This is a genomic window from Streptomyces sp. NPDC060035, assembly GCF_042736635.1.
Lineage (GTDB): Bacteria > Actinomycetota > Actinomycetes > Streptomycetales > Streptomycetaceae > Streptomyces.
In genome coordinates this window covers 203,904-259,282 of record NZ_JBHWVO010000001.1, presented here as the reverse complement: position 1 = coordinate 259,282, position 55,379 = coordinate 203,904, and the positions used below count along the sequence as shown (strand labels likewise).

The 55,379-nt window shown below is 70.2% G+C and carries 55 protein-coding genes and 1 pseudogene (1 of these 56 only partly in view); 30 read left to right on the top strand and 26 right to left on the bottom strand.

All coding sequences use genetic code 11. The annotated features are described in order from the left end of the window. From ACFWBQ_RS01225 to ACFWBQ_RS01200, 6 genes are all read left to right on the top strand, one after another. Window positions 1-177 carry the 3' portion of a glycine betaine/L-proline ABC transporter ATP-binding protein gene (locus ACFWBQ_RS01225; protein WP_385482637.1) on the top strand. It extends 876 nt beyond the left edge of the window, so only the last 177 of its 1,053 coding nucleotides appear in the window; its start codon lies off the left edge, out of view; it ends in the stop codon at window positions 175-177. After that, complete coding sequence (locus ACFWBQ_RS01220; RefSeq protein WP_385482635.1) at window positions 177-2,159, top strand: ABC transporter permease; 1,983 nt, start codon at window positions 177-179, stop codon at window positions 2,157-2,159. Before ACFWBQ_RS01225 ends, ACFWBQ_RS01220 begins: the two co-directional genes overlap by 1 nt. A gap of 1 nt (window position 2,160) precedes the next feature. Then, window positions 2,161-3,144, top strand: coding sequence for an ABC transporter substrate-binding protein (locus ACFWBQ_RS01215; protein WP_385482633.1), 984 nt, complete (start codon window positions 2,161-2,163; stop codon window positions 3,142-3,144). Window positions 3,145-3,323: 179 nt separating this feature from the next. Beyond that, window positions 3,324-3,893 (top strand): PadR family transcriptional regulator, encoded by a 570-nt coding sequence (locus ACFWBQ_RS01210; RefSeq protein ID WP_385482631.1) that lies wholly within the window; start codon window positions 3,324-3,326, stop codon window positions 3,891-3,893. Continuing rightward, the gene (locus ACFWBQ_RS01205; RefSeq protein ID WP_385482629.1) at window positions 3,890-4,630 is read left to right on the top strand and encodes an ABC transporter ATP-binding protein; all 741 of its coding nucleotides are present in this window, start codon (window positions 3,890-3,892) and stop codon (window positions 4,628-4,630) included. Before ACFWBQ_RS01210 ends, ACFWBQ_RS01205 begins: the two co-directional genes overlap by 4 nt. Beyond that, on the top strand, window positions 4,620-5,954 hold the full coding sequence (locus ACFWBQ_RS01200; protein ID WP_385482627.1) for an FtsX-like permease family protein: 1,335 nt from the start codon (window positions 4,620-4,622) through the stop codon (window positions 5,952-5,954). Before ACFWBQ_RS01205 ends, ACFWBQ_RS01200 begins: the two co-directional genes overlap by 11 nt. An 86-nt stretch (window positions 5,955-6,040) precedes the next feature. Here ACFWBQ_RS01200 and ACFWBQ_RS01195 read toward each other — a convergent pair whose 3' ends face one another. The 3 genes from ACFWBQ_RS01195 to ACFWBQ_RS01185 form a co-directional block, all read right to left on the bottom strand. Then, on the bottom strand, window positions 6,041-7,933 hold the full coding sequence (locus ACFWBQ_RS01195) for an ABC transporter ATP-binding protein (RefSeq protein ID WP_385482625.1): 1,893 nt from the start codon (window positions 7,931-7,933) through the stop codon (window positions 6,041-6,043). Window positions 7,934-8,001: 68 nt separating this feature from the next. Further along, a complete protein-coding gene (locus ACFWBQ_RS01190; RefSeq protein ID WP_385482623.1) occupies window positions 8,002-9,378 on the bottom strand; it encodes a cytochrome P450 in 1,377 nt (458 codons plus the stop codon). Between the two features lie 83 nt (window positions 9,379-9,461). Further along, window positions 9,462-11,246 (bottom strand): ABC transporter ATP-binding protein, encoded by a 1,785-nt coding sequence (locus ACFWBQ_RS01185; RefSeq protein WP_385482621.1) that lies wholly within the window; start codon window positions 11,244-11,246, stop codon window positions 9,462-9,464. 108 nt (window positions 11,247-11,354) lie between these two features. Between ACFWBQ_RS01185 and ACFWBQ_RS01180 the strand changes: the two genes are divergently transcribed. Then, complete coding sequence (locus ACFWBQ_RS01180; protein WP_385482619.1) at window positions 11,355-11,771, top strand: hypothetical protein; 417 nt, start codon at window positions 11,355-11,357, stop codon at window positions 11,769-11,771. 162 nt (window positions 11,772-11,933) lie between these two features. Here ACFWBQ_RS01180 and ACFWBQ_RS01175 read toward each other — a convergent pair whose 3' ends face one another. Beyond that, a complete protein-coding gene (locus ACFWBQ_RS01175; RefSeq protein ID WP_385482617.1) occupies window positions 11,934-12,542 on the bottom strand; it encodes a TetR/AcrR family transcriptional regulator in 609 nt (202 codons plus the stop codon). Between the two features lie 94 nt (window positions 12,543-12,636). Between ACFWBQ_RS01175 and ACFWBQ_RS01170 the strand changes: the two genes are divergently transcribed. Then, window positions 12,637-13,386, top strand: coding sequence for an SDR family oxidoreductase (locus ACFWBQ_RS01170; RefSeq protein WP_385482615.1), 750 nt, complete (start codon window positions 12,637-12,639; stop codon window positions 13,384-13,386). Between the two features lie 346 nt (window positions 13,387-13,732). Continuing rightward, window positions 13,733-14,380 carry an NADPH-dependent F420 reductase gene (locus tag ACFWBQ_RS01165; protein ID WP_385482613.1) on the top strand — a complete coding sequence of 216 codons (648 nt, stop codon included), beginning with the start codon at window positions 13,733-13,735 and terminating at the stop codon, window positions 14,378-14,380. 305 nt (window positions 14,381-14,685) lie between these two features. Here ACFWBQ_RS01165 and ACFWBQ_RS01160 read toward each other — a convergent pair whose 3' ends face one another. Then, window positions 14,686-15,630, bottom strand: a complete 945-nt coding sequence (locus ACFWBQ_RS01160) for an alpha/beta fold hydrolase (RefSeq protein WP_385482611.1) — start codon at window positions 15,628-15,630, stop codon at window positions 14,686-14,688. A 101-nt stretch (window positions 15,631-15,731) separates the two neighbouring features. Between ACFWBQ_RS01160 and ACFWBQ_RS01155 the strand changes: the two genes are divergently transcribed. The 4 genes and pseudogenes from ACFWBQ_RS01155 to ACFWBQ_RS01140 form a co-directional block, all read left to right on the top strand. Continuing rightward, on the top strand, window positions 15,732-16,139 hold the full coding sequence (locus ACFWBQ_RS01155) for a winged helix-turn-helix transcriptional regulator (RefSeq protein WP_385482609.1): 408 nt from the start codon (window positions 15,732-15,734) through the stop codon (window positions 16,137-16,139). 150 nt (window positions 16,140-16,289) lie between these two features. After that, the gene (locus ACFWBQ_RS01150) at window positions 16,290-16,430 is read left to right on the top strand and encodes a hypothetical protein (protein WP_385482607.1); all 141 of its coding nucleotides are present in this window, start codon (window positions 16,290-16,292) and stop codon (window positions 16,428-16,430) included. A gap of 669 nt (window positions 16,431-17,099) precedes the next feature. Next, window positions 17,100-17,642: a CAP domain-containing protein gene (locus tag ACFWBQ_RS01145; protein WP_385482605.1), complete on the top strand. Its 543-nt coding sequence runs from the start codon at window positions 17,100-17,102 to the stop codon at window positions 17,640-17,642. A gap of 253 nt (window positions 17,643-17,895) precedes the next feature. Next, window positions 17,896-18,540 (top strand): annotated as a pseudogene (locus tag ACFWBQ_RS01140) (ThuA domain-containing protein); the annotation flags it as partial. A gap of 83 nt (window positions 18,541-18,623) precedes the next feature. On the opposite strand, the gene ACFWBQ_RS01135 reads toward ACFWBQ_RS01140, so the two are convergent. The 3 genes from ACFWBQ_RS01135 to xylB all read right to left on the bottom strand — a co-directional run bounded on the left by ACFWBQ_RS01135 (window position 18,624) and on the right by xylB (window position 22,305). Next, window positions 18,624-19,475, bottom strand: a complete 852-nt coding sequence (locus tag ACFWBQ_RS01135) for a hypothetical protein (RefSeq protein ID WP_385482603.1) — start codon at window positions 19,473-19,475, stop codon at window positions 18,624-18,626. Continuing rightward, entirely contained in the window at window positions 19,475-20,752 is a 1,278-nt protein-coding gene (locus tag ACFWBQ_RS01130) for a VWA domain-containing protein (protein ID WP_385482601.1), read from the bottom strand. The genes ACFWBQ_RS01135 and ACFWBQ_RS01130 overlap by 1 nt, the downstream gene beginning before the upstream one ends. A gap of 71 nt (window positions 20,753-20,823) precedes the next feature. Then, entirely contained in the window at window positions 20,824-22,305 is a 1,482-nt protein-coding gene (xylB, locus tag ACFWBQ_RS01125) for a xylulokinase (RefSeq protein WP_385482599.1), read from the bottom strand. 234 nt (window positions 22,306-22,539) lie between these two features. Here xylB and xylA point away from each other — a divergent pair, with 234 nt between their 5' ends. Beyond that, window positions 22,540-23,706: a xylose isomerase gene (gene xylA / locus ACFWBQ_RS01120; RefSeq protein WP_385482597.1), complete on the top strand. Its 1,167-nt coding sequence runs from the start codon at window positions 22,540-22,542 to the stop codon at window positions 23,704-23,706. 87 nt (window positions 23,707-23,793) lie between these two features. On the opposite strand, the gene ACFWBQ_RS01115 is transcribed toward xylA, so the two are convergent. Both ACFWBQ_RS01115 and ACFWBQ_RS01110 read right to left on the bottom strand, forming a co-directional pair. Then, window positions 23,794-25,050 (bottom strand): ROK family protein, encoded by a 1,257-nt coding sequence (locus tag ACFWBQ_RS01115; protein ID WP_385482595.1) that lies wholly within the window; start codon window positions 25,048-25,050, stop codon window positions 23,794-23,796. An 80-nt stretch (window positions 25,051-25,130) separates the two neighbouring features. After that, window positions 25,131-25,928: an IclR family transcriptional regulator C-terminal domain-containing protein gene (locus tag ACFWBQ_RS01110; protein WP_385482593.1), complete on the bottom strand. Its 798-nt coding sequence runs from the start codon at window positions 25,926-25,928 to the stop codon at window positions 25,131-25,133. Window positions 25,929-26,159: 231 nt separating this feature from the next. Here ACFWBQ_RS01110 and ACFWBQ_RS01105 point away from each other — a divergent pair, with 231 nt between their 5' ends. From ACFWBQ_RS01105 to ACFWBQ_RS01090, 4 genes are read left to right on the top strand one after another with little or no spacing between them, the layout of a single operon-like run. Next, window positions 26,160-27,116: an ABC transporter substrate-binding protein gene (locus ACFWBQ_RS01105; RefSeq protein ID WP_385482591.1), complete on the top strand. Its 957-nt coding sequence runs from the start codon at window positions 26,160-26,162 to the stop codon at window positions 27,114-27,116. After that, on the top strand, window positions 27,113-27,940 hold the full coding sequence (locus tag ACFWBQ_RS01100; protein WP_385482589.1) for an ABC transporter permease: 828 nt from the start codon (window positions 27,113-27,115) through the stop codon (window positions 27,938-27,940). Before ACFWBQ_RS01105 ends, ACFWBQ_RS01100 begins: the two co-directional genes overlap by 4 nt. After that, window positions 27,937-28,713, top strand: coding sequence for an ABC transporter permease (locus ACFWBQ_RS01095; protein ID WP_385482587.1), 777 nt, complete (start codon window positions 27,937-27,939; stop codon window positions 28,711-28,713). Before ACFWBQ_RS01100 ends, ACFWBQ_RS01095 begins: the two co-directional genes overlap by 4 nt. 41 nt (window positions 28,714-28,754) lie before the next feature. Continuing rightward, complete coding sequence (locus ACFWBQ_RS01090; RefSeq protein ID WP_385483135.1) at window positions 28,755-29,537, top strand: ABC transporter ATP-binding protein; 783 nt, start codon at window positions 28,755-28,757, stop codon at window positions 29,535-29,537. 83 nt (window positions 29,538-29,620) lie between these two features. Here the strand turns inward: ACFWBQ_RS01090 and ACFWBQ_RS01085 are convergent, their stop codons facing one another. The 4 genes from ACFWBQ_RS01085 to ACFWBQ_RS01070 form a co-directional block, all read right to left on the bottom strand. Further along, complete coding sequence (locus ACFWBQ_RS01085) at window positions 29,621-30,919, bottom strand: phytase (protein ID WP_385483133.1); 1,299 nt, start codon at window positions 30,917-30,919, stop codon at window positions 29,621-29,623. Between the two features lie 190 nt (window positions 30,920-31,109). Further along, entirely contained in the window at window positions 31,110-31,769 is a 660-nt protein-coding gene (locus ACFWBQ_RS01080; protein ID WP_385482585.1) for a DUF305 domain-containing protein, read from the bottom strand. After that, entirely contained in the window at window positions 31,766-32,416 is a 651-nt protein-coding gene (locus ACFWBQ_RS01075) for a DUF3105 domain-containing protein (RefSeq protein ID WP_385482583.1), read from the bottom strand. Before ACFWBQ_RS01075 ends, ACFWBQ_RS01080 begins: the two co-directional genes overlap by 4 nt. A 119-nt stretch (window positions 32,417-32,535) precedes the next feature. Further along, window positions 32,536-32,958 carry a hypothetical protein gene (locus ACFWBQ_RS01070; RefSeq protein ID WP_385482581.1) on the bottom strand — a complete coding sequence of 141 codons (423 nt, stop codon included), beginning with the start codon at window positions 32,956-32,958 and terminating at the stop codon, window positions 32,536-32,538. Window positions 32,959-33,027: 69 nt separating this feature from the next. On the opposite strand from ACFWBQ_RS01070, the gene ACFWBQ_RS01065 reads away from it, so the two are divergent. Beyond that, window positions 33,028-33,909 carry a phospholipid scramblase-related protein gene (locus ACFWBQ_RS01065; protein WP_385482579.1) on the top strand — a complete coding sequence of 294 codons (882 nt, stop codon included), beginning with the start codon at window positions 33,028-33,030 and terminating at the stop codon, window positions 33,907-33,909. Window positions 33,910-34,028: 119 nt separating this feature from the next. Here ACFWBQ_RS01065 and pcaD read toward each other — a convergent pair whose 3' ends face one another. Genes pcaD through pcaH form a run of 4 tightly spaced genes read right to left on the bottom strand, consistent with a single transcriptional unit; the run spans window position 34,029 to window position 37,865 of the window. Next, window positions 34,029-35,177, bottom strand: a complete 1,149-nt coding sequence (gene pcaD / locus ACFWBQ_RS01060) for a 3-oxoadipate enol-lactonase (RefSeq protein WP_385482577.1) — start codon at window positions 35,175-35,177, stop codon at window positions 34,029-34,031. After that, complete coding sequence (pcaB, locus tag ACFWBQ_RS01055) at window positions 35,174-36,511, bottom strand: 3-carboxy-cis,cis-muconate cycloisomerase (protein ID WP_385482575.1); 1,338 nt, start codon at window positions 36,509-36,511, stop codon at window positions 35,174-35,176. The genes pcaD and pcaB overlap by 4 nt, the downstream gene beginning before the upstream one ends. Continuing rightward, window positions 36,511-37,086: a protocatechuate 3,4-dioxygenase subunit alpha gene (gene pcaG, locus ACFWBQ_RS01050; RefSeq protein ID WP_385482573.1), complete on the bottom strand. Its 576-nt coding sequence runs from the start codon at window positions 37,084-37,086 to the stop codon at window positions 36,511-36,513. Before pcaG ends, pcaB begins: the two co-directional genes overlap by 1 nt. Further along, window positions 37,086-37,865: a protocatechuate 3,4-dioxygenase subunit beta gene (gene pcaH / locus ACFWBQ_RS01045; RefSeq protein WP_385482571.1), complete on the bottom strand. Its 780-nt coding sequence runs from the start codon at window positions 37,863-37,865 to the stop codon at window positions 37,086-37,088. Before pcaH ends, pcaG begins: the two co-directional genes overlap by 1 nt. Window positions 37,866-38,033: 168 nt before the next feature. On the opposite strand from pcaH, the gene ACFWBQ_RS01040 reads away from it, so the two are divergent. Then, a complete protein-coding gene (locus ACFWBQ_RS01040; RefSeq protein WP_385483131.1) occupies window positions 38,034-38,498 on the top strand; it encodes a MarR family winged helix-turn-helix transcriptional regulator in 465 nt (154 codons plus the stop codon). Between the two features lie 277 nt (window positions 38,499-38,775). On the opposite strand, the gene ACFWBQ_RS01035 is transcribed toward ACFWBQ_RS01040, so the two are convergent. From ACFWBQ_RS01035 to ACFWBQ_RS01025, 3 genes are all read right to left on the bottom strand, one after another. Next, window positions 38,776-39,807: a phosphotransferase gene (locus ACFWBQ_RS01035; RefSeq protein ID WP_385482569.1), complete on the bottom strand. Its 1,032-nt coding sequence runs from the start codon at window positions 39,805-39,807 to the stop codon at window positions 38,776-38,778. A 192-nt stretch (window positions 39,808-39,999) separates the two neighbouring features. Next, a complete protein-coding gene (locus tag ACFWBQ_RS01030; RefSeq protein WP_385482567.1) occupies window positions 40,000-41,280 on the bottom strand; it encodes an MFS transporter in 1,281 nt (426 codons plus the stop codon). A 228-nt stretch (window positions 41,281-41,508) separates the two neighbouring features. Continuing rightward, window positions 41,509-42,150, bottom strand: coding sequence for an ATP-binding protein (locus tag ACFWBQ_RS01025; RefSeq protein WP_385483130.1), 642 nt, complete (start codon window positions 42,148-42,150; stop codon window positions 41,509-41,511). A gap of 225 nt (window positions 42,151-42,375) precedes the next feature. Here ACFWBQ_RS01025 and ACFWBQ_RS01020 point away from each other — a divergent pair, with 225 nt between their 5' ends. Both ACFWBQ_RS01020 and ACFWBQ_RS01015 read left to right on the top strand, forming a co-directional pair. Next, complete coding sequence (locus tag ACFWBQ_RS01020; protein WP_385482565.1) at window positions 42,376-42,561, top strand: hypothetical protein; 186 nt, start codon at window positions 42,376-42,378, stop codon at window positions 42,559-42,561. 82 nt (window positions 42,562-42,643) lie between these two features. Further along, window positions 42,644-43,177: a hypothetical protein gene (locus tag ACFWBQ_RS01015; RefSeq protein WP_385482563.1), complete on the top strand. Its 534-nt coding sequence runs from the start codon at window positions 42,644-42,646 to the stop codon at window positions 43,175-43,177. A gap of 129 nt (window positions 43,178-43,306) precedes the next feature. Here the strand turns inward: ACFWBQ_RS01015 and ACFWBQ_RS01010 are convergent, their stop codons facing one another. Together ACFWBQ_RS01010 and ACFWBQ_RS01005 are read right to left on the bottom strand one after the other, a co-directional pair. Beyond that, window positions 43,307-43,510 (bottom strand): hypothetical protein, encoded by a 204-nt coding sequence (locus tag ACFWBQ_RS01010; protein ID WP_385482561.1) that lies wholly within the window; start codon window positions 43,508-43,510, stop codon window positions 43,307-43,309. A 271-nt stretch (window positions 43,511-43,781) separates the two neighbouring features. Continuing rightward, window positions 43,782-44,534, bottom strand: coding sequence for a VOC family protein (locus tag ACFWBQ_RS01005; RefSeq protein ID WP_385482559.1), 753 nt, complete (start codon window positions 44,532-44,534; stop codon window positions 43,782-43,784). Between the two features lie 125 nt (window positions 44,535-44,659). Between ACFWBQ_RS01005 and ACFWBQ_RS01000 the strand changes: the two genes are divergently transcribed. Beyond that, window positions 44,660-46,384, top strand: coding sequence for an FUSC family protein (locus tag ACFWBQ_RS01000; RefSeq protein ID WP_385482557.1), 1,725 nt, complete (start codon window positions 44,660-44,662; stop codon window positions 46,382-46,384). Next, window positions 46,381-46,887, top strand: coding sequence for a MarR family winged helix-turn-helix transcriptional regulator (locus ACFWBQ_RS00995; protein ID WP_385482555.1), 507 nt, complete (start codon window positions 46,381-46,383; stop codon window positions 46,885-46,887). The genes ACFWBQ_RS01000 and ACFWBQ_RS00995 overlap by 4 nt, the downstream gene beginning before the upstream one ends. A gap of 81 nt (window positions 46,888-46,968) precedes the next feature. Here the strand turns inward: ACFWBQ_RS00995 and ACFWBQ_RS00990 are convergent, their stop codons facing one another. After that, complete coding sequence (locus ACFWBQ_RS00990; protein ID WP_385482553.1) at window positions 46,969-47,766, bottom strand: IclR family transcriptional regulator; 798 nt, start codon at window positions 47,764-47,766, stop codon at window positions 46,969-46,971. Between the two features lie 431 nt (window positions 47,767-48,197). Here ACFWBQ_RS00990 and ACFWBQ_RS00985 point away from each other — a divergent pair, with 431 nt between their 5' ends. From ACFWBQ_RS00985 to ACFWBQ_RS00960, 6 genes are all read left to right on the top strand, one after another. Continuing rightward, window positions 48,198-49,871, top strand: coding sequence for a sensor histidine kinase (locus ACFWBQ_RS00985; protein ID WP_385482551.1), 1,674 nt, complete (start codon window positions 48,198-48,200; stop codon window positions 49,869-49,871). Then, entirely contained in the window at window positions 49,868-50,275 is a 408-nt protein-coding gene (locus ACFWBQ_RS00980) for a roadblock/LC7 domain-containing protein (RefSeq protein ID WP_329205480.1), read from the top strand. The genes ACFWBQ_RS00985 and ACFWBQ_RS00980 overlap by 4 nt, the downstream gene beginning before the upstream one ends. After that, entirely contained in the window at window positions 50,272-50,640 is a 369-nt protein-coding gene (locus tag ACFWBQ_RS00975) for a DUF742 domain-containing protein (RefSeq protein WP_385482548.1), read from the top strand. Before ACFWBQ_RS00980 ends, ACFWBQ_RS00975 begins: the two co-directional genes overlap by 4 nt. Further along, window positions 50,621-51,235 (top strand): ATP/GTP-binding protein, encoded by a 615-nt coding sequence (locus ACFWBQ_RS00970; protein ID WP_385482547.1) that lies wholly within the window; start codon window positions 50,621-50,623, stop codon window positions 51,233-51,235. Before ACFWBQ_RS00975 ends, ACFWBQ_RS00970 begins: the two co-directional genes overlap by 20 nt. Before the next feature lie 88 nt (window positions 51,236-51,323). After that, window positions 51,324-52,886 (top strand): cytochrome P450, encoded by a 1,563-nt coding sequence (locus ACFWBQ_RS00965; RefSeq protein ID WP_385482545.1) that lies wholly within the window; start codon window positions 51,324-51,326, stop codon window positions 52,884-52,886. 75 nt (window positions 52,887-52,961) lie between these two features. Further along, on the top strand, window positions 52,962-54,308 hold the full coding sequence (locus ACFWBQ_RS00960) for a 6-phospho-beta-glucosidase (RefSeq protein WP_385482544.1): 1,347 nt from the start codon (window positions 52,962-52,964) through the stop codon (window positions 54,306-54,308). A 23-nt stretch (window positions 54,309-54,331) separates the two neighbouring features. Here ACFWBQ_RS00960 and ACFWBQ_RS00955 read toward each other — a convergent pair whose 3' ends face one another. Next, window positions 54,332-54,766 (bottom strand): hypothetical protein, encoded by a 435-nt coding sequence (locus tag ACFWBQ_RS00955; RefSeq protein WP_385482542.1) that lies wholly within the window; start codon window positions 54,764-54,766, stop codon window positions 54,332-54,334. Beyond that, window positions 54,760-55,218, bottom strand: a complete 459-nt coding sequence (locus ACFWBQ_RS00950; RefSeq protein ID WP_385482541.1) for an ATP-binding protein — start codon at window positions 55,216-55,218, stop codon at window positions 54,760-54,762. Before ACFWBQ_RS00950 ends, ACFWBQ_RS00955 begins: the two co-directional genes overlap by 7 nt. Window positions 55,219-55,379 lie beyond the last annotated feature (161 nt).

Sequence of the window (55,379 nt, the reverse complement as noted above, 5' to 3'; positions counted from 1 at the left end):
GAACACGGTCCGGCGCTGCGCCCCGACGCCACCGTCTCCGAGGCCATCGAAGCGGTCGCCCGCTCCGGTGAGCCGACAGCACGGGTCATGGACGACGGCAGGCTGGTCGGCATCGTCGACCACGCGTGCCTGCTCGACGTGGTCGCGGGCACGGGGGCCCACGAGGTGAGCGTCTGATGGCAACCGCCCCAGCCACCACCGCAGCCGCCGCAGGACCCCCGGGCAGCGGACCCCTCGCCGCCCTGCGCGGCCGCCCCGCACTCGGCAAGCTCCTGATCCTGCTGGCGATCGCCGCAGTCGCCGTACCCCTGCTCCAGGCGCAGTGGGGCGGGGGAGTCTGGCCCACGGCCCTGACCGTCGACCTGACCGGACCACTCGGCGAGGTCAACGACTGGATCATCGCCAACCGCGACAGCCACCCGCTGTTCCTCTACTTCTTCGGCCACATCAGCAACGCCGTCGTCCTGTCCGTACGCGGCGTCTACCTGGTGCTGCTCGCGCTCGGCTGGGCCGGTGTCACCGCCCTCGCCGCGGTCGTCGCCTGGCGGGTGGCCGGGCTGCGGCTCGCCCTGACCGCCGCCGTCTGCTTCGGCGTCTGCGGCCTGCTGGGCATGTGGGTGCCGACCATGCAGACGCTCGCCCTCATGATCGTCGCAGTCCTCGCCTCCGTGGTGCTCGGCATGCTCCTCGGGCTCGCAGCCGGGCTTTCGGACCGTACCTTCCGGGTCCTGCGGCCCGTCCTGGACACCATGCAGGTGCTGCCGGCCTTCGCGTATCTGCTGCCCGTCGTGCTGGTCTTCGGCATCGGGGTGCCCGGCGCGGTCCTGGCGACCGTCGTCTACGCGGCTCCGCCGATGGCCCGGCTCACCGCACTCGGCCTGCGCGGCGCCGACGCCGGTGTCATGGAGGCCGTCGCCTCGCTCGGCGCCACCGGCAGGCAGCGCCTGCTGACGGCCCGGCTGCCGCTGGCCCGCAAGGAACTGCTCCTGGGGCTCAACCAGACCATCATGATGGCCCTGTCGATGGCCGTCATCGCCTCCATCATCGGAGCCGGTGGCCTGGGCGACCGCGTCTACCAGGCACTGTCCTCCGTCGACGTCGGTGCCGCGCTCGCCGCGGGCATCCCGATCGTGCTCCTCGCCGTCGTCCTGGACCGTACGACCGAGGCCGCAGGCAGGAAGATCGGCACGGAAGCGACCGGCCCGGCCGCCCTGCGGGGGCTGCCCGGCTGGGGCCTGGCCGCGCTGATCGTGGCGGCCGTCGCCGTCCTGGGACGGTTCACCGGCGGCCGGATCTGGCCCGAGGGCGCGATCGTCGCCATCGCGGGACCGGTCAACACCGCCAAGGACTGGATGGTCGACCACCTCTACACCGGCGTCCCCGTCGTCGGCGGAACCGCCGACTGGGCGGAGCACTTCACCAGCGGAATCCTCAACCCGCTGCGCAGCGGACTGCAGGGCCTGCCCTGGTGGTCGGTCCTGCTGGTCGTCGCCGCACTCGCCTGGACCATCGGCACCTGGCGCACCGCGCTCACCGCCGTGCTGGCCATGGCCGGCATCGGTGTCCTCGGCGTCTGGGAGCCGTCGATGGACACACTCAGCCAGGTCATCGCCGCTGTCGCCGTCACCCTGGTCCTGGGCTTCGGTATCGCCATCGGCGCCGCACGCAGCGAACGCCTCGAGCGGCTGCTGCGCCCCGTCCTGGACGTCTTCCAGACCATGCCGCAGTTCGTCTACCTCATCCCGGTCGTCGCCCTCTTCGGTGTCGGCCGCGCCCCCGCCGCCGCGGCGGCCGTCGTCTACGCACTGCCCGCCGTGGTCCGCATCACCACCCAGGGACTCCGGGGCGTCGACCCCGCCGCGATGGAGTGCGCCCGCTCGCTCGGCGCCACCGGTGGCCAGCAGCTGCGCCAGGTGCAACTGCCGCTGGCCAGGCCCGCCCTGCTGCTCGCTGTCAACCAGGGCGTCGTCCTGGTCCTCGCCGTGGTCATCATCGGTGGCCTCGTCGGCTCGGGCGCACTCGGTTACGACGTCGTGTTCGGCCTCGCCCAGGGCGACCTGGCGACCGGCCTCGTCGCGGGCGCCGCGATCGTCTGTCTGGGGCTGATGCTGGACCGGGTCACCCAGCCCACCACCCGCCGCCAGCGGAAGGAGAGCTGACATGGCTCGCACCCGTACCCGCGCGCACCTGCGCACGTCCGCGACCGTCGCCTCGGCCGCCGCCCTGCTTGTCGTCACCGGCTGCGGTGCGGCGGACATGACCAAGCAGGCGTCCCCGTTCGCCGCCCCCGCGGACATCAAGACCGTCACGCTCTCCGTCCAGTCCTGGGTCGGCGCACAGGCCAATGTGGCCGTCGCGCAGAAGCTCCTGGAGGACGAGCTGGGCTACCGCGTGGACCTGGTCCAGACGGACGAGGTCCCCGCCTGGGACGCACTCAGCCAGGGCCGCGTGGACGCCATCCTGGAGGACTGGGGCCACCCCGACCAGGAGAAGCTGTACGTCGAGGACAAGAAAACCATCGTTCCCGGCGGCGACCTCGGCGTCACGGGTCACATCGGCTGGTACGTACCGAAGTACTGGGCGGACGAGCACCCCGACGTCACGCAGTGGAAGAACCTCGACAAATACGCGGACGAACTGCGTACCGCGGAGAGCGGCGACAAGGGCCAGCTGATGGACGGTTCGCCGTCCTACGTCACCAACGACAAGGCGCTCGTGAAGAACCTCGACCTGGACTACAAGGTCGTCTTCGCGGGTTCCGAGGCCGCCCAGATCACCCAGATCCAGCAGTTCGCCAAGGAGAAGAAGCCCTTCCTCAGCTACTGGTACCAGCCGCAGTGGCTGTTCAACGAGGTGCCGATGGTCGAGGTGGAACTCCCGGAGTACACCGACGCGTGCGGGGCCAAGGACCCGGCCGACATCGACTGCGCATACCCGCAGACCCCGCTGCAGAAGTACCTCAACGCGGACTTCTCGAAGCGGGGCGGCGACGCCGCGGACTTCCTGAAGAAGTTCCATTGGTCGGAGAAGGACCAGAACGAGGTCTCCGAACTGATCGCCTCCGAGAAGCTCACGCCGCAGAAGGCGGCCGAGAAGTGGATCGAGAAGAACCCGGAGACCTGGAAGAAGTGGCTGGTCCGGTGACCTGAGTCAGGCGCTTCCCTCCGGATCGGGCCTCAGCCGCCGCGGCACACGTCGCGACGGCTGAGGCCCTTTCGCACGCCCCGCCGCTGCGGTCCGCACGTTCATGTCCTTCAGCCCGCCGGGCCACCGAGTCCGCCCGACTATTCACTCAGTACATGTACCGAGTATATAGTCGGGCCATGAGCACCCGCCATGTCCTCCTGGGCCTGCTCGCCGCCGGTCCCTGCCACGGCTACGACCTGAAGCGACAGTACGACGCACGCTTTCCACAGGCCCGCCCGCTGGCCTACGGGCAGGTCTATACGACTCTGCAACGCCTCGTGCGTGACGGCCTGGCCGCGGTCGAAGGCACCGATTCCGACGGCGGCCCCGAGCGAACTCTCTACCGCTCCACGGACCAGGGATCACGTGAACTGGCCCGGTGGGCCGACGAGATCACCGCGCCGGCACCCTTCGTGACGAACGAGATCTTCGCGAAGGTCGTGGTCTCGATCCTCGTCGAGGCAGCCGGCACACGGCCGGACCGGGACGGCCGGACACCGGACGCCGCAACGTACCTGTTGGCCCAGCGAGCCGCCCACATGGAGCGGATGCGCGAGCTCACCGCACTCAAGACCACGCCGGGCGCCGATCTCAGCACGGTGCTCTCGGCCGACTACGCCCTTGCCCATCTGGACGCCGACGTGCGGTGGATGACCACCACCGCAGCCCGCATCGACACCCTGACCGCGGAGGTCAACGCAGCATGAGCACACGGGACGAACAGCTCCTTCCAGGGGAGAACGCGCTGATCACGGCGCGCGGTCTGAAGAAGTCGTTCGGAAGGACTGAGGCACTGCGCGGCGCTTCGCTCGACCTCCACGCAGGCGAGATCCTGGCCGTCACCGGCACGAGCGGCAGCGGCAAGTCGACCCTGCTGCACTGCCTGGCCGGGATCGTCCGCCCCGACGAGGGCGTCGTCACCTACGGAAGCGAGCAGATCGACCGGTCGTCCGAGGAACGGCTCAGCGAGCTGCGGCGCAGCGACTTCGGGGTGGTGTTCCAGTTCGGCCAGCTGATCCCCGAGCTCACCGCGCTCGACAACGTGGCCCTTCCCCTGCTTCTCGCGGGGATCCGCCGCGGCCCGGCGAACGAGCAGGCCGGCGAGTGGCTGGAGCGCTTCGGCATCCGCGGGCAGGCAGACCTGCGCCCCGGTGGGATGAGCGGCGGTCAGAGCCAACGGGTGGCACTGGCACGCGCCCTGGTCACCGGACCGAAGGCCGTCTTCGCGGACGAACCCACCGGGGCCCTCGACTCGCTCGCCGGGGAACAGGTGATGACCGCCCTGGTGCACGCCGCCCGGGAATCGGCCACGGCGGTCCTGCTGATCACCCATGACGCGCAGACCGCGGCGTACGCGGACCGAGAGGTGTGGCTGCGGGACGGGGCCGTCCATTCCGGCTCGGCCGCTGTCACCGGCCAGGAGGCGGTTCGCCATGAAGGCTGACGTCCGCATCGCCTGGATCCTTGCGCGCGGATCCGAACGCCGCGAGGGGTGGAGGATCGTGCTCACCACTCTGGGCGCCCTGGCCGCGACGGGATTCGCGCTCGGCGCGGTGGCGATCGCCGCCGTCCCGGGGCAGGTGTCGATCCCGTACGCACACGGCCTGCTCAACCAGCCCGGGCAGCGCGCCGGTGTGGTGCTCACGCTCGTGCTCCTGCTGGTCCCCGTGCTGGGATTCCTCGGCCAGTGCGCCCGCATCGGCGCCGTGCACCGCCACCGGCGGATGGCCGCGATGCGGCTCACCGGGGCATCCCCCGCACAGGTGCGGAGGATCGCCGCGGTCGAGTCCGCGTTCCCCTCCCTCCCCGGGTCGGTGGCCGCCTTCGCCGCCTTCGCCGTACTCCTCGCCGTAACGGGACACGCGCCGCATCCCGCGGCCTGGGCGGGCTTCGCGGTGGTCGTCCTCGCCGTTCCGGTGGCCGCGGCCCTGGTCAGCGTCTTCGCCCTGCGCCACGTGGTCGCGTCACCGCTCGACCAGGTGCGCCGCACGGGCCCGGACCGGGGGCGCAGGGCGGTGTTCGGCTTCCTGCTCGCAGGTGTGCTGATCTCCGCGGCGGGGCTGTTCGTTCCTTTCTCCACCGGCGTCCGCTCCGCAGCGTTCCCGGCGCTGGTCCTGGCTCTGGTGTTCCTCACCGGGGCGGGCGCGATCTGGGTGGCCGGGGCGTCGGCGGCGTTCCTGGGCCGGCGGCTCACCCCCCGCGCGCAGCACCCCGCGGTGCTCATTGCCGCAGGCCGCCTTGCGCACGACCCCTGGGCGGCTGCGCGCACCCATGCCGCGCTGCTGCTGGTCACCGTCGTCGGGGTGGGCTTCGTGGGCGTGCGGGCGGTCCTGCTCGCGGACCTGCACGAGAGCGACAACGCGGCGGGAGACCTGGCGTTCTACACCACCGGCATCGACCTCGCCGGATCCGCCGTCCTGGTCGCCCTGGCGATCAGCCTCTGCGGACTGGCTGTGGGCACCGCAGAGTCGCTGGCCACCCGCCGCAGGGGCCTGGCCGTCCAGGCCGCGGCCGGGGTGCCGCGCACGGTCCTGGCCAGGGCCGCGCTCCTGGAGACCGCGCTCCCTCTGGCACCGGCGCTCCTGCTCGCGGGCGTCGGAGGCACGGCGCTGTACCTGGCCTACGCCGGCCTCGTGGGCGCCGGCTCGGTACCGCTGCTCCCGCTCCTTGTCCCCGTCGCGGTCTACGCGGCCTGCCTGCTGGCCGCGGCGACATCGCTGCCGCTCCTTCGACGCGTGACGCACCCGGCGGAGCTGCGGTTCACCTAGGAGTGCTTCGTCCGCGTCCGCGGCCACCTCCGCGGCACGCCGGAGGCCGGGGAAGGTGCCTTCCCCGGCCCGCAGGGTGCTGCCGGTCAGGCGACGGGCCGGGCCGCCTTCTCCGCCCCCGGGCGCTCGAACTGGGTGCGGTACAGCTCCGCGTACCGGCCCTCGGCCGCCAGCAGCTCGTCGTGCGTGCCCCGTTCGGCGACCCGGCCCTCCTCGATGACCAGGATCAGGTCGGCGGCCCGCACCGTGGAGAGCCGGTGGGCGATCACCAGGGCGGTGCGGCCTTCCAGGGCCTCGGCCAGTGCCTCCTGAACCGCCGCCTCCGACGTCGAGTCCAGGTGTGCGGTCGCCTCGTCGAGGATGACGACGCGCTGACCGGCCAGCAGGAGCCGGGCGATCGTCAGCCGCTGGCGTTCGCCGCCTGAGAGCCGGTAGCCGCGCTCACCGACGACGGTGTCGAGGCCGTCGGGCAGCGAGGCGACGAGCCCGTCGAGGCGGGAGCGGCGCAGCGCGTCCCAGATGTCGTCCTCCGTGGCCTCCGGCCGGGCCAGGAGCAGATTGGCGCGCACCGACTCGTGGAACAGGTGCCCGTCCTGGGTGACCATGCCGAGGGTCTCGCGGATCGAGTCGGCCGTCAGATCACGTACGTCGACGCCGTTCAGCCGTACGGAGCCCGCATCGGCGTCGTACAGCCGGGGAAGCAGCTGCGCGATCGTCGACTTGCCCGCACCGGACGAACCGACGAGCGCGACCATCCGCCCCGGCCGGGCGGTGAAGGAGACGTCGTGCAGGACCTGCGTGCCGCCCCGCGAGTCGAGGGTGGCGACCTCCTCCAGCGAGGCGAGGGAGACTTTGTCGGCGGACGGATAGCCGAAGGACACACCGTCGAACTCCACGGACACCGGCCCGTCCGGCACCCGGCGGGCATCCGGCTTCTCGGCGATCAGGGGCTTCAGGTCGAGGATCTCGAAGACCCGCTCGAAGCTGACCAGGGCGCTCATCACCTCGACGCGGGCACCGGCCAGTGCTGTCAGCGGGGCGTAGAGGCGGGTGAGCAGCAGGGCGAGGGCGACGACCGCGCCGGGTTCGAGGCTGCCGCGCAGCGCGTAGTAGCCGCCGAGTCCGTAGACCAGCGCGAGGGCCAGGGCTGACACCAGGGTGAGCGCCGTGATGAACGTCGACTGGAGCATGGCCGTACGGACGCCGATGTCGCGGACCCGGCCCGCGCGTGCGGCGAATGCGGCGGACTCGTCGGCCGGACGCCCGAAGAGCTTGATGAGGGTCGCGCCCGGCGCCGAGAAGCGCTCGGTCATCTGCGTGCCCATGGTGGCGTTGTGACCGGCGGCCTCCCGCTGCAGCGCCGCCATCCGGGAACCCATCCGGCGGGCAGGGACGACGAACACCGGCAGCAGGACCAGGGCGAGCAGCGTGATCTGCCAGGAGATGGTGAGCATCACGGCCAGCGTCAGCAGCAGGGTGACGGAATTGGAGACGACACCGGAGAGGGTGCTGCTGAAGGCCCGCTGGGCGCCGATCACGTCATTGTTGAGCCTGCTGACCAGCGCACCGGTCCGGGTCCGGGTGAAGAAGGCGACCGGCATCCGCTGGACGTGATCGAAGACTGCGGTACGCAGATCGAGGATCAGCCCCTCGCCGAGGGTGGCGGACAGCCACCGGGTGAGGAGACCGAGCCCGGCCTCGGACACGGCGATCAGGGCGATGAGCAGGGCGAGCCGCGTGACGGTACCGGTGTCCCGGCCCTGCACGATCGCGTCGACGACCTGTCCGGCGAGAACGGGTGTGGCCACCGCGAGCAGCGCGGTGGCCACACTGAGAAGCAGGAAGCGCTGGATCCGCCCCCGGTGCGGCCGGGCGAACGCCGCGATGCGGCGCAGGGTGGCCCGGGAGAAGGGCCTGCGGTCCTGTTGCGCGTTCATCGCGCTGTGCAGCGATGTCCACGCTGTGACTTCCATGTCCATGCGAGTGCCTCCGGAGTCGGGTTCGTACGCATGGAACGCTACGACCTCAAGCAAGCTTGAGGTCAACCTCAGGTGGTTCGGCGCGCCCGCACCGTCGCCAGGACCTCACGGTCCGGCTGCAGCGTCAGCGTCGGTACGGGGTTGATCACGCCCGGATCCACCTCCAGCTCGAAACGGCGCGCCAGGACGGCGAGGACCAGGACCGCCTCGACCATCGCGAAGCGCGTACCGAGGCAGACCCGGGGGCCGCCGCCGAACGGATACCAGGCGTACTCCGGGATCTCGTCACCGTGCTCCGGGTCCCAGCGCTCCGGACGGAACTCCTCCGGCTGCGGGAACCACCGCTCGTCCCGGTGCGTGGCCCACTGACTGCTCCACACCCGCGTGCCCACCGGCATCGGTACGCCACCGATCCGAGCCCCTTCCTTGGCGACCCCGGTCACCAGCCAGATCGTCGGGTACAGCCGCAGGGTCTCCTTCACCACCGCCTGGGCGTAGGTCAGTTGCGCGTAGTCGTCGATACCGGGCTCCCGGTCGCCCAGGACCCGGTCGAGCTCATCGGTGAGTGCCGCCCGCGCCCCGGGATTGCGGGACAGCAGGTACCAGGCCCACACCAGCGTCGAACTGGTCGTCTCGTGCCCGCCGATGTAGAGGGTGACCGTCTCGTCGCGTATCTCCTGGTCGGTGAGGTGCGCGCCGCTCTCGTCCACCGCGGAGAGCAGCCGGCTCAGCAGGTCGGGGCGCTCCCCGTCCCCGTCGCGATGGCGGGCCACCACCCGGCCGACCTCGGCGTCGATCACCGCGGCGGCCTTCTTGATCCTGGCCCGGCCGGGCGTCGGCACCCAGTCGGGCAGGATCGCTCCGAGGCCGCTGAACTCCTTGCCGATCTCCTGCTGTGCGATGTCCATCGCCCGGCCCATCGACTCCGCGTCCGCGGGGGTGTCCACCCCGAAGATCGTGCGGACCGCGATCTTCTGTGTCAGCGCCGCCATCTCCCGTTTGATGTCGATGCGTTCACCCCCCGACCAGGTGTCCGCGAGGTCCACCGTGCAACTCGTCATCGTCGACGCGTACGACTTCACCTGCTTGGGCCGCACGGACGGCTGCACCAGCGACCGCTTGCGCCGCCAGTCCGGACCGCGTGCGACCACCACGCCGTTGCCCATCACCGTGCGGAACGCGATACCCAGCAGCGGCTGGTCGAAGGTGCGTTCCGTCTCGGTGAGCAGCTCGCCTATGCACTCGGGGTCGGAGATGAACACGCAGTTGTTGCGACCGAAGCGCCAGCTCACCATGAATCCGTACCCGCGCAGACGCTCGAAGAAGGCGAGCGGGTCCTTTCCGAACTGAGGCAGACTTCCCAGGAAGGGCAGCCCCTTCGGACCCGGTACGAGCGAATGACCGCGCGGCTCGGCATCGACAGCCGCACCGGTTTCCGTGGACATGAGGGACTCCCGTCATCTGCCTTATGGAGTACGTGAGTTGTCGAGGGTAACGCCAGCCTGACAGGTGTTCGAACGTGATGGTCCTATGCCGGCCGCTTCGGCTGGAGCCCCGCGTACACCCCGCTCCCGCGCACCAGCTCCTCGTGCGTACCCACCTCGACTATGCGCCCCCGCTCCATCGCCACGATGCGGTCCGCCGCCTGGATCGTGGAGAGCCGGTGCGCCACCACGAACACCGTGCGGCCGTGCACCAGCCGGGCCAGGGCCTCCTGGACCAGCGCCTCCGACCGGGTGTCCAGGGCGGACGTCGCCTCGTCCAGAATCAGTACCCGAGGATCGCGGATCAGGGCCCGGGCGATGGCGAGGCGCTGCTTCTGCCCGCCCGAGAGCCGTGCCCCGCGCTCGCCCACGACCGTGTGGATGCCGTCGGGCAGCGCCTCGACGAACTCCAGTGCGTTGGCGTCCGCCAGTGCGCGGCGGACCGCCCTCTCGTCCGTATCGCCCATGCCGTAGGTGACGTTGTCCCGGATGGTGCCCTCGAACAGGATCGACTCCTGGGGGACCACGGACAGGAACTGCCGGTAGCTGCGCAGATCGAGCGTCGCCATGTCCGTGCCGTCGAGAAGGATCCGCCCCGACGTCGGCCGGATGAAGCCGATGAGGAGGTTCAGCACGGTCGACTTGCCCGCGCCCGACGCTCCCACCAGCGCCACCGTCTCACCCGGGCGGGCGGACAGGGTGAAGTTCTCCACCGCGGTGCCGCCCGCTCCCTCGTAGGCGAATCCGACCTGCTCGAAGTCGATGCGGCCATCGACCCGGTCGACCAGGTCCTTGCCCGCGTTGTTCTCCAGGTCGGGAGCCTGAAGCACCTCGCCGGCCGAACGGACCGACTCCAGGCCCTTGCTGATGACCGGGGCCAGGCTCAGCAGCGTCGTCATCGATCCGGTGAGGGTGGTGAAGAAGGCGCTCAGCATGACGACATCGCCCGCGGTCATCGGCAGCCAGCCGTGGTAGGCGACGAGGGCCGAGCCCGCGAGGCAGGCCACACCCAGCGCGTTCAGGAGGATCCAGGCGAGTGCACCGAAGCGGCCGTTGAGCAGATCGAGGCGCAGACCCGCGAGCAGCACCTGACGCAACGAGCCGTCGACACGGCCCAGCGCCGCGTGCTCCAGACCGTGGGCCCGGGTGATGGGGATCAGGCTCGTCATCTCGCTGACCCGGGCGGACAGCTGCTCGACCTCCTGCCGGAACGATTCGTTGTGACTGCGCAGCCTGGAGCGCAGTTTCATGACCAGGAGGGCCGCGAGCGGGACGACCACCAGGAACACCGGAAGGAAGGACGGGACCCGTACGGCGATGACGACGAGACCACCGATCAGCGTGACGATGCCGGCCAGTCCCATGTCGGCGGACTGCTGGACCATCTGCTCGACGGTCTCCACATCCCGCACCACCTTGGCCTGCAGGACCCCGGCGCTCGTCCTGGAGTGGTAGCCGATGGACAACTGCTGCATCCGTCGGCAGAGCGCGTCGCGCAGCGAGGTGCCCATGCGCCGCACGCTGCCGTTCAGGCAGCGCACATACAGCAGGTGCAGCGGGTAGTTGAGCACGAGCACGAAGAGCAGGGCGCCCGCGTTCGCCCACAGCTCCCGCTCCGGGCGGTGCTGGACGACGACATCGATGATGTTCGCGGTGATCAGCGGAAGCAGCCAGATGGGGCTGTGTTTGACGATGAAGGCGGCCACACCGAGAGCGAGCCGGCGCCGGTCGGGGCGCAGGAGATAACCGAGGGTACGAATGGGGTGTTCGCCCCGGTACCGGTGGTCGAGGGCGGAGAGCTGCCGTGGGAGGGAAAGCGGTTGCTGCATGCGATCAGCCAAACCCGATCCGGCCGGCCGTGCAAGACCGCTCTGTCGACTGCACCGTCCCCGCCTCGTTGGTCACGGAGTAACAGGCCGCGATCAAGAGAGCAAGTGATGGATGTGCGCGATGAGTTGATGGAGGGCCGACGGGCCATCCCTCGCCTCGGACCGGTCGTCGAGGTGAACCGGGCACATCCGGCGTACGCAATGCTCGACCCGGCGGGAGCCGAGGTCGAGCCGGTGACGGCGTTTCTGCGGGACCCGGCGCTCGGAGATTCCGGTCGGCTGACCTGCCGAAGCCACGGCTACGGACTGCTGCGGTGGTTCCGCCTGCTGTGGCTGCTGGGCGCCGGGTGGGAGCAGGCGAAGGAGTCGGAGGTCGCGGTGCCGACGGGTTGGCTGCGCTCGGCGGCCAACCCGCAGCGCCAGCGGCACCGGGCCGAAGCTCCGGTGGCCGGGACGGTCAATCTCCGTACGGGCAAGGCATCTTTGCGCGCCGGGTACGCGCCGTGCACGATCGGCCCCTGCTGATCCCATGCCCTCGACTCCGCCGGCCCTTGTTGCGGACAGCGTCCGCAACAAGGACACCCAGGGCAGAGCCCAGACTGCATGGGCTGCTCAAGATAATGGTCGTCTGTGAGAACCGGCTGTTACAGCAGGCAGTTGCTCGCGAAGACGAACGCCGGGCGGTGCTCAGGAGATCGGCCAGTTGCGTAGGGCGGCGTTGGCCATCTCCTGGAGTTCATCGCGGCCGACACCGCTCGCGGCCTGCACGGCGATGCCGAATGCCAAGGTGGTGATGTAGCGGGCCAGTAGCCCCGGATCGGTTTCCGGAGGCAGTTCGCCTTCGTCGATGGCTCGCTGGAACCGCTCCCGGACGCAGGAGCAGCCGTTGTTGCGCCAGGCGGCGAGAAGGTCACGGACTCCACGCCCGGAGTCGCTGGCGGTGAGGGCGCCCTGGACGCCCAGGCACCCGTGGGGGTGGGCCGGGCGGGTGGTGGTTCGGACGGTGCCCGTCAGGATCGCGGTGGCGACGCCGAGGGCGGTCGGCTCCTCCAGGGCCCGGGTCAGGTATGCGCCCGGGCCTTCGGTGTAGCGCTCCAGGGCCTTGCGGAACAGCTCCTCCTTGTTGCCGAAGGCCGCGTACATGCTGGTGGTGGAGATGCCCATCGCGTCGGTCAGGTTGGCCAGGCTGGCGCCCTCGTAGCCGTGCTCCCAGAAGACCAGCATGGCGCGCTCCAGAGCTTCGTCGGCGTCGAATCCTCGCGGTCGTCCGATCGGGCCGTTCTTCTTGGTCTCCACATCCGCAGTCTACCTCTTCTGTATCGATCGCTGCGGAAGTGCTACCGTTCAACTTCCGCATCGATCGATGCGGAAGTTGAAGGAGGCTATTCACGTGGGACTGCTTGAGGGGAAGACCGCTCTCGTCACCGGAGGCGGCACCGGAATCGGCCTGGCCAGTGCCGTACGACTGGCGGCCGAGGGGGCACACGTGTTCATCACCGGTCGGCGCACGACCGAACTCGACGCGGCCGTCGAAGTGATCGGTCCAGCGGCTACCGCGGTGATCGGCGACATCTCGAACCTGGCTGACCTGGACCGCCTCTACGAGACGATCCGCAGCCGGGGACGGGGCCTGGACGTACTGTTCGCGAATGCCTCCGTCGCCGCGTTCGAGACGCTTGAGCAGGTCACCGAACAGCACTTCGACGCCCTCTTCGGTATCAACGTCCGGGGCACGCTGTTCACCGTTCAGAAGGCTCTGCCACTGCTCAACGACGGCGCCTCGGTCATCTTGAACGGCTCTACCAACGTGGATGTCGGCGCGGAGGCGTTCGGCGTGTACGCGGCGACCAAGGCCGCCACCCGATCGTTCTCCCGGACCTGGGCCAACGAACTCAAGGGACGCGGCATCCGGGTCAACACCATCACGCCCGGCCCGACCGATACCCCTGGTCTGTCGGGGCTCGCTCCCGACCCGGAGCAGGCCGCCGGCCTCAAGCGGCAACTGGCTACGCAGGTGCCGCTGGGCCGGCTCGGGCGCCCGGAGGAGATCGCCGCCGCCGTGACCTTCCTCGCTTCCGAGCAGAGCAGCTTCATCACCGGTTCGAGCCTGTACGTCGACGGCGGCCTGAACCAGATCTGACGTGACGGCCGCACATCCGGCAAGAATGGCGGCGCCCGGCCGGCCCTGCCGCAGCGGCGCGAAGGTGACGCAGTGCACCAGCGGTTCCCTACCGCCGGCACCGCACACGGGCCCGCAGGAGACGCCGAGGGAAAGTCCGACCAGCGAGCGGCAAGTCCGTGCGCCGAGCAGGTCTGGACGATCAGGACGGTCACGGTCAGGTCAACCCGTCACCCTGGTCAACGAACGGTTCCGACGTGCACCCAGGTGCGGCGTCCTCGCCCGGCTCCATACGGCTACGGCATGCGAGCAAAGCCACGTCAGCCGGCGGCGCAACAGTCCCACCAGACGCTGAGGTAAAGGACCCATGACAGTAATCGGCATCATCGGCGCAGGCGAGGTCGGCAGCCAGATCGCGCGTGCGGCGATCGCGAACGGCTACGACATCGTTATCGCCAATTCACGAGGACCCGAGACTTTGAAGGACCTCATCGACGAGCTCGGCCCGTCAGCGCGTGCCGCAACCGCTGCCGGCGCTGCTGCTGCCGGTGAGTTCGCAGTCGTGGCGGTCGCCCTCAAGGTGGTCAACGACATGCCTGTGCCGGAGTTGGCCGGCAAGATCGTGCTTGACACGAACAACTACATGGTCTGGCGCGATGGCCATATCCCGGTCATCGACTCGGGTGAGATAACCGTTCACGGGCTGCGCCAGAAGCACCTTCCGCGATCCAAGGTCGTCAAGGCTTTCACGCACATCCAAGCTCCCCGCATCACCACCGCGGGTGCGGCGGCGGGCACCCCCGGCCGTCTGGCACTGTCGGCCTCGAGCGACTTTCCCGAAGCCGTGGAACTCGTGACGCGACTGTACGACCAGTTCGGGTTCGACACTGCAGACAACAGCCCACTCAGCGAGTCGTGGCGCAGCGGTCCAGGTCAACCCGCGTGGGTCGCGCACGAGCACCAGACCCGTGCCGAACTGACTGCCAACCTCGCCAGAGCGCGACGGATCGTCTGAGGTGAGTCTGTCCCTGGTTCACACAGAGGCGCGCGGCCCGTGTGGTTGCACGGGCCAAGCCCCCAGCAGGCTTCGACGGGAATGCGGGGACATCCTGCTCGCACGGATCGTGGCCCGGCGCTTGTTCGCTTCTGGCCCGCCGATCCACAGGGCACGTGCACCCGAGCGTCCACCCAAGCAGTACGAGAACCGGAAATGTCCCGTCGCATTGCATCCGGCGGATGATGGGCGCCTGACCTGCTGGGTGCCAGGTCATTTGAGAAGATGGCCCTCCAATTCCTCGAACTACCTGGCACCTGCGGAAGTCACGTTCGCGATGGCGGCAGAAGCGCGGACGGCGGGGCTCCTGGGTCCGCGCGAGGTGTGACGGTTGGCAGCGGTGAGGCGAGGAACGGTTCCAGAAGGCTGAGCAGCTTCTCGGGGCGGTGCAGCGGGATGATGTGGCCGCAATCGTCGATGGTGTGGCCGACGAGGTGGTCGGCGAGCGGCCGCAGTTGCTGTTCGAGGGCTCTGCCCACCGGGCGGGCTCCGATGGCCATGGTGGGTACGGTCAACCGGCCGGTACCGGCGGCTTCCTGGATCTGTTCGGCGCTCGCGGGCATTGCCCGGTAGTACGAGAAGGCGCAGCGCAGGGCCTCAGCCCCGGTGTACGCGTGGACGAAGGCGTCGCGGACGGCGGGATCCACGCCCTTTCCCAGAGAGCCCGTGCGCAGGAACCAGTCGACGTACTGGGCTTCGTGCCCGGTGAGTACGGTTTCCGCGAGTCCGGGTACCGCGTGGAAGCCGAACCACCACGGTGCTCCATGGGTGAGGAATTCCTCGGCGCCCGGCAGTCTTCCCAGAAGTGACTCCATGACCACGAGTTGGCGGACGAGGTCGGGACGTCGCATGGCAAGAAGAAAGGCCGGTGGGGTTCCGGCGTCGATGCCCACCACAGCCGCCGAACTCTCCCCGAGAGCGTCGAGGAGGGCTTCGGCGTCGGCCGCGAGCGTTCCGGCGTCGTAGCCGTCCATGGCGTGCGTACTCGCGCCTGTTCCCCGCAGGTCCGGTGCGATCACCCGGTATTGCCCGGCGAGGCCGTCCATGACATGGGTCCACAGTTGCCAGGTGTGCGGGAAGCCGTGCAGCAGCAGCACGGCCGGCCCCTCGCCGGACAGAGCCACGTTGAGGTCGACGCCGTTGGCCGTCACCCGCCGTATTTCGACGCCGGACGGGTGACGGCCAGGTATGCGGCGCGGTTCGGCAGGCACAGCGATCCTCCTGTGGTGGTTACGAATAGTGACAACACAACGATAGGTAACTACGGTGAGGGGGCCAAGACCGCACTTCTGCCACAGGTGGTGAGCTTCAGGTGACCTCCTCGACGCGGCGCCCCCCTCCCGGGAATCGTGGAGATCTGTTCGATCCGGGATGTCCGACCCGACGTCTGCTTGACCGGATCGGCACGAAGTGGACGTCCATGGCCATCAAAGTGCTGGCGGAGGCGTCCCCGGAGGAGGTGCGCTTCGCCGAACTCCAGCGCAGGATGGCCGGCGTCTCGCAGAAGATGCTGTCGGTCACCCTTCAAGGGCTGGCCCGTGACGGCCTGGTCAGCCGTCGGGTGGAAGCGTCGGTGCCACCACGCGTGCACTACGGGCTCACCCCACTCGGCCTGACACTGGAAGAACCACTGGCCAGGCTTCGCGAGTGGGCCGAGGAGCACATGGCCGAGGTCGACCGCGCAAACCAGCGCAGCCAGGAACACACAGCCGACGGCTGATCCCACCCGCAAGCCGGCAGGCAGAGCACCTCGGACGCGGGGAAGAACTCCGCTTCACGCCGGGCCGCGCTGGAGCGGGCCACCACCGCCGAGGCGGGCTCGCGCCGGGCGAACCTCGGGCCCACCGGGGCCCGGTGGCACGACAAGCTGATGGGCCGGCCGGGCGTTCCGCAGGCGTTTCAGTCCCTGGGCCGCGAGCACCACATCACCGTGACGGTCGGCATGAGCACCATCGAGTTGCGGGTCGGCATGAGCACCATCGAGTTGCGGTGGGGCGGCGGAACGCCCTGATCGGCCCGGACGGCACCCCGGCCGCCGTGGTGTCCCCGACTGGAACTGGTCGGTGGTGTTTACGGCCGTCACTTCCTGTCCCCGGCCCGGGGTGCGGGGCATGACGAACGCATCGTGCCCGGTGATCCCCGACTCGTGGGCCAGGGCGTACGACTGAAGGCAATACCTCTGCGCGGGGCTTATCCAGAGTTGTCAAGGGTCTGCGCAGCTCACGAACCATGCTGGGTTGTCAGGCATGTGAGGCACGTATTGCTGCGGACCCCCAGATCTTGCCCCTGCAAGAGGGACAGCCCTTAGACGTCATAGGACGAGCCCGCCGCGTCGGTTGCACTGAGATCCTCACTTGCCCCCGCAAGGGCGCCCCCCTGACGAATCTTCTTGTGAATTGCGAAGGTACTGGGGTGGTGATGTCCTGGAAGAGGAAGGCATCAAGGAGTGATAACTGCACTCCCGCGGACGAGGTGCATCAGGCTGGATATTTCGCCGGCGACGGAGCTCATCTCGGCGAGATGAGCTGATGAGGGCTCGCGTGTGTGCCAACCGAGCGGTCTGCATTGAGTTCCCGCTCTCACGGGCCCGTGACGAAGCCGTCCAGCCCCAGTCACTGAAGCCTGCGCCTGGTAGCCAGGCCGTACGTGTACGCCCTACGCATGGCAGGAGGGAATCGCGATGCCAGCTCACCCTTTTCTCAACCTCGTGACCGGCATGTCTTTTGAGGAAAAGGAACTGAAACGTTTCGTCACAGACGCACGTACATATCCCGAGAATTACCCGCCTCACGGGAATTCCGCAAGCGCTACCATGCCGCCTGGTGTCCCAGACTTCAAGCGTTCAGGATCGCTGACCGAGATAGCGCGCGCCCACAGCATCTTCTTGAAGGGCCAGGACAAGAACTGGGTTGTCGACGATCTCAACATGCACCGCGGTCCTGGCGGGGTACTGGTTTGGGAGGTTGGACAGCCGATTGAGCAGGCGGGGTTCCACACCTGGCGGTCGGAGAACGTAGCCGTGGGATACGACAGCGCCGAGAAAGTCGTGCGCTTCTGGATGCAAGATGATGAGAAATGGGGCTGGGGACATCGCAATGCCATCCTGTTTGATGACTGGTATACGCCAGACGACGTCCGCGAGGCCGGCTTTGGCTATTCGCAAGGTGGCCCATGGATTCACTACTGGACGCTGGACATGGGCAGGAGGACAGGGCCGTTCTAAATGCGGTCCGGATCGAGAGGTGGCTTGCCGGCGGTGAGGAGCCTCGGCGTCGAGCTGCGGCGGACCATCAGCGGACGGACGCCGTCGCGGCGCAGCCCGGGCCCGGCGAGGAACGTCTCGCCCAATGTCCCACGAACCACCCATGACCACACCGATACGCACCCGTCCGAGTGAAGTGCAGATAGGTTTCGCATCGTGGCGCGCCGGTCGCCGGCCGCCGGGTCTGTCGTGTCCGTACGTTCGAGGAGCGTCGATGTCCCGCACCGCGGTGCCCAGGGTTCTGCTGTACACCCGCACCACGGACTACCGGCACGAATCGATCCCCGACGCCCTCGCAGCGTTCCGGGAACTGGGCGCGGACCACGGATTCGCCGTCGACGCGACGGAGAGCCCGGAGGTGTTCGAGAACGGCCTCGGCGCCTATGAGGCCGTGGTGTTCCTCTCCACCAGCGGCGACGTCCTCACCCCCGAGGGGCGCGAGGGGCTCCGGGCCCACTGCGCGGCGGGAGGCGGCTTCATGGGTGTGCACGCCGCGGCCTGCACCGAGTACGGCTGGCCGTTCTACGGCGAGCTCCTCGGCGCCCGCTTCGCACGGCACCCAGCGCTGCAGCCGGGCACCGTCGTCGTGACGGACAGGGACCACCCGGCGACCCGACACCTCGGTCCGCGCTGGGACTTCACCGACGAGTGGTACGACTTCCGGGCCGCCCCGCGCGGCACCGTACGGGTGCTGGCCTCCGCCGACGAGTCCTCGTACGACGGAGGGGGCATGGGCGCGGACCACCCGCTCGTCTGGACCCATGAGTACGGCGGTGCCCCGGTCTTCTCCGCTCTCGGGCACACGCGCGAGGCGTACCGCGACGCCGCCTTCCGTGCCCATCTCCTCGGCGGACTCCGCCAGGTGATGTCCGGACGCGCCGGAGGGCTGCCGGCCGGGGCGCAGAGCCCGGCCGACAGCCCTCCGGCTGCGGCAGCAAGCGATCAGATGCCCGGCGGGACCCGGGACGGGCGCCCGCCCCCACGGGTCAGGCCGTAGCCGAACACGCCTGCCAGCGCCGCGAGTACGCCGCCGCCCACCGTCCACAGCCAGCGGTCCGTCCACCAGCCGGAGGCCCAGCCGTCCTCCGGCTCACTGCCGAGCGAGACGCGGGGTTTGTCCGTGCCGTCACCGGTGTCGGCCGCCTGTTCGACCGAGGATGCGCCCGGCACCAGCGGCTCGGCGAGCGTGCCGTCCACGTCGTGGGCGCCGCCACTGGAGAGAGAGGTGACCTCGGTCTCGGCGTGGACCGGCAGGCCCAGGTCCTCCTCGGCCACACCGACGACCGTCAGGCGTACGTAGTAGCTGCCGGGCAGCGGGTCGTCCGCCCACGGCTCGGACCAGGCTCGCACCGTACGCAGTACACAGGACAGCTCGACGGTGTCAGCGTCCGGCGCCGCCTTCCTGGTCTGGTGGCCGTACATGCAGGCCTGACGGCGGCGCAGCCCGTCGTACACATCGACCTGCCAGGTCGACGCACCGTGCCGGGCTGCGCTCTCCGGCAGAGTGACCTTCGCCCGCACGGTGGGGCGTTGACCGGCGTCGGCGGGGAACACCCAGTACAGGTAGTCACCGGTGGAGGCGTCCGCGGTGGCGGTCATGTCCTGCTGGATCGCCGTGGCGGTACGGAAGGTGGTGCCCGCCTCGGTCGGTCCGGCCTTGCCGTCCTCTGCGGGGCTCGCGCTCGCCGACGGGTCGTCGGCGACGGCACCGCCCGCCGAGGTGAACAGGGTGACTCCGGCGAGCAGCGCGCCCACACAGCCGCGCTTCATGGTGTTCCTGCGGGTGGTACGCATCAGTTGGTCCTCCATACGGCAACGCGCCAGCGTGAGATCCAGCCGGCCAGCAGGCCGGCGACCAGCCCGGTCAGGACCATGACGCCCAGCAGCCACCAGCCGCGGCCGAGGCCGAACGCGGCCGTGTCGGCGGCGTCGTCGGGTGCGGCCACCACGTCGATGGTCAGCTCGACGGGCATGCCGGGTGTGGTCTTCACGGACGCCGGTGCCGAGAAGGAGTTGCTGAGCTGGAGGCAGACGGTCTCGGCGGCGGGTTCGACGTCGTCGTCCGTGTCGTCCTGTTCGGCCTTCGGGTAGCGCAGGCCGGAAGAGATCACATCCGTACGCCCTGTGCCGGACTCCGCGCCCCGGACGATCTCACGCCCGTGCACGGTCACCGCCCGCAGCAGCACGCCGTAGTCGTTGTTGACGGCACGGTCCGCCGCCACGCTCACCGAGGCACGCAGCTCCTCACCGGGCAGCACGTCCACCCGGTACCAGTGGTGCTTCTCGAACTCCTGACGGTCGGTGTACAGACCAGCCTTCAGCTGGGGGGCCGCGGAGCAGCTGTTCGCGCCCTCGGTGGCCACCGGAGTGACGACGGGCTCGGCGGCCCGGTCCACCAACTGTTTCACACGGCCGGAGAGTTCGTCGGTGTGCTGGACGGCTGTGTAGGTTCCGCCGGTGGCCTCGGCGATGCAGGTCAGCTGCTGCCTGATCTTGGCGTCGGGCACCAGGCCCAGAGTGTCGATGACCAGGTGGATCCCGCGGGCCGCGATGTCGCGCGCGACCTCGCACGGGTCGAGCGGGCCGCAGGTGTCCTCGCCGTCGGTGATCAGGACGATCCGGCGGGTGGAGTCGCCGCCCTCGAGGTCGTCGGCCGCGCCGAGCAGGGCGGGGCCGATCGGGGTCCAGCCGGTCGGCGCCAGTGTGGCGACCGCGGCCTTGGCCTCGGTGCGGTCGAGCGGGCCGACCGGGTAGAGCTGCTTGGTGTCCTTGCAGCCGGTCTTGCGGTCGTCGCCCGGGTAGTCGGCGCCGAGCGTCCTGATGCCGAGCTGTACTTCCTCGGGCACCGCGTCCAGTACGTCGTTGAACGCGTGTTTGGCGGCGGATATCCGGGACTGGCCGTCGATGTCACGGGCGCGCATGGAGCCGCTGACGTCAAGGACCAGTTCGACCTTGGGTGATGCGGGGGAGGAGGGTTCGTCGGCGGCGGCCGGGAGCGCGGTGCCGAGCCCGGCGGCCAGGGTGGCGAGCAACACGCACACCCCGGCCGTCAGCCGTTTTCTTATGATCATCGCCGGATCCTATTGAAGATCCGCAGTCATCCCCAAAAGCAGTCCGCGGGACGCTTGTTCAAGGCTCCGGCTCAGCCGCCGAGCAGCGGCTCCGCTGCGCGTTCCAGCACCGAGCCGACCCGCTCCCACGTCTCCGTATCGCGTTCCACGGGCGGGAGTTGAGTGTCCTCGGCCTTCTCGTTCCAGCGGGTGGCCACCGCGACCGGGTCGCCGCCGCCGACCGCCGACGCGGCGAGAGCCGCGGCGCCGAGCGCGACCAGTTCGCCGCTGCCGGGCACGATCAGGGGCCGCCCGGAGAGGCGACGCACGGTCTCCACCCACGTACGGCCCTGGGCACCGCCGCCGATCAGCCGCAGCGGCCGGCCGGTGACGTCGGGGTCGGCCGGGTCCAGGCCGCATGCGCGCAGCAGTTCGTCGAGCGCGCGCAGCACGGTGAAGGCCGCACCCTCGTAGGCGGCGCCCAGCAGCTGCTGCGGGGTGGTGTCGTGCCGGAGGCCGGTGAGGAGACCGGCCGCGGTGGGCAGATCCGGGGTGCGCTCGCCGTCCAGGTAGGGAAGGAGCACGGCCGCGCCACCCGGCGTCGCGTCGTCGCGGTGCAGACCGAGCAGGGTGGCTACCTTGTCGACGGCGAGGGTGCAGTTGAGCGTGCAGGCCAGCGGGAGGTACGTCCCGTCCGCCGCTGCGAACCCGGAGAGGGCCGTGGACGCGGGCCGGGACCTGGATGCGGCGAAGACCGTACCGGAGGTGCCGAGGCTGAGGACGGGGTGGTCCAGGAGGCCGGCGCCGCCGAGGCCGAGGCCGACGGCGGCGCTCATGTTGTCCCCGGTACCGGCTGCGACGGCGATCCCGGCCGGCAGGCCGAGGGCCTCGGCCGCCGCGGGGGTCAGTGAGCCGATCCGGGTCGCACCGGTGGCGGCGACCGGGGGAAGCAGCGAGGCGTCCAGGCCGAGCAGGTCGAGCAGCTCGGGGTCGTAGGCGCCGGTGTCCGTCGAATACCAGCAGGTGCCCGAGGCGTCGCCCGGGTCCGTCGCGGCCGTGCCCGCGAGCCGCTCGGTCAGGAAGTCGTGCGGCAGCCGTACGGCCGCGGCCGCGGAGGCGTTCGCCGGATCGTTCTCGCGCAGCCACTGCCATTTGGACGCGGTCATGGCCGCGACCGGCACGGAGCCGGTGCGGGCGGTCCAGGCCTCGGGTCCGCCGAGTGCGGCGGTGAGGGCGGCGGCCTGCGGGGCGGAGCGGGTGTCGTTCCACAGCATGGCCGGGCGGAGCGGCCGGCCGGCCTCGTCGAGCACGACCAGGCCGTGCTGCTGTCCGGCGACGGCGATACCGGTGACGGCGGACGCGGAGAGCCCGGATTCCTTGAGCCCGGCGGCGACGGCGTCGCACAGGGCCCGCCACCAGACCTCGGGGTCGCTCTCGCGTGCCCCGCCCTCGCCCGTGACCACGTGCGGGGCGCGGCCGACGGCGAGCAGCTCGCCCGTCTCGGCGTCGATGACGGCTGCCTTGGTGGACTGGGTGGAGCTGTCCACGCCGATGACGACGGTACGCGGCGGCATGGGCTACCTCTTCTCGTGCAGGGATTCCGGTCGTACGCAGGGGGCGCGCAGATTTTGGTTGTGCGACAAACAAATTACGTGATCGAAGGCGTCCGGAACAGAGGCGACCCCTGTTTCGTCGTACGAGGGGTTACGTCGGCAGGGTGCCCCGTGCATGATTAGTCATGCGACTGAACAAATTCGTCCGGCCAGGACGGCCGGTGCCGACCCGACGCATGCGAAGGCGGACAGACGATGACGGAACGCTTCACGCCCACCCCGGCGGACAAGTTCAGCTTCGGCCTGTGGACCGTGGGCTGGCAGGGCCGCGACCCGTTCGGTGACGCCACCCGGGCCGCGCTCGACCCGGTCGAATCCGTGCAGCGGCTGGCCGGGCTCGGCGCCTACGGTGTGACGTTCCACGACGACGACCTCATCCCGTTCGGCTCCACGGACACGGAGCGCGAGGGCCACGTCAAGCGGTTCCGGCAGGCACTGGACGCCACCGGGCTCATCGTGCCGATGGCGACCACCAACCTCTTCACGCACCCGGTTTTCAAGGACGGCGCGTTCACCGCCAACGACCGCGACGTGCGCCGCTACGCGCTGCGCAAGACCCTGCGCAACATCGACCTGGCCGTCGAGCTGGGTGCCACCACCTACGTCGCCTGGGGTGGCCGCGAGGGTGCCGAGTCCGGCGCGGCCAAGGACGTGCGGGTGGCACTGGACCGCATGAAGGAGGCCTTCGACCTCCTGGGCGACTACGTCACCGAGCAGGGCTACGACCTCCGCTTCGCGATCGAGCCGAAGCCGAACGAGCCCCGCGGCGACATCCTGCTCCCGACCATCGGACACGCCCTGGCCTTCATCGAGCGCCTGGAGCGCCCCGAGCTGGTCGGCGTCAACCCGGAGACCGGCCACGAGCAGATGGCCGGCCTGAACTTCCCGCACGGCATCGCCCAGGCACTGTGGGCGGGCAAGCTCTTCCACATCGATCTCAACGGCCAGTCCGGCATCAAGTACGACCAGGACCTCCGCTTCGGCGCCGGCGACCTCCGCCAGGCGTTCTGGCTCGTCGACCTGCTGGAGAGCGGCTACGAAGGTCCCCGGCACTTCGACTTCAAGCCGCCGCGTACCGAGGACTACGACGGTGTCTGGGCCTCCGCCGCGGGCTGCATGCGCAACTACCTGATCCTCAAGGAGCGTGCCGCGGCCTTCCGCGCCGACCCGGCCGTGCAGGAGGCCCTGACCGCCTCCCGCCTGGACGAGCTGGCACAGCCCACCGCCGCCGACGGCGTCGCGGGTCTGCTCGCCGACCGCTCGGCGTACGAGGAGTTCGATGTCACCGCCGCGGCCGAGCGAGGCATGGCGTTCGAGGCCCTGGACCAGCTCGCGATGGACCACCTGCTGGGCGTGCGCTGACGGTTGGGTACGGGGGCGGCCGGGTCAGCCAGTACGGGTGCGGGTCAGTCTGTAGCGGGCAGGCTCCGCCCGTCCCCGTACAGGCGATCAGGCCTCCACCGGAGCGGGCCGTGCGTACGCCACGGGATCCGCCAGCACGTCCTGCACCACCAGCGCCGCCGCACCCCGTGCCGCGTCACCCGCAACGGAGGACGCACGCAGCCGGCCGCTGCCCCGCGACCAGAGGCCGGACACCACGCGGCCCGTCAGCTCCTCGTCGGCCGGCGGCGAGAGCCACGGCATCAGGCCCCGGTAGATTCCGCCGAGCACCACCGCGTCCGGGTCGAACAGATTCACCGCGCCGGACAGTACGCGCCCCAGCATCAGGCCCGCCTCGGCGACAGCGCCGAGCGCTCGGGCTTCGCCGGCCTGGGCACGCCGTTCGAGCTCCATCACCCCGGCGGCCCCGCCGCCGGCCTCCTCGATCCCGGCCGACCGGAGCAGCGCCGTCTGGCCCGCGTACTGCTCGAGGCAGCCGCGCGAGCCGCACCGGCACTGGGGACCTGCCGGGTCCACGACCACGTGCCCGATCTCCCCGGCGAAGCCATGAGCACCGCGCAGCAGTTCGCCGTCGAGCACCAGGGCACCACCGACACCGATCTCGCCCGTCAGATACAGAAAGCTGCGGACCGTGCCGAGCCCGCCGAACCACAGCTCCGCCAGCGCCGCCAGATTCGCCTCGTTCTCCGAGCGCACCGGCAGCCCGGGCGCACCGGGGCGCAGCCCGCTCAGGGCGTCGGCGAACAGTTGCCCGGCCGCGACCCGGTTCCAGCCCAGGTTGGGCGCCTGGCGGACCGAACCGCCCGAGACGAGACCCGGCAGCGCGAGTGTCGCCCCGACCGGGTACAGGTCCTGCTCCCGCGCCGAGTCCAGGGTGCGCGCGGCGATCGCGGCAGCCCGCGCCAGCACCTCGCCGGGTGGGGCGCCGCGGTTGTCCAGGTGCTCGGTCTGCCGGACCCGGCCGGTCCCCGCCAGGTCCACGACGCACACCGACACGTAGTCGATGTTGATCTCCACGCCGAGGCCCGCGGGCCCGGTGCGGGCCACCTTCAGGGCGGTGCCGGGGCGTCCCGCCAGCCCGCTGAACGTCTTGCCGGACTCGGTGACGAAACCGCTGTCCAGCAGCTGCTCGACGAGGGAGGACACCGCGGCCCTGGTGAGCCCGACCCGGGCCGACACCCCGGCCCTGGTCGCCTCGCCGGCCTCGCCCTCGTCCCGAACGGCGCGCAGTACGAGGCTCAGGTTGTGACGCCGCACGGTGTCCTTGTCCGCCTTGGACCCCAGTGGAGTGAGGTAGCTCTTCATATCGTCGACGAGCCTATGCGATGGCGTACGTCCGTACGGACCCCAGGAGCGCTCGTCCGGCCGGGGGCGGTTGCCCGCGGTCAGCGTGTGCGCGCGGCACCCTGCGGTACGACTCTGAGGTCCGCCTCGATCCGGGCGGCCGTGGCCAGCAGGGGCGGCAGCAGATCGCGCCGGATCGAATCGACCGAGTTCCGGCTCGCGTGCACGGGGATGTTCACCGCCGCGACGACTGTCCCCTCCCGGTCCCGGACGGGAGCCGCCACCGAACGCAGCCCCTCCTCCAGCTCCTGATCGACGATGGCGTGGCCCTGTCTGCGGATCCGGCGCAGTTCGTGGAGCAGCAGCTCGGGCGCGACGACCGTCCGGTCCGTGAACGGTTCGATCTGTGCGCGCCGTACCCGGGGCCCGATCTCGGTCTCCGGCAGATGTGCGACGAGGACCCGGCCGACCGACGTCACCAGGGCGGGGAACCGGGTGCCGACCGTGATGGACGCCGTCATGATGCGGGTCGTCGGCACCCGTACCAGGTACACGATGTCGTCCCCGTCCAGCACGCAGAGAGACGACGACTCGCGGACCTCCGAGACGAGCCTCTCCAGATGGGGCTCGGCCACATGGGGCAAGGAGTAGCTGGATATGTACGCGTAGCCCAGTTCGAGGACGCGCGGGGTGAGCCGGAAGAGCCGCCCGTCGGTGTGCACATATCCGAGGTCGACGAGGGTCAGCAGGAACCGGCGGGCAGTGGCCCGCGTGATGTCGCAGACCCGCGCCACCTCGCTCAGGGTGAGCTCCGGACGGTCCGCGTCGAAGGCGCGGATGACCGCGAGGCCGCGCTCGAAGGACTGCACGAAGTACGGCTCCCGCGCCTGTCCACCCATCGGTCGCCCCTCTGTCGCGAGAGTGCGCACAACTGTGCGCCATGTGCACGGTAGGTGGCGCCCCCAGAGGCGTCAATGGAGCTGATGCCCCCTCAGAAGGCAGTGGAACCAAGGCAGCCGGCTCCGTGCACGGTGGTTGACCCTCTTGGCGGACAGTCCTATGTTCCCACCGGGAACCATTGTTCGGTCCCCGCACGCCACGTCGAGCGCCACCATCACTCCGGGGGCACCATGCGTCGTCTGCTTGTCGGGTTCACCGCCGCACTCCTCGTATCCACGACAGCGGCCTGTGGATCGTCGGACCCGTCCACCCCGTCGAAGGGCGGGACGGCCTCCGTCAAGGTCGGAGTCATCCCCATCGTCGATGTCGCACCCATCTACCTGGGCAAGGAGAAGGGCTTCTACAGCGAGCGAGGCATCGATCTGACTCTGGTGGGTGCCCAGGGCGGCGCGGCGATCGTGCCCGGCGTGGTCAGCGGCCAGTTCCAGTTCGGCTTTTCCAACGTCACTTCGCTGATGATCGCCGCCGACAAAAAGGTCCCGGTGAAGGCCGTCGCCAACGGTGTCGCCTCGACCGGAAAGGACGGCGGGGACTTCGCGGGCATCGTGGTGAAGGGGAACAGCCCGCTGAAGACCGCCAAGGATCTCGAGGGAAAGAAGGTCGCCGTCAACACCCTCAAGAACATCGGTGACACCTCCGTGCGTGAGTCGGTCCGCAAGGCGGGCGGAGATCCCTCGAAGGTCGGATTCGTGGAGCTTCCCTTCGACCAGATGTCCGCCGCGCTCGACGGCGGACAGGTCGACGCCGCCTGGGTCGTCGAACCCGCGCTCGCCACCGTCAAGGGCAAGGGCGGCCGCGTCATCGCATCGAACTTCGTCGACCTCGCGCCGGACCTGACGGTCGCCCTCTACTTCACCGCGCAGCAGTACGCCCAGAAGAACCCGGAGCTGGTGAAGAAGTTCCAGGAAGCGACCCGCGAGTCGCTGGCCTACGCCGACAGCCACCCCGAGGAGGTCCGCAAGGTCCTCACCACCTACACCAGGATCCCCGAGTCGACGCTCCAGGCGATGACCCTGCCCAAGTGGCCGGCCGAGCCGAACCGGGCATCCCTCGAAACCCTCGGCCGGCTCGGCGAGCGGGACGGTCTCTTCTCCGGTACCCCGGACCTGGACGAGCTCCTGCCATGACGACCGACACGTCACCGAAAGACCCTGCGACACGCGGTCGAAGCATCCCGCGGGGTCCGGTCGACGCCGCGCTCGGTCTCGCCGGACTGGCCGGCTTCCTCGCCCTCGTCGAAATCGTCCCGCGTACCGGCCTGGTCTCGCCCGACTACCTGCCGCCCACCAGCCGTATCGCCGGTGCACTCGCGGGCGAACTGGCCGACGCCGCGTTCTGGACGGCGCTCGGCGACACACTCACCGGCTGGTCCGTCGGCCTGCTGATCGCCACGGTGCTGGGCGTCGCCGCCGGAACCGTCATCAGCGGCGTCCCGTATCTGCGCCGCGCCACCGCGTCCACCATCGAATTCCTTCGCCCCATACCCTCGGTGGCCCTGATCCCGCTCGCCGTCCTGCTCTACGGCACGGATCTGCGCTCCACCCTGCTTCTGGTCGTCTACGCGGCCTTCTGGCAGATCCTCGTCCAGGTGCTGTACGGCGCCCAGGACGTCGACCCGGTCGCCGACGAGACAGCCCGCAGTTACGGCCTCTCCGCCCGGGCACGTATCCGCCACGTCGTGTGGCCCACCGCCCTGCCGTACGTCATGACCGGTGTCCGGCTCGCTGCCTCAGTCGCGCTGATCCTCGCCGTCACCGCCGAACTCGTCATCGGATCGCCGGGGCTGGGCGCACGGATAGCCGTCGCGCAGACCTCCCAGGCCGTCCCCGAGATGTACGCCCTGGTGGTGGTCACCGGTCTGCTCGGCCTGATCGTCAACGTCGGCGCGCGCGCCGTCGAGCGCCGCGCGCTCGCCTGGCACCAGTCGGTCCGCGGCGAGGTGGCCGTATGAGGCGCGCCCTCGCCCAGGTGCTGTTCGCCCTCGGGCTGCCGGCCGTCCTGTTCTCCGTCTGGTGGGTGGCCTCCGACGCGAGCACCCAGGTCTACTCGCCGCCGCTGCGCACGATCCTCACCGCCTTCGGTGACGTCTGGACCGGGGACAGGATCACCGACGACGTCCTGCCCAGCATCCTGCGGCTGCTCGCCGGATTCAGCGTCGCGGCCGTCGTCGGAGTGGCCGCCGGGGTCGTCATCGGCTCGTACAGGCGGGTGCGGGCCGCGACCGAACCCGTGCTCGAATTTCTCCGGGCCGTACCCCCACCGGTCCTCGTCCCCGTCATCATGCTGTTCGCCGGGATCGGTGACACGATGAAGATCTTCGTCATCGCGAGCGGCTGCCTCTGGCCCGTCCTGCTCAACACGGTCGAGGGTGTGCGGGCGGTCGACCCCGTCCTGAGCGAGACCGCCCGCGCGTACGGCCTGCGAGGTGGCGTGCGGCTTCGCCATCTGCTGCTGCGGTCCTCAAGTCCTCAGATCTTCACGGGACTTCGGCAGGCGCTCTCCCTCGGGATCATTCTGATGGTGATCAGCGAGATGTTCGCCGCGAGCAACGGTCTCGGCTTCGCCATCGTGCAATTCCAGCGCAGCTTCGCCATCCCCGAGATGTGGAGCGGCATCCTCCTGCTCGGCCTTCTCGGTTTCCTGCTCTCCGTGCTCTTCCACCTCGTCGAGCGCCGCGCGCTCGCCTGGTACCACGGTCTGCGCGCGTCCCGGAGGCAACCGTGAACGACTTGGTGAACGACCCCGTCGTGAAGGGACCGCAGCACATGCTCGATGTACGGGGTCTGCACAAGGTCTACGAGGGGCAGGGCCGCCGCGTCGAAGCGGTACGCGATCTGACCTTCACCCTCGCCCCCGGCGAACTGGCCTGCCTGGTCGGCCCGTCCGGCTGCGGCAAGACGACCCTGCTCAAGTGCGTCGGCGGGCTGCTCGCGCCGACGTCCGGTGAGATCCGTCTGAACGGCGAACGCGTCACAGGGCCGCCGCCCGGGATGGCCGTGGTCTTCCAGGAGTACGGGCGCAGCCTGTTCCCGTGGATGCGGGTACGGGACAACGTCGGCCTTCCGCTGCGGCAGAAGAGATCGCTGGACAGAGCGCGGCGACATGAGCTCGTCGAGCGTTCCCTCGCCGCCGTCGGTCTCGCGGACGCGGGCGGCGCCTATCCCTGGCAGCTCTCCGGCGGTATGCAACAGCGCGTGGCGATCGCGCGGGCGATCGCCTACGAGCCGGAAGTCCTGCTGATGGACGAGCCGTTCGCCGCCGTGGACGCCCAGACCCGCGCCGATCTGGAGGACCTGGTGCGCGGGCTCTGGCAGGAGCTCGGGGTGACCATCCTCTTCGTCACGCACGACATCGACGAGGCGGTGTACCTGGGGCAGCGGGTACTGGTCCTCTCCGGGGCTCCGACCGTGGTGCGGGAACAGGTGAAGATCGATCTGCCCGACGGGCGCGACCAGTTGACCACCCGGGTGCTGCCCCGCTTCGCAGAGCTGCGCACACATGTCTACGAGCAGATCCAGGCGGCGAAGCGGGGGGAGGAGACCACCTAGGGTTCCCGGCGAACCGTGCGTGGCGGCGACCGGGCGCGACGGCCCTCGCCGCCGCGTCCGCACGCCCGCGATGCCCAGCGGTGCTACATGTCCGCCGCGTCCGTCACCGCACCGAGGTCGACGAACTTGAATCCGGTGGCCTCCCGGCCTTCCTCGCTTCCGGACCCGGAGGTCTCGTGCCCGTCCTGGACCACCAGCAGACCGCGCGGGTAGCGGGCACCCAGCGGCTCGTTCAGCACGGCGGCACCGTCGCACTCCTCACTGCCGTCGAGGCCGGCCGGCACAGCAGTGATCCGGAACCCGCCCTCGTACTCGTTGTGCTCGGAGACCTCGCGGTCGTACAGGGCGAAGGTGTTGTCGCCCTGGCTCGATGCCATGAGGTAGCCGTCGCCGTCCGCCTCCCGGAAGAGGGTCAGCCCCTCCACGTCCGCTGACAGCCGCTTGCCGCCGAAACCGGGGTCGGTGCCGGGCGCGCACTCCTCGGTCCCGGGGTCGTACGTCCCGGGGACGCCGTACTCCCGGACCGTGTCGACCAGTGCCGGGCGTCCGTCGAGACCGGCCGGGATGCGCCAGATCCCGACGTCCTCCTGGCCGGCGTAGAGCATGCCGTTCTCCGGGTCGATGACCATGCCCTCCACCTGCGGCAGCTCGCCCGGCTCACCGCACGGGGTCCATGACGTGCCGTCAGGGAGCCGGAAGGACGAAGGGAGAGCGAGGGTGCGCACCGTGCGGTAGCCGACCGTGCCCGCTGCCGTCGGCCGCAGCTCCAGCAGTGCGAGTTCGGTGGCGTTGCGCCGGCTGACGACGGCGTACGAACGGCCCGTGCTGCGGTCCTGCCAGGCGGCCAGACCGTACGCGGTGTGCTGCTCGTTGATCTCGGCCCGGTCGGCCGAGAAGACCGGGGCGGCGGCCGGGTCGGTGACGTCGGTGAGCGGCTTCCCGGGGCGCGAGGGGTCGATGCGGTAGATGCGCAGGCGGTCGTTGCCCCGGTCGCTCACCACGGCCACGTCGGTACGGCCGGCCGGGGTGCGCAGCCCGGTGACGAGGTCGACGTTGTTGAACCGGCCCGGTGCGTCGTCCTCGGTCACGGCCGACGGTGCCGGAATCGACTGGACCAAGGCGGCGTCAAGTCCGTAGACCCGGAGCCCGCCCTCCTTGGCGGTGGCGACGACCAGGCTGCGCCCCGGGTCGGCAGGGTTGCGCCAGATCGCCGGGTCGTCGGCGTTGGCGTTGCCGCCTGCCTCGTCGTCGTACAGCGCCGTCGTCTCCGACGTCGCCCCGACGGCCGGCAGCGACCGTGCGTGCGCGGGGGACAGCGGGACGAGAGTGATCAGCGCCGTACCCAGGAGGGCAGCGGTGGTCAGACGCGAGGAGCGGTGCATACGCACGGATGCTTCCTGTCGTAAGAGGGACATGTCCATGACTCGTCAGGAAGTGTCGGGTGACGGAGCGGTGCTCCGGTGTCGGGTCGATGAGCGGGACACGGGCGGGAGGTGAATTCGCGCCCCCGTGCGGCGGCCCGGGTCCGGTGGTGGTGTGCCACCGGACCCGGGCCGCCGCGGCCCCACGGGCTCAGGGCTGCGCGCCCCGGGCCTTCAGCATGTCGGCCATGAGCGTGATCTCCGACTCCTGGGCGCGGGCCATACCCGCTGCCAGGTTCCTGATCTCTTCCGTGCCCGCCGAGCCTGCCGCCGCCTGTGCCATCTCGGCGCCCGCACGGTGGTGGACGGTCATCAGCCGGAGGAACAGCACTTCGGCGTCCCTGCCCCCGGCCGCGCGCAGCCGGTCCATCTCGGCGTCGGTTGCCATGCCGGGCATCAGGGACCCATCGGCCCCGGGAGCGGCCGGGTGCCCCATCCACTCCATGGGCGGCCGGTCCGAGCTCTTGGGCCGGCCCCAGATCTCCAGCCAGCCGAGCATCATGCCGCGCTGATTGGCCTGCGTGTTGATGATGTCGTACGCGAGTCGCCGTACGTCCTCGTCGTCCGTGCGGTCCCGGACGACGAACGCCATCTCCACCGCCTGCTGATGGTGGATCGACATGTCCCGCGCGAATCCCACATCGGCCGATTTCTCCGAGGGGGCGGACGCCCCGGAACCCGACGGGGACCGTCCCGACGGGGACGCCGAGGACGGCCGTACGACCATCAGCAGCACCAGCCCCACGGCCAAAAGGAACACCAGGGCGCCCGCCGCCACCAGCGATCGGGGGGCGCGGACGGGTGAGGTCACTTGGTGATCCCGCCGCTGCAGGCGGCACCCGGCTCAGGGGTCTGCGCACCCTGGACGTACTTGGTGAAGAACTGCGCGACGCGTGCGTCGGTGGCGCTCTTCACCGTGACCTGCTTGCCCCAGGCGCTGAGAATCAGCGGATCCTTCTGATCGGTCACGGGGCTCATCAGGGAGTACGGGGTCTTGGACACGCGCTCGGCGAGCGCCTTGACGTCGGCGTCCTTCGCCTTGTCGTTGTACGTGACCCAGACGGCGCCGTGCTCCAGGGAGTGGACCGCGTTCTCCTTCGGTATCGCCTCGGTGTAGACGTCGGCGTCGCAGTTCATCCACACCGGATTGTGGTCACCGCCGACGGGCGGGTTCATCGGGTAGTCGACAGGCTTCTCGACGTGATTCTGCTTCAGCTTGTCCCAGGACCGCTCACCCGTGACGGGGGAGGTCTTGGCCTGGGCCTCGGCCTCGTCCTGTTCGTCGGCGGCAGACATCAGGTAGCCGCCACCCGCCACGAGCCCGGCGACCACGACGACGGCGGCGGTGATGGTGATGATGCGGCTGCGGCGCTCGCGGGTCCGTTCCTTGCGGCGGGCCTCCTCGAGCTTCGCGCGGCGGGCGGAGGCAGAGCTGTTCTGGTTCTTGGCGGAAGCCATCTCGGATCCTCGGGTTCAGGGGTACGGAACGCATGCGCGGGACACGCGCGATGCGGGGGACGGGGCAGGGGCAGTCACCCTCGGCGCCGTACGCGGCGACCGGGGGACGGCCCTGGCCTCTAGATCCGTTGGACCTGCAGACGGAGATGGTCGACGGCGCCCACACCGTCGTTGGAGGGGCCGCGGATGGCCGCGGCGCCGGTGAGCGGGCCGGCCGGGGGCACGGACGAGGTGCAGGGGAGGGCGGCGGGTGCGCCCGGGCACGGGAGCACGACGGCCGTCGAGTGGTTCGTCGCACCGTGGCAGGAGCTGCCGAGCCCGCGCTCGCCCGGGGCGTCGGCCGTGACGACCGACAGGGTCGCGGCAGGCACCGGGGTGAAGGTCCGGACGGCGGACACGGCAGGTACGTCGGCGCGGGAAGCTGCCGTGACGGACGGCGAGCAACAGAAGAACACGGCCATGAGGACGAGCACCCAGCCCAGCGCGACGGACGGGGTGACCCCGCCCCGTCGCCGGTCCGTCCGCTCAGTCCGCCTGTTCATCGCCGCCATCGTACGGTGTATGAAGTTTCAATGAGTGAGGCCCACAGCTTGGCAGGATAGTGTGCCCCGGTGACGACGCAATCGAACATCCCTGCGGGTTGGCATCCGGATCCCCACGGCGCGCCCCAACTGCTGCGCTACTGGGACGGCTCGCAGTGGACCGAGCACACGCATCCGGCCCAGGGCCAGGCCGCAGGCCAGGCTCCCGCCGCCGGTCAGGCCCCGGTGCAGCCCCAGGCCGCGGTGCCGCAGCAGCAGATGACCCCGCAGCAGCCGGCAGCTCCGCAGCAGCAGATGGCCCCGCAGTCGGTTCCCCAGCACATGGCTCCCCAGCAGGGTGCTCCCGGTGCCGGGTCGCTGTTCAACCAGCAGGTCCTGGTCGTGAACCAGAAGGCCAAGCTGATCGAGGTCACGAACGAGTACCGCGTCTTCGACCAGCAGGGCAACACCGTCGGTTCGGTCGTCCAGGTCGGCCAGAGCGCCTTCCGCAAGGTGCTCAGGTTCGTCTCCAGTATCGACCAGTACCTGACGCACCGGCTGGAGATCCGCGACGCCCACGGTCAGCCGCAGCTGCTGCTGACCCGGCCGGCGAAGTTCATCAAGTCCCGGGTCGTCGTGCAGCGTCCGGACGGACAGCCCGTCGGTGAGATCGTCCAGCAGAACGCCATCGGCAAGATCAACTTTGCCATCATGGTCAACGGCCAGAAGGTCGGCGCGATCAAGGCGGAGAACTGGCGCGCCTGGAACTTCGCCATCGTCGACCACAACGACGCCGAGATCGCCCGGATCACCAAGACCTGGGAAGGCCTCGCGAAGACGATGTTCACCACGGCGGACAACTACGTGCTGCAGATTCACTACCAGCTGCCCGAACCGCTGCTGAGCCTCGTCGTGGCGACGGCCCTGACCGTGGACACCGCACTCAAGCAGGACGCCCGCGGCTTCGGCTGAGCCGCCCGGCAGGGCGGGACCCCGGGCCACCGGACACGTCGGCCGTCGTCGGGACGAGCGGCTCGGAACGCCTCGCACGCGCGCACGTGGCGCGGAGCGAGGCGTTCTGCCGTGTCGCGTCAGGCCCGGACGTCGCCCGGTCCCTCCATTTCCTCCAGTACCCGCTTGGCGACGGCGAACGCCGAATTCGCCGCGGGAACCCCGCAGTAGACCCCGGTCTGCAGGAGCGCCGCGCCGATCTCCTCCGGGCCGAGCCCGTTGCGTACGGCGGCGCGGACGTGCATCGCCAGCTCGTCGTGGTGCCCGTGCGCGACGAGAGCGGTGAGCGTGATCAGGCTGCGCTCGCGCCGGGACAGTGTCGGGTCGGTCCAGATCTCGCCCCAGGCGTAGCGGGTGATGAAGTCCTGGAACCGGGCGGTGAACGGCGTCGTGGCGGCCTGCGCCCGGTCCACATGCGCATCGCCGAGCACCTCGCGCCGCACCGCCGTTCCGCTCCCGCGTTCCGTGGGCGCGAAGTGGGCGCGCAGGGCCTCCCGTACGGCCTGGGGCCGCTCGGCAGGCGCCAGGTGCGAGGCGTGGGGCAGTTCGATGAGCGTTGCGTCCGGAACAGCGTCGGCGATCTCCCGGGCATGCGCAGGCGGGGTCGCCGCGTCCTCGCGGCCCGCGATCACCAGCGTCGGCGCCCGGACCTCCGAGAGCCGGGAGCGCAGATCGTACGAGGCGAGCGCGTCGCAGCACGCCGCGTACGCCGCAGGGTCGGTGCCCAGGAGGTCGTCGAGCAGCCCGGGCGAGGTGAACCCGGGGGTGAACCAGCGGGCCGCGGCGCCCTCCGCGACCGGCCCGATGCCCTCGGCGCGCACGCGAGCAGCCCGCTCATGCCAGGCGCCGGGGTCGCCGAAGCGGGCGGAGGAACAGACCACGGCCAGGCGGTCGATCCGCTCCGGACGGTGCACGGCGAGCCAGAGTCCCACGGCGCCGCCGAGCGAGACCCCGGCGTACGAGAACCGGTCCAGGGACAGCGAGTCGGCGAGGCCGAGGACCAGTTCGGCCAGATCCGCGACGCCCGCCCCGGGGCCGATCAGCCCCGCGGGCGACCTGCCGTGTCCCGGCAGGTCCCACCGTACGACGCGGTGGCCCGCCGAGAGTTCGGGCGCGACCCCGTCCCAGAGTGCGGTGGACGTGCCGAGCGACGGGCCGAGCAGGAGCGGGGGAGCAGAGGAGGGCCCCTCGGCGCGGTGGTGCGGAAGGCGGGCGGGAGTCGTGGTCATCGGCGCTCCAGAGCGCGGTCGGTGAGGGGGCCGGCGGCGCCGGTGTACCGGGCGGGGTCGGTGAGTCCGGCGAGGTCCAGGCCGGCGAACGCGGGCTCGCGGGCAAGGACCTCCGCGAGGGATCTGCCCTCTTTCCGCGCCCGCCCGGCCGCCCCGGCCAGGATCTCCCCGGCGCGGGCCCGGCCCACCCGGCCGGCGGCGACGGCAGCCAGCCGCTCCGAGACGATCAGCCCGCCGGTGACCGGCAGATGAGCCCGCATCGCGGCGGGGAGAACCCTGAGCCCGTCGGTGAGTGCAGCGGCATCGCACGCGGCCCCGCCGACCAGCCGCAGCAGGTCCCTCAACGGCTCCCACTCGGCGTGCCAGGCCCCGGCCGGCCGTTCGTCCTCCGCGGCGAGCGAACCGTAGAGGGTGGCGGCCGGTCCGGGGGCGCGCCGGGCGGCGGCGGCGATCAGGGTGGCGCGGACCGGATTGGCCTTGTGCGGCATCGCGGACGAGCCCCCGCCCAGCCCCTCCGCCACTTCTGCGATCTCCGTACGGGACAGCACGAGAACGTCGGCTGCCGCCTTGCCCAGGGCGCCCGCGGTGAACGCGAGCGCGCCTGCGAGATCGGCGATCGGGGTGCGCAGCGTGTGCCAGGGCAACAGTGGTTCGGCCAGGCCCAGTTCCCGTGCGTACGCGGCGACGAGCGGCAGCCCCGCGTCGCTCCGCCCGTCCGGGGAGAACGCTCCGAAGGCGGCCAGGGTGCCTGCCGCACCGCCGAGTTGGACGGGGAGCGAGTCGCGTACCCTGCACAGCCGGTCCCGCGCATCGAGCACCAGCGACCGCCAGCCCGCCGCCTTGAGGCCGAACGTCGTGGGCACGGCGTGCTGGGTCAGGGTGCGGCCCGGCATGGGCGTGTCGCGGTGGGCGGCGGACAGCTCCTCCAGCGTGTCGGCCGTCCGCCGCAGGTCATCGACGACCAGCGCCAGCGTCCGGGCCGCCACCAGCATCGCGGCTGTGTCGAGGATGTCCTGACTGGTCGCGCCCCGGTGCACGTACGGCTGTACGTCCTTCGCGACCGCCGCCGAGAGATCGGCGACCAGAGGGATCACCGGGTTGCCGCCCGACCGGGCCCGCAGCGCCAGGTCCCGTACGTCGAAGCGGTCCGCGTCGGCGGCCGCGGTCACCGCACGGCCCGCCCCGGCAGGAGCGAGCCCGCAGGCGGACTGGGCCCGGGTGAGCGCCGCCTCGGCATCCAGCATCGCCTGCAGGAAGGCACGGTCACCGGTGGCGGTCTCGGCGGGGGAGCCGGCCCGGCCGGGGGCGAGAAGTCCGGCATCGCTCTCGTACATCAGCTGAACTCCAGAAAGACCGTCTCGCCGTCGCCCTGGAGACGGATGTCGAAGCGGTAGGTGCGCGGGTCCGTGCGTGTCGCGATCAGTGTGGCGCGGCGCTCCGGCTCCAGCGACTCCAGCAACGGGTTCGTGGTCCCCGTACCCCGGCCGAGCAGGTCCGGGAGATAGACACGGGTGTAGAGGTGGTGGAGCAGACCACGGGCAAAGAGAGCGACACAGAGATACGGGACGCCCCCGGGCGCGAGGGTCCGCACAGCCCAGTGCCCGTCGGCGTCGGTCGGCACGCGGCCGAAACCCGTGAAGTCCACGCCGTTGCGCCCGATGACCCGGCCGGTGACCGGATCACGGCGCAGCGACCCGGGGCGCCCGGTACGCGATCCGTCCGGTGCGGGCTGCCACGTCTCGACGATGGCGTCGGGAACGGGGGCCCCACTGCCGTCGCGTACGAGACCGTGCACGGTGACCGTGTCCGGATGGCCGGCCGGGGCGATGTCGCCGCCCCCGGGGAAGGGCAGCGCGTATCCGTAGAAGGGGCCCACGGTCTGGGACGGTGTCGGGGGGTGGGACGTCATCAGGCGCGGCCTTCCTCGGTCCAGGTGGCGCTCGGACCGTCCAGGACGATGTCCCAGCGGTAGCCGAGCGACCACTCGGGTACGGACAGATCGTGGTCGTACGACGCGACGAGCCGTTCGCGGGCGTCGGCGTCCGTGACCGAACGGAGCACCGGGTCGTACGGGAAGAGCGGATCGCCCGGGAAGTACATCTGCGTGATGAGCCGCTGGCTGAACGCCGTACCGAACAGCGAGAAGTGAATGTGCGCGGGGCGCCAGGCGTTGACATGGTTGCGCCAGGGGTAGGCGCCCGGCTTGATCGTCGTGAACGCGTAGCCGCCGTCGTCATCGGTCAGACAGCGTCCGAAGCCGGTGAAGTTCGGGTCGAGCGGGGCCGGGTGCCGGTCGAGCTGGTGGGCGTATCTTCCGGAGGCGTTCGCCTGCCACAGCTCGACGAGCTGCCCGCGCACAGGACGCCCCGCGCGGTCCAGGACCCGGCCCTGGACGGTGATGCGCTCGCCGAGCGGTTCGCCCAGGTGCTGCGCGGTCAGATCGCGGTCCAGCGCGGTCACGTCGGTGACGCCGAAGGCGGGTCCGGACAGCTCGACCGCCTCCGGGTCGCGGACGGGGACCGGCGGACGGTGCGGATGACGGTAGTGGCTGCTGCGGTACGGGGGGTAGTCGCGCGGTGGATGATGTGCTCCCGCCGGGGCGGCTGCCTGGACCCCGGCCACCTCGGAGTCGATCTGTTGCTGACTCAGCCCGTCGGGCAGCGGGTGGGTGGTGTCACGTGCGGTCATGTCACGGCTCCGGGAGAGTTGCGGCTCGGCCGATAACGCTCAGTACACTGATTAAATGCTGATGAGAGTGAAGCTACTCAGGGTGAGTCGGTGTGGTCAAGAGCCTCAGTACACTGCGTATCTACCCTGCGTATCTCAGTGGAAGAGCAGAAGAGAGAGGGCGGTGCCGTGTCCGCGGTCGACCTGAGCAGCCACCCGGGGCATCTGGCCCGGCGACTTCAGCAGGCACACCATCTGCTGTGGAACACCATGGTCTCGGAGGAGATCACCTCTCCCCAGTTCGCCGTGCTCAACACCCTGACGGCCGAGCCCGGGCTCGACCAGCGGACGGTGGGGGAGCGCGTCGGCCTCGACCGGTCGACCGTCGCCGAGGTGATCACCCGGCTGCTTCGCCGGGAGCTGCTGGACAAGGTACGCGACCCGCACGACGGGCGGCGTTCTCTCCTGCGGCTCACCGACCACGGCATCCGTACGCACCAAAAGCTCGCGGTGCGTACGGCGCGGATGAACCAGGTCTTCCTCGGCCCGCTCTCCGCCGGTGAGCAGCAGATGCTCCTCGACCTGATGCGCAGGGTGTCCGACGCGGCCGAGAGCCTGCGCGCGCCGGAGGACGTCCGGGTGGTCGGCCGCTGAGGATGCGTCGTGCCGCTCCCGGGACCGGCCGCCGTGCAGCGGGCTTCAGCCGGGCGGTGACGCGAGTACTCCGAGCTGCGGGTCGGAGCGGACCGTTGTGTTGCTCGACGTACTGGCGGACGATCCACCGCAACCGGTCCCCCAACTCGACGAGGCCTCGGCCGCGGAGCAGCTGTCTGCCTCGGCTCCCCTGCCGGCGGAGTGCGACGACCGGCCCGATGCCGCTCTGACCATCGGATGCAGTGACTCGTCGATGATGCCGGGTGTGAGCCGACCCCTATGGCCGCTCTGCCGGGACGGGCTGAAGCGCGGGCCAGAGGGCGAGCATTCGTTGGCGGATAGCGGTGCTGAGGCCGCTCACACCGCCCAGAGAGATGTCGTCGGCCGTCATCCGGCTGACGACACCGAGCCGATGGGCGAGTCGTTGACGGGCGGTCGCGGTGCCCCACGTCCAATCCCGGTGCGGAATCCGGGCCAGGTGATCAGTGCTTTCGCGGTGTGCCCGCTCAACCAGCGCGTCGCCGCGGAGCAGCCAGCCGACGCACGCGTCAGCGAGCCCCTCTCGGGTTTCGGAGCCGGTCACGGTCCACCACTCCTTGCGGTATGCGCTCTCCGCCCGTTCCAGCAGTGGCTCCGGCGCCGAGGTGACACACCAGCAGGTCGGGAAACCGATGCGCAGGTAGGCGAGCTCCATCAGGCCGCTGCCCAGTGACGCTTGCTCGAAGTCGATGAATCTGATCCCCGCGGCGGTATGGAGATCGTTACCGGGACAGGGGTCCCCGTGGAGAAGGGCATACCCGGATGCCTGGTCGAGCCGGTTCACGAGGTCATCGAGTTCGCCGGACACGCCAGGCGTGACGGGAACCTCCAGAGCCCCGGCCAGCCGCAGGAAGGACTCGATGTCGGCCTGGTTCGGGCCCTGCCACCGGGGAAGTACGCCCATGTCCTCAGGACGTCCGGTGGCATGCAGCCGTGCCAACGCGGCTGCGTAGCCGACGATCCAGTCGCCGGCCGGGCGGCCGTGATCCAGATGCTCCAGCACCAGGACCCGCTCGCCGGGATCGGTTGCCAGCAACGCGGGCACCACGGGAGTTCGGGCTCGGGCGGCGAGCCGCAGGGCGGCCACCTCGCGGGCGTATCGCTCATCGGCATCATGACCGTCGACGATCTGCTTCACCACCACGTCCGTCGCCTCGGCCAACTCGACGCGCCACACGCGCGAGCGAGGGCTGCTGCTCAGCCTGCGAGATCCCCTGGGCGATCCCAGCTCAACCCGCAATCCGTCCCCGAACGGCAGTCGCAACGACATGGGTTCATCCTTCCACGCGGTCGAACGCGCGGGCGGCCACTGCGCACAACCCTCTGCCCGAACTCGACAGGGATTTCCGGCACAGCCTCTTGAAGAGCACTCCTGGGCGCGGTGGCCGTCGGCGACCGGGTCGTTCGGACCTGGGCGGACTGGTAGCGAGCTCAGGACGCCGTGCGTCGGCTCTCGGATCACTCATCCGTTGCTGGGTGCCTGCTGTTCTGCGTCAGAGGTCCGTTCCCTCACCGGCGGGGCGGCGGCGACTTCGGCAGGCCGACGTGGCCGGTGCAGGGCTGTTGCTGCGGACAGCACGGCCGGGGCCGCGGCAAGTGCGAAGCACACAGGCAGGGGGAGGCGGCCCACCAAGAGCCCTGTGGCGGCTGTTGCCCCCGCTGAACCGGCGTTGAAAGCGGTGTTGACCCATGCGCCCGCTTTGGTGCGGGCGGCCGGATTGGCGCACTCGTCGGCGATCAGGTATGCGGTGGTGATAGCCGGGGCAACGAACAGCCCGCCGAGCGCCGCCCACGCGATGAGCACATAGGGATGGGGAGAAAGTCCCGTCGCGGCCAGCGTCAGCCCCAGGGCCGCCGCAAGGAATGCCAGCCGCAGCCTGCTTGAGACGCGCCACGGGACGGCGCCATAGATCAGGCCGCCGATTGCGCTGCCCCCGGACAGCGCGGCCAGGACCCAGGCGACCGCCTCAGGGTCTTTATGTTCGTCAGCGAAGGCGATCACAAGGAGATTGAACGCGCCCAGACACATGCCCACCGTGACTGAGACGGTGATCGCCTGACGCAGCCCGGGGCCGCCGTGCAGCGGCCGTCGACCCAGCGGGGCAGGTTGTACGCCGGAGACGAGTTCCTCGGACGGCGCCAGCCCGGCGGAAGCCTTCTTATGACCAACCTCGCCGCGGACCGCCGGAGATGAGATCAGGGCGAGTGAGCCGGTCAATACGAGTGCGGCGCTCACTGCAAGACCGACCGATGGCGCCGCGATTTGCAGCAGCAGTCCCACCAGCAGCGGTCCTGTGACAAACAGGAGTTCCTCGGCGACCGAGTCCAGGCTGAACGCACGCTGCAGCAGCCGCCGGTCGGGAACCAAGTCGCTCCACAATGTCCGCATCACCGGGCCGAGCGGCGGTGTACATGCGCCGGTGGGCACGGCCAAAACCCCCAGCAGAATGCCTGAGGTGCCTGACCACGAGGTCGCGAAGGCCAGCCCGGTCAGCAGCAGTGCGTAGGCAGCCGCCATGGGGGGCAAAGCTCGGCGCGGCCCGTACCGGTCGACCAGACCGGCACGGGTCGGCGAGAGAAAGACACTGGTCAGCCCGAACAAAGCCGTGACGGTGCCGGCTACGGCATAGGAGTTGGTGGCCTCTTTGATCGCCAGCACCAGCGACAAGGAGACCATTCCGTAGGAAAGTCGGCCCAGCAACGCCGCACCGAACGTGCGGCAGGCGTAGCGGGTGCGCAGCACAGCTGCATACGAAGGGGCGACGGAAGACGAAGACATGATCATGTTCCTCGGAGAGACAGCGCCGATCTGACAGGCGCTCAAACGTGCATGGGCAGCGAGAGCCGCGCCCGATGGGCGCAGTCAGCACGGGCTCCTAGGCACGGAAGAGGAACATGCGGGTCAACGTAGCAGACCTGGTGCCGGCAGGGCCGGTCCCGTCCTCACAGGTGTCGGCGTCGAGGCCCTCGGTCACCGCGCCGACTTGGCCTGGCGGTCGGCCTCGGTGGCCTGGTAGCGGTAGGACTCGGTGCCGGTCTGGATCAGCGTGCAGCGGAAGGTGATCCGGTCGGCGATGGCCGCGCAGAGTCTCGGGTCGGCGAAGATCCTGTCCCATTCCGCGAACGGGGAGTTGGTGGCCACCGCGGTGGCCTTGCATTCCTCGCGCTCGGTGAAAATCTTGAACAGCAGCCTCGCGCATTTCTTGTCCAGGTTCAGATACCCGAACTCGTCCAGACGCAGAAGACCGACCTTGCTGTAGCGGGCGATCACGGACGACAGGCGGCGGGCTGCGTCGGCCTCGGCGAGTTCGTTCACCGGCGCGGAGGTGGTGATGTAGCGGACGCTCATGCCGGCCGCGGCGATCGCCGTACTCACCCCGATCAAGAGGTGTGACTTGCACCGATCAGGGCCAGTGGGCGCCCCTCGCGGACCCAGTATGTGGACTTGGGATCGCCAACCGTCTCGGGCAGCACATTGGGGTTGCGGTCGAAATCCCTTCACCGGCTCCAGCACGCTCTTGCGAGGCGGCGGCTTCTTCCGTCCCGTCGGCACCGGAGACGCCAGCGCCTTCGCCGCCGTGTTCCGCGACACCTTGTACCGCTGAGCCGGCATCCGCCCCGAGACCGCCGGATCCAACCGGCGGTCACGACGGATCCGCTCAAAGATCCACTCACGCGACCTGTACACCCACGGGCTCCTGACACGACCGTGATCAACGCAGCACAGCGTGACCGGCCAAATAGCCCAAGGCCCCCAATACGCCATCCGCGGCATGTCCCGCACCGCCAGCCAGGGTGGCTCCCCACCTCGTTGCCGAAGCAGTAACGCTCGTACTCGATGCCCCACCGGCTCTACTTCACCCTGCCGAAAACACCTCTGCCCGAACTCGATGCCGCGAGCCGACTCGTCCGAGCCTTCGCCGAGATCCTCACCACCCTTGCCCATGAGGTGTCGGTGGGCTGTCGTAGGGTCCGGTTCCATGACGACGACGCTGATGACTTACGCAGGACCAGGGGCGCCTGATGCACTGGTCACGCGCACGGGAGGAACGCCGCTGGGCCCTGCGGGGGCGATATGGCCCCGCTGCGCGACCTGCGGTGGACCGATGCAGTTCCTGGCCCAGATCATCGTGGATCGCCTGGAACGCCCGATCGGCCAGGTCGACCCACACGGCACCCATGTCATGGCGATCTTCATGTGCCAGAACGATCCCGGCATGTGCGACGAGTGGAGCCCCACGGCCGGCGGTAACCGCGCCCTCCTGTTCCCCGCCGACACGCTGCAGGCGATGCCCGCGCCCGAGGCGGACAGCGACGAGGGAGTTCTCCGCCTCGGGGCCGTCAACGCCGTGTCCCTGGTGTCCTTGCCGTCCGCCGACTACTTCGGCGCGCGCGAAGAATGGGGTATCCGCAGCGGAAACAGCCTGAGGGATGTCCTGGGACAGCTCGGCGGCCGGCCCGACTGGCTTCAGGACGATGAGACGCCCTCATGCCCCGACTGCACCCGGCCCATGAACCTGGTCGCACAGTTCGAGGAGGGACCGGATCACGCTACGGCCATGAACTTCGGCGGCTGCGGCACGGCGTTCGCCTTCGCCTGCGGACTCTGCACCCGGGCCGCCTTCCTGTGGCAGTGCTGATCACGGCGAAAGAGCCGTACCCGGCCGACTCGGCCGGACCCCAGCCAGGCCCTCGCTCGCGGACCTCGCGATCAGCACCACCCTTCATGGCATAGCCGGGGCCTGTTTCAGAAGTGGCCTTCCGAGGTGCTAGTGAGCCCTGCGCTCTGCGGCAGCATGCCACCAGCCAGGTGGTGATGTGCCGGTGACCCCGGCGGTGGGCTGGTCGGGATGGAGCCCGAGCCGTCGCAGTGCGCCGGCGGAGACGCGCATGTCGAACCAACCGTGCAGATGGCCGTCAGGGCCGATGACACAGGCCGAATTCCATTGGATCTCGTCCGGGTCGAAGGGCATCCAGTCGATGCCGCGGTCACGCAGTCAAGCGCGGACGGCCGCCATCGGGTGGAGGCGGCCCGGCAGATTCTCGTAGGCCGCGATGCTGATCCAGTCGGCGCTCGGCGTGTTCATGGCGTCCATGATGCCGGGCGGCCGTGCAGCTGTCACAGTCATGAGTTGAATACGGCGATGAGGTCACCCGCCTCGTGGTGGGCAACGGCTCCAGCCCGCCCCGTTGCTCCACCGGGACGGTACGACCGTGGCAGGCCTTTGGGCCTGCGAGCGGAAGTCACGGCGTGTGGATGCCGAACGCCGCCCCCTGCGGATCGCTGAGCACGGCGATCCACCGCCCGCCCGGCAGGCTCATCGGTGGCACGAGCTGGTCGCCGCCCGCGCCCAGGGCGGTGGCGGCTGTCGTCTCGACTTCCGTGACCGCGAAGTAGGGCAGCCAGTGCGGGGGTGTCTCCGGCCCGTCGTCCTTGCCCATCGCCGTCATGCCACCGAAGTCGGCACCGTTCACGCCCCATTGCGTGTAATGCTCCGAGGCGTTGACCGTCCAGCCGAACACGGACGGGTAGAAGGCGAGCGCGCCGGACGGATCGGGAGTACGGAGCTCGGCCCAGCCCAGCGTGCCCGGTTCGCCGAGGCGACCCGCGCCGGCGAACGAGCGGGCCTGCCAGAGTGAGAACACCGCACCCGACGGGTCGGCGGCCACCGCGAATCTGCCGAGGTCGAACACGTCCATCGGCTCGATCAGCAGCGTGCCGCCGGCCGAGCGCACGGCGCCGGCCGTGGCATCCGTGTCCTCGGTCGCGAAGGACACGGTCCACGCGGGCGTCTGGTCCGGCCGGTAGGAGGGGCTGAGCGCGGCGACGGCGTCCTCGCCGAGGCGCGCCACGGTGTACCCGCCCGCTTCGGGGCGCGGGTCCGTCTCGGACCGCCAGCCGAACAGTGCGGCATAGAACGTCTGGGCCGCAGGAACGTCCGACGTGCTCAGTTCCACCCAGCAGGGGCCGCCGGAGACCGGTTCGACGAGCTTCATTCGATTCCTCCAGGGTGAGCGACAGGGCGCGTTCACAGCTGCTGTGCAGCACGCTATGGCCGCACGGTTGAGGGGGCTACCGGAGGATGTTCGTTTACTGGTGTAATACCTGTTAATGTATTTGGGTGAGTGATACCGCCGTGCGACCCCGGAAGCCATCCGTCCGTAGACTGCCGGTGACCGGCACCCTGCGGCTGAACAGCCCGGCGGAGATCTGGTTCAAGCCCGCGCTGAGCGTGGTCGTCGCCTCCGCGGTGCCGAATCTGCTGCTGTACTCCATGGGCCGCCTCGACCTCGTGATGTACACGATGGCCGGCTCGCTCTGTGCGCTGTACGGGCACAACCTGCCGTACGCACGCAGGGCCCACACCGTTGCTCGCGTGATCCTCGGCATGGTCGCCGGCCTCGCCGTCGCGCTGCTCACCGCCTCGGCCACCGACTCGACCGCCGTACTCATCGCCGTCGGCGCGCTGCTCGCGGCCCTGCAGAAGACTTTCTGCGACGCCTCGCGCATCGGGCCGCCCGGCAACCTGATCTTCACCTTCGTCACCTCGGCCGCGCTCTTCGCTCCGCAGGCGACCGGGCAGATTCCCGGGCATCTCGCCCTGGCGCTGGCAGCGGGCGCCTTCTCCTGGCTGGTCACCGTCGGCCCCGCCCTGTGGCGCAGGGAAGGCCCGGAGCGGCGCGCCACCGCCCGTGCACTCGACGCCGCCGCGGCCTACACGGCCGCACCCGGCCCGCGCACCCGTCATGCCGCGGCCACCGCCGTCCATGCCGCCTGGCAGTCGCTGCTCGCCGCAGGGCGCCCCACCCCTGTGCGGCAGGAACTCGAACGCCTCGTGGTCCACGCCGAGCGGACCCTTGCCGAAACCGAGTGGCCCCTTGCCGGAACCACCGCCGACGGCCGCGTCCGCGGCGCCGACCCCGGGCAGCTCAGCGCCTGGGCGGCCGTGACCCGGGCGCGCGGGCCGGTGCCGAGCCCGCCGTGCACTCCCGGAGCAGTCGAACATCTCTTCGGGATCGACGCCGAACGTGCGGGGCAGCGGATCCGACGGGGGCGGCGCGAGGCCCGGCGCGCGCTCCTGCGTGCACTCGCCCCCGGCTCCCCGGTACTGCCGGTCGCCCTCCGTACGCTCATCGGCTGCGCACTCGCCGGCTATGTGTCCTCGGCCCTCGGGGTGGGCCATCCGTACTGGGCCGTCGTCACCGCGGCCTCCGTGTACCAGCCCAACGTGACACTCTCCTGGAGCCGGGCCGTGCAGCGCACCGTCGGAAACCTCGTCGGGGTCGTTGTCTTCGCCGCGGTCGTCCCGGTCGCCCGGATCGGCCCGCTCGCCCTGATCCTGTGCGTCCTGTTCTTCAACTTCGCCGCCGAGGCCCTGATCACCCGGAACTACTGGCTCGGCTCCATCGCCGTCACTCCGATGGCCCTGCTCATCATGGAATTCGCGGACACCCACCCGGCCGGGGGGCTGATCGGCGACCGCGCCCTGGACACACTCGTGGGTGCCGCGGTCGGCCTGCTCGTCGCGATCGCCGTCCCCAACCGCCGTGCCACGGGCCACGTCGAACGGGCCCTCATCACAACCGTGGAGGCGCGCGTCCGCGCCGAGGAACTGATCGCCGACCCGGCCGCCGACGGCCTCGCGCTCGGCCTGGCCCGCAGACGGCTGACCTCGTCCCTCGTCGAGCTGCGCAACGCCGGTGACATCGCGGCCGGGGAGTGGTGGCAGCGCGCCCTGCCCGAGGAGGAGATGCTGGCGGCGGAGCACGCGGGACACCGTACGCTCGCGGCGACAGCACAACGGCGGGGACCGAACATCCCGCCCCCGGCGAACGGAGCGGTGTGACCGACGACATCGTGGCCTCGGTGGTGCGGCAGTGGCATGCCGTCAATCCGGAGCTCGACACCGGACCGATGGAACTCATCGGCCGCATCAACCGCTGTGCCGCCCTCCTCCAGCAGGCGGAGGACGCCCCGTTGCGCGCCGCCGGACTGACCCGCGCCGAATTCGATCTGCTGGGCGCGCTGCGCCGCACCGACCGTGAGCTCACCCCCGGGGACCTGGCCCGTGAGACCTTCTCCTCCGGCGCCGCCGTCACCAAACGGCTCCGCGCCCTGCAGGAGGGCGGCCTGGTCGATCGCCGCGGCGACGCCCGGGACCGCCGGGTCGCCCACGTCCGGCTGACGGGCGAGGGCCGCGAGCTGGTCGACCGGCTGCTGCCCGAACAGCTCGCCTACGAACGCTCCGTGCTCTCCGGCCTCGACGAGCGGACCCGCACCCGGCTCAGCGGTCAGCTCAGCGAGCTGCTGGTGCAGCTGGAGGGCCGCATCGGAGGCTCCCGCCGCTGACCCACGCGCGAGAGCCGCATCGGCGGGACCGGCCGCTGACCGCGCGCGAGCCGGCCAGGGTGCTTCCATGGCGTGAGCCGGTCAGGGTGCTTCCATGGGCGGTGCCACCGACTGTCTCAGCTGCACCGCCCGTTCGGCGAGTGCCACATCGTCGCCGCGGTCGGCGGGTGCGGATGCACTCAGGGCGAGCCGGTCGCGCCGGCCCGATACGGCCAGAGGCACCGCGACGCCGTTCAGGCCCAAAACCGACTCGCCCCGGCTGAAGGCCCTGCCGAGCTCACGGACCTCCGCCAGTTCGGCCAGCAGCACGGTCCGGGAGACGAGGGTGTGCGGGGTGAGCGCGGGCAGCTGCTCCTGCGGGTAGAGGGCGCAGACCTGGTCGACGGTCATCCGGGCGAGCAGCACCTTCCCGGCGGCGGTGGTGTGGGCGGGGTGGGCGCGACCCGTTTCCAGCATCACCCGCACCGGGTGCGGGGACTCGCGTCCGTCGGTGGCGATCACCTGATCCCCGATCAGGGCGGCGCTCTGCACGGTCTCCCCGGTGCGCCGTACGGCTTCGTCGAGCACCGCTGAGAGCTGTGCCCGCACGGCCGTGCCGAAGCCTGCGGGCCGGCCCAGACGGAGCAGTTCGGACCCTGCCTCGTAACCCCGGCCCGAGGGGTCGCGGACCGCGAAGCCGCGGCCCTCCAGTGTGCTGAGCACGCGGTGCGCGGTGGACCTGCCGATGCCCAGGCGCCGGGCGGCTTCGGAGACGGTGAGGCTGTCCTGGGTGAGGAACAGCTGCATCAGCCGGAGGCCGGTGTCCAGAGACTCGATGGTGTAGCCCCGTGCCGGTGCCGACGAGGGGGCTTCCTCCCCGTACATCCGTCCGTCGATCACGAATCTGCTCCTTTCGATCCGATTCGATCGCATGTGCCCTTGTCCCGCTCTGCGGTACCGGGAGATTCGCGTACCTCTCGACTGCTCGACCGAGTGTGCGGTTCACGGGTGTTGCTGAGGCTGTCGGGTGTTCACTCCAGAGGTGGGTCGACTCTCGGATTGTCCCGCACAGCGGGACGCAAGGGTCGGCTTTCAGTCGATTCCTGCATTCCATTACTCCCCGCATACGCTCGACGGCGGTGAGTGCAAAAACTGGTGAGTGTATTACCACCGGAGTGCTCGCGCAGGGGGTTGGGCGAATATGCCGAAGCGCTGTTCTGATCTGGCTAGGCTCACGCTCAGTGAAGTCGAGTTGATATGAATTCGAGCACTTGTTCATAACTGTCCGTACAAGTGCGTGTACCTGCCGAATCAACCGCCAGAGGGTTTAGATGGTTCGTGTTGAATCACCGCCGACAAACAGAGACATCCCCGTTGTCCGCGCCGCGCTGTTGCCCGTACTGCTGATGGCCGGCGCCACCGCTGCCGGTGCGGTGCCGTTGACCGGGGACGCGCGGACGGCAGTCGTCTGGTGCGGTGCGATCGCCACGGGTGTGGTCGCCGTGCTCGCCGTCGCACTCAACCGCCGCCGCCGAGCGATGCGCGTCCAGCGCGCGCAGTACGAACAGCGCATCGCCTTCCTGGAGCACCGCATCGCGGCGTACGACCAGGAGACCGTACGGCTGACCAAGGAGCTTTTGCCCGCCGCGATCCGCCGGCTGCGCGCGAGCAACTCGCCGCAGGAGGTGATGCGCGACGTCGTCGACGCGGACGAGACCTACCGCAACCTCCCCAAGGCGCAACGCGCCCTGGTCCTCCAGGTCCTCGACATCATCGACAACGAAGAGGCGATGCGTGACTCCGCGCAGCGCGCCTTCGTCAGCGTCGCGCGACGTGTCCAGGCGATCGTCCACCGACAGGCCAGTGAGCTGCGGGAGATGGAGGACCACCACGGGCGCAACCCCGAGGTCTTCGACGACCTGCTCCGCATCGACCACGGCACCGCGCTGATCGGACGGCTCGCCGACTCCATCGCGGTGCTCGGCGGCGCCCGCCCCAGCCGCCAGTGGCCCAAGCCCGTACCGCTGTTCAGTGTGCTGCGCGGTGCGATGTCCCGGATCCTCGAGTACCAGCGCGTCGACCTGCACTCGATCGCCAAGGTCGCCATCGTCGGTACGTCCGTCGAGCCGCTCATCCACGCCTGCGCCGAGCTCCTCGACAACGCGACCCGCTACTCGCCGCCCCAGACCCGGGTGCACGTCACCGCGGTCGAGGTGCAGACCGGCATCGCCATCGAGATCGAGGACGGCGGCGTCAGCCTCAGCGAGGAGGCCCGCGCCAGGGCCGAGAGCATGCTGGCCCAGGCCCAGGCCGGCATCAACATGAACGATCTGGGGGAGTCCCCGCGTCTGGGCATGGCCGTCGTCGGCCGGCTCTCGAGGATGTACCAACTCCAGGTCTCCCTGCGGCAGTCCGCGTACGGCGGTGTCCGCGCCGTTCTCATCGTGCCGCGCGACATGATCACCACCGGGCCCGCTCCCGGTATCGCGCACGGTATCGGCGCCACCTCCCGGCCCCAGAGCTCGCTCGACATGTCGCAGCTCCAGCACGTCGTACCGCCGCGCGGCAAGCGCAGGACGCGCCCCGAAGCCACCGGACCCGTCCCGTCGGTCGGCGCACCCCTGTCCGGATCCGCGTCCTCCACACCCGCACCGGGATCCTCGTCCGCGCCCGCCTCGCGTCCCGCCGCCCCGGTGTCCGCGATGGGGGACGACGAAGTCGTGGTGACCGAGTGGACCGAGGGCGGACTTCCCCAGCGCCGCAGCCGCGGTCGCGCCCCGCTCGGCTCGCACAACCTCCCGCAGCAGCACGCGGCTCCGGCCGCCGAGCCCGCCGCCGGAGCGCGCAACGGATCGGGCGGGCAGGGCAGCGGTCGGCCGGGTGGCCAGGAACCGCCGCCCGGACTCTGGCTCGAGGCCTTCACCCAGGCCGTCAACGGGGTGTCTCAGGAACCGAAGACCGACGAAGACTCTGATGATGCGTGGGACAAGGGAGACCTGAAGTGATCCAGCAGCGGGGAAACATGGACTGGATGCTCAAGGAACTGGCCGACGACGTACCGAGCATCCATCAGATCGTGGTGCTCTCCTCGGACGGCCTGCGCATCGCCCGGCACGGCGGCGACCCCGATGTCGCCGACCGCCTCGCGGCGGCCTGCGCCGGACTGCAGAGCCTCGCCGCCGCGGTCGCCACCGAAATCCCCTACAGCGACGGCCTGATGAAGCTTGTCGTCATCGAGGTCACCGGTGGATTCTTCTACCTGATGGCCGCAGGCACCGGTGCGTACCTCGCCGTACTGGCCGGTGAGACGGTCGATGCCGGACTGGTCGGAGCGCGCATGCGCGACATGGTCGTCCGGATCGGAGCCCATCTGACGAGCCCGCCCCGACATGACGGGCAGGCCGGATGAGCGCTCCCCGACGAGAACGCCGAAAGGCCGACCCGGCGCTGAACGACCCGGAGCGGCTGTATGTGATCACCGGTGACACCGATGGTGAGAGGGCGGCGCTCGACCTGGTCACGATGGTCGTCGCGCAGGCCGAACCGTCGCCCACGGTCCAGCCCGAGCAGGCTGCGATCATGCGGCTCTGCAGGGCGCCGTTGTCCGTCGCCGAGATCTCGGCCTATCTGAGCCTGCCCTTCAGCGTGGTCACCTCACTCCTGACAGAACTCCTGGCGACCGAACTGATCGAATCGCGTGCGCCCATCGTCCGCGCCGCACTTCCGGACCGGTCCCTCCTCGAAGCGGTGATGCATGGACTTCAGAAGCTCTGACACGATCACGGGCCCCCGCAGCGAGGACGTCCTTCCCACCACGGCCACGGCCGCGGTGAAGGTCGTCATCGTCGGCGGGTTCGGGGTCGGCAAGACGACCATGGTCGGCTCGGTGAGCGAAATCCGGCCCCTGACGACCGAAGAGACCATGACCCAGGCCGGTGTCGGCGTGGACGACAACGTCGGCGTGGAGAGCAAGACCGCCACGACCGTCGCCATGGACTTCGGCCGGATCAGCCTCAGCGAGGAACTGATCCTCTATCTGTTCGGCACCCCCGGCCAGGAACGCTTCTGGTTCCTGTGGAACGGGCTGTTCGAGGGAGCACTCGGGGCCGTCGTCCTCATCGACACCCGGAGGCTCCAGGTCAGCTTCGATGTGATCGGCCGGCTGGAGGAGCGCGGCGTGCCCTTCGTCGTCGCCGTCAACACCTTCCCCGACGCGCCGCACCACCCGGTCGAGGCGCTGCGCAACGCCCTCGACCTGCCGGACGAGGTCCCGATGATCGACTGCGACGCCCGGCTGCGTGCCTCCAGCCGCGATGTGCTGATGACCCTGATGCGCTATCTGCACAAGCTGGCCGTTCCCCTCGCCTGACGGTGGCAGGCGGCTGCCCCCGGAGCCCGCCCTGCGCGCACCCCGCCCGGCACACCCCTCGCCCGACTTCGGAATCCCTGGAGCGACTGTGACAACCCCCTTCCACCACGAACCCGGAGCGGCCACAGGGCCGGTGCCGCCGCCCGAGTGCCCGGCCCACGGGATGGGCCGAGGTCCGGGCGGACTGCGCCGGTTCTACGGGCCCGAGGCCGAGAACGACCCCGCAGGCCTCTACGACAAGCTGCGTGCCGAACACGGCACGGTGGCACCGGTGCTGCTGCACGGAGACGTACCCGCCTGGCTCGTCCTCGGCCACAGCGAGAATCTCCATATGACCAGGACGCCCTCGCAGTTCTCCCGGGACTCCCGGCGCTGGCGTGCCCTGCAGGACGGCAGTGTCGCCCCGGACCACCCGCTCGCCCCGATCTTCACCTGGCAGCCGGTCTGCGTCTTCGCCGACGGTGATGCCCATGAGCGGCTGCGGGGCGCGGTCACGGACAGCATGGCGCGGATCGACACCCGTGGCGTCCGCCGTCACGTCAACCGCTTCAGCAACCGTCTCGTCAACGACTTCTGCCAGAAGGGTTCTGCCGAGCTGGTCGGCCAGTTCGCCGACCATCTGCCGATGATGGTGATGTGCGCGATCTTCGGGATGCCCGAGGAGTACAACGACCGGCTGGTGCAGGCAGCCCGCGACATGACCCGGGGCACGGCCACCGCCGTCGAGAGCAACGCCTATGTGCTCTCCGCGCTGACGCGGCTGGTCGAACGGCGGCGTATCGCCCCTGCCCATGACTTCACCGGCTGGCTCGTCGAGCATCCCGCCGGCCTGAGCGACGTGGAGGTCGCGGAACACCTGCGGCTCATTCTCATCGCCGCCTACGAATCGACCGCGAACCTGATCGCCAACGTCGTGCGCATGGTGCTGACCGACCCGCGCTTCCGTGCCCGGCTCAGCGGCGGTCACATGACGGTGCCGGAAGCGGTGGAGCAGACCCTGTGGGACGAGCCGCCGTTCACCGCCGTCTTCGGCCGCTGGGCGGTGGGCGACACGGAGCTCGGGGGCCAGCAGATCAAGGCGGGTGACGCCCTCCTCGTCGGGATCGCACCGGCCAACACCGATCCGGCGGTACGGCCCGACCTCACCGCCAACATGGAGGGCAACCGCGCCCACCTCGCCTTCAGCGGCGGCCCGCACGAATGCCCCGGTCAGGACATCGGGCGTGCCATCGCCGATGTCGGGGTCGACGCCCTGCTGATGCGACTTCCCGACCTGGAGCTCGCGGTCGAGGAGAGCGAGCTGGACCGGGTCGGCAACATCATGTCCCGACACCTGGTGGACCTGCCGGTGAAATTCGCCCCGAGCCCGCAGCAGGAGGTCGACGAGGAACCGCAGACATCGATGTCGGCCAGGCCACGTCCCCGCACCGACTGGGAGGTGTCGTCGCCGGCCGTACCGAGGCCCGCGACGGCCGGCCGGCCGGGGCCGCGCCCCGGCTACGCACCCGGCGCCGGGCGGGGTGCCGAACCGGCTGCCGTGCACGGGGACGGCTCGTCGGCCGCACCGGTCGCCGTCCCCGCGATTCCCGCGCAGCGGAGCGGACCGGCAAGGATCTGGCAGGCCGTGACACGCTGGTGGAACGGCTACTGACCTCACCGGGCCCCGGGCCTCCGGGCCCGGGGCGTCGCGCCCCCACCGGCATCCGCCCCCGTACCATCGAGCAGCGTGAAGCTGACAATTCTTGGCGGTGGCGGATTCCGGGTGCCTCTCGTGTACGGGGCGCTGCTCGGCGATCACGCCGAGGGCCGCGTCTCCCGGGTGACCCTGTACGACACGGACGCGGACCGGCTCACCGCCGTCGCACGGGTCCTCGCCGAACAGGCGCGCGGCATCCATGATGCACCCGCCGTCGTCGCCACCGACGATCTCGACGAGGCCCTGCGCGGCGCGGACTTCGTCTTCTCGGCCATCCGGGTAGGCGGCCTCGAAGGCCGCGCCGCCGACGAACGCGTCGCGCTCGACGAAGGCGTCCTGGGCCAGGAGACGGTCGGAGCCGGCGGCATCGCGTACGGGTTGCGCACCGTCCCCGTCGCGGTCGACATCGCCCGGCGCATCGTCCGGCTCGCACCGCACGCATGGGTCATCAACTTCACCAATCCGGCGGGCCTGGTCACCGAGGCCATGTCCCGGTACCTCGGCGACAGGGTCATCGGGATCTGTGACTCCCCGGTGGGACTCGGCCGCCGGATCGCCCGGGTCCTCGGCGCCGACCCGGACCGGGCCCGGATCGACTACGTCGGGCTCAACCACCTGGGGTGGGTCCGGGGGCTGCACATCGAGGGCCGCGACGAGCTCCCACGGCTGCTCGCCGATCCGGCGCTGCTCGGTTCCTTCGAGGAGGGCAGGCTCTTCGGCACCGAATGGCTGCGCTCCCTCGGCGCGATTCCCAACGAGTACCTGCACTACTACTACTTCAACCGGGAGGCTGTACGCGCCTACCAGGAGGCCGATCAGACCCGCGGCGCCTTCCTCCGCGACCAGCAGGAGGGCTTCTACGCCCGGATGAAGGACCCGGCCACCCCTGCGCTCGCCACCTGGGACCGCACCCGCGCCGAACGCGAGGCGACGTACATGGCGGAGAACCGGGACGTTGCCGGAGCGGGTGAACGCGAGGAAAGTGATCTGGAGTCCGGCGGCTACGAGCAGGTCGCGCTCGCCCTGATGCGGGCCGTCGCCCGCAACGAACGGACCTCGCTGATCCTCAACGTCCGCAACCGCGGCACCCTGTCGGTGCTCGACGCCGACGCCGTCATCGAGGTGCCCTGCCTGGTCGACGCCAACGGCGCCCACCCCGTCACCGTCGACCCGCTTCCGTATCACGCGGTCGGCCTGGTCACCGCGGTCAAGGCCGTGGAACGCGCGGTCCTCGAGGCGGCGGAGACCGGCTCGCGTGCCACGGCCGTGCGCGCCTTCGCTCTGCATCCGCTGGTCGACTCGGTATCGGTGGCTCGCCGGCTCGTCGAGGGATATACGCGGGTCCACCCGGGGCTCGCCTACCTCGACCGTCCCTGACCGGTCGGCGCGCCCGCCTCTCGTCAGGGAGCGGGGACAGCCCTCGGCCGGCCTGTCGGGGCCCAGGACGGTGTGACCCCGGTGACCTGACACACCATGAGGAAAAGCGGAATGGGAGGTGTATAGGGCGTACGGCTGTCCGGCGCATGGATCAGCCGCGGGCGCCCGGCCGGAACGTAGGCCCCGGTGGCGTAGGAAGCCTGCACCGGCCAGTCCAGATCGAGATCCGAACCCGAGGGAACGATCCACCACCACTGGTCGGCATCGGCGAACACGCACCCGGCGCGGGGAAGATGTGACATCAACCGGAATCCGTAGTGCGCAGGCACGCCCACTGCGTCGCAGCCGAGGCTCGCCGACAGTGCGGGCGGCAGCGGCAGCTTGACCCGGCCGTCGGCGTCCTCACCGGGGCGGGACCGACGGGCTCCGAGGAGCTGGGACAGGGCGTTCTTCAGCATGACTGCTCCGAGCTGTGCGGCAGTTCCGCCCAGACGATGCGGCCCGAGGCGTTCCCCGCATCGTGGGATCCCCAGGCGGCGCTCATGGAATCGACGAGCAGCAGGCCGCGTCCGTGTTCGTCATCGGCCTGCAGGGACAGCCGTGGTCCGCCCGGCTGGTGGCCCTGGTCCTGAACGGATATGCGCAACCGCCCGTCGGAGCACCGGAGCTCGCAGACGACGCGCGCGCTGGCGGTGTGCACCACGGCGTTGGTGACCAGTTCGGAGACGATCAGGACCGCCGCGTCGTAGGTGTCGCCGCTCAGCCGCCACTCGTCCAGCCGGGCCCGCGTCAGTTGCCGTGCACCCGCCACCGATTCGGGGTGCGCCGACAGCGCGAAGCAGTAACGGAGCGCTTCCGACCCGGGGCTGAGGTCCATGAGCCGGGGGATGAGCGCACTGCCAGGTGACACGACCAATTCCTCACAGTGGGGGCTGCGTCACGCTTCGCACCGTGATGAATCGAGGTCGGGCACGACTACGTGAACTGGTTCACTCCCCAACTCTCCCCCTGACATGAACACTTGGCAAGAGGCACTCTGAAAAATTCAGAGTGACTGTGTCCATCGGGCCA

Coding starts and splice junctions, on each gene's coding strand:
- ACFWBQ_RS01220 (WP_385482635.1), top strand. CDS start 177: ATGGCAACCGCCCCAGCCACCACCGCAGCCGCCGCAGGACCCCCGGGC.
- ACFWBQ_RS01215 (WP_385482633.1), top strand. CDS start 2,161: ATGGCTCGCACCCGTACCCGCGCGCACCTGCGCACGTCCGCGACCGTC.
- ACFWBQ_RS01210 (WP_385482631.1), top strand. CDS start 3,324: ATGAGCACCCGCCATGTCCTCCTGGGCCTGCTCGCCGCCGGTCCCTGC.
- ACFWBQ_RS01205 (WP_385482629.1), top strand. CDS start 3,890: ATGAGCACACGGGACGAACAGCTCCTTCCAGGGGAGAACGCGCTGATC.
- ACFWBQ_RS01200 (WP_385482627.1), top strand. CDS start 4,620: ATGAAGGCTGACGTCCGCATCGCCTGGATCCTTGCGCGCGGATCCGAA.
- ACFWBQ_RS01195 (WP_385482625.1), bottom strand. CDS start 7,933: ATGGACATGGAAGTCACAGCGTGGACATCGCTGCACAGCGCGATGAAC.
- ACFWBQ_RS01190 (WP_385482623.1), bottom strand. CDS start 9,378: ATGTCCACGGAAACCGGTGCGGCTGTCGATGCCGAGCCGCGCGGTCAT.
- ACFWBQ_RS01185 (WP_385482621.1), bottom strand. CDS start 11,246: ATGCAGCAACCGCTTTCCCTCCCACGGCAGCTCTCCGCCCTCGACCAC.
- ACFWBQ_RS01180 (WP_385482619.1), top strand. CDS start 11,355: ATGGATGTGCGCGATGAGTTGATGGAGGGCCGACGGGCCATCCCTCGC.
- ACFWBQ_RS01165 (WP_385482613.1), top strand. CDS start 13,733: ATGACAGTAATCGGCATCATCGGCGCAGGCGAGGTCGGCAGCCAGATC.
- ACFWBQ_RS01150 (WP_385482607.1), top strand. CDS start 16,290: ATGGGCCGGCCGGGCGTTCCGCAGGCGTTTCAGTCCCTGGGCCGCGAG.
- ACFWBQ_RS01145 (WP_385482605.1), top strand. CDS start 17,100: ATGCCAGCTCACCCTTTTCTCAACCTCGTGACCGGCATGTCTTTTGAG.
- ACFWBQ_RS01135 (WP_385482603.1), bottom strand. CDS start 19,475: ATGCGTACCACCCGCAGGAACACCATGAAGCGCGGCTGTGTGGGCGCG.
- ACFWBQ_RS01130 (WP_385482601.1), bottom strand. CDS start 20,752: ATGATCATAAGAAAACGGCTGACGGCCGGGGTGTGCGTGTTGCTCGCC.
- xylB (WP_385482599.1), bottom strand. CDS start 22,305: ATGCCGCCGCGTACCGTCGTCATCGGCGTGGACAGCTCCACCCAGTCC.
- xylA (WP_385482597.1), top strand. CDS start 22,540: ATGACGGAACGCTTCACGCCCACCCCGGCGGACAAGTTCAGCTTCGGC.
- ACFWBQ_RS01115 (WP_385482595.1), bottom strand. CDS start 25,050: ATGAAGAGCTACCTCACTCCACTGGGGTCCAAGGCGGACAAGGACACC.
- ACFWBQ_RS01110 (WP_385482593.1), bottom strand. CDS start 25,928: ATGGGTGGACAGGCGCGGGAGCCGTACTTCGTGCAGTCCTTCGAGCGC.
- ACFWBQ_RS01105 (WP_385482591.1), top strand. CDS start 26,160: ATGCGTCGTCTGCTTGTCGGGTTCACCGCCGCACTCCTCGTATCCACG.
- ACFWBQ_RS01100 (WP_385482589.1), top strand. CDS start 27,113: ATGACGACCGACACGTCACCGAAAGACCCTGCGACACGCGGTCGAAGC.
- ACFWBQ_RS01095 (WP_385482587.1), top strand. CDS start 27,937: ATGAGGCGCGCCCTCGCCCAGGTGCTGTTCGCCCTCGGGCTGCCGGCC.
- ACFWBQ_RS01090 (WP_385483135.1), top strand. CDS start 28,755: ATGCTCGATGTACGGGGTCTGCACAAGGTCTACGAGGGGCAGGGCCGC.
- ACFWBQ_RS01085 (WP_385483133.1), bottom strand. CDS start 30,919: ATGCACCGCTCCTCGCGTCTGACCACCGCTGCCCTCCTGGGTACGGCG.
- ACFWBQ_RS01075 (WP_385482583.1), bottom strand. CDS start 32,416: ATGGCTTCCGCCAAGAACCAGAACAGCTCTGCCTCCGCCCGCCGCGCG.
- ACFWBQ_RS01070 (WP_385482581.1), bottom strand. CDS start 32,958: ATGAACAGGCGGACTGAGCGGACGGACCGGCGACGGGGCGGGGTCACC.
- pcaD (WP_385482577.1), bottom strand. CDS start 35,177: ATGACCACGACTCCCGCCCGCCTTCCGCACCACCGCGCCGAGGGGCCC.
- pcaB (WP_385482575.1), bottom strand. CDS start 36,511: ATGTACGAGAGCGATGCCGGACTTCTCGCCCCCGGCCGGGCCGGCTCC.
- pcaG (WP_385482573.1), bottom strand. CDS start 37,086: ATGACGTCCCACCCCCCGACACCGTCCCAGACCGTGGGCCCCTTCTAC.
- pcaH (WP_385482571.1), bottom strand. CDS start 37,865: ATGACCGCACGTGACACCACCCACCCGCTGCCCGACGGGCTGAGTCAG.
- ACFWBQ_RS01035 (WP_385482569.1), bottom strand. CDS start 39,807: ATGTCGTTGCGACTGCCGTTCGGGGACGGATTGCGGGTTGAGCTGGGA.
- ACFWBQ_RS01025 (WP_385483130.1), bottom strand. CDS start 42,150: ATGCCGGCTCAGCGGTACAAGGTGTCGCGGAACACGGCGGCGAAGGCG.
- ACFWBQ_RS01020 (WP_385482565.1), top strand. CDS start 42,376: ATGCCCCACCGGCTCTACTTCACCCTGCCGAAAACACCTCTGCCCGAA.
- ACFWBQ_RS01015 (WP_385482563.1), top strand. CDS start 42,644: ATGCAGTTCCTGGCCCAGATCATCGTGGATCGCCTGGAACGCCCGATC.
- ACFWBQ_RS01010 (WP_385482561.1), bottom strand. CDS start 43,510: ATGCCCTTCGACCCGGACGAGATCCAATGGAATTCGGCCTGTGTCATC.
- ACFWBQ_RS01005 (WP_385482559.1), bottom strand. CDS start 44,534: ATGAAGCTCGTCGAACCGGTCTCCGGCGGCCCCTGCTGGGTGGAACTG.
- ACFWBQ_RS00985 (WP_385482551.1), top strand. CDS start 48,198: ATGGTTCGTGTTGAATCACCGCCGACAAACAGAGACATCCCCGTTGTC.
- ACFWBQ_RS00975 (WP_385482548.1), top strand. CDS start 50,272: ATGAGCGCTCCCCGACGAGAACGCCGAAAGGCCGACCCGGCGCTGAAC.
- ACFWBQ_RS00970 (WP_385482547.1), top strand. CDS start 50,621: ATGGACTTCAGAAGCTCTGACACGATCACGGGCCCCCGCAGCGAGGAC.
- ACFWBQ_RS00955 (WP_385482542.1), bottom strand. CDS start 54,766: ATGCTGAAGAACGCCCTGTCCCAGCTCCTCGGAGCCCGTCGGTCCCGC.